The following is a 57,671-nucleotide window of genomic DNA, read 5'->3' as shown; positions in this document are numbered from 1 at the left end:
CACCAGAGAGGTCAATACAATCATAAAGGTAAGAGTAAACAGATACATAGAGCCAACCATGCCGAACATGATGCCAAAAGGCTCATAAGAAAAAAATGCCGGATTACGGAAATATACGCCAAAACACAGGGTAGACAATAAGATGGCTCTTGGGAACCAGATGAAAAAACGATGCTTGAGGTTAACCGCTTTGGCATTGGTGATTTTCCCCAGGCACTGCTGGCTGGCACCAAACGGACAAATACTTTGGCAATAGATGTTTTTATTAAAAGCCAGAATGTAACCCACGGTCAGCAACAGCAAAATCAGCGCGGTATAGTTACCCAAACCGGATAACCAGCTACCGGAAACCATGATCCCCATGGTCGAAGAAGAAAATAATGATGCAGAATAAAAGCCAAACAAGATCATGGACGTCACTAATACCGTCCAGTTAAGCGCATTCTTACGCGGATGACGGCTTTTGCTTACCCATACCGCGGCTGCGAAGATCAGCACCGCCGCAATATCCAGCCAACTTAAATGATCAAGGGCGCTATCTGGTTCAGACAGAGTGTAACCGAACAGCTCTTTGCGGATCGGATCGGCAGCATTGTCGACAGCCTGGATCAGTCCGTTAGAAGACAACGTTGCCCCGCTGATCCCATCAACGACCAGACTCGTTTTAATGTTCTTACCCAGCATGGCGTCGAACAGTTTGCCATCGACCACCTTGTCCAAATAAGAAGAGGTATCCTTGGCTGACAATATGGCAACGCGTTGAATATCACCGTTAGGCTCTACCGTCACGGTCAACTTCATTTCACCGCCGTAACCGATCCCGGTACCTACATTGACCCACTGATATGATTCCGGATCCAGCTTAGAATAAACCTGATATAAACCGGAATCTGTGGTGTGTAAAACGCTGCCTTTATCCAGCATCTGGTTAAGCATGATGGATTGGTTATCGGCAATACGCAGCCCGCCCAAATACCAAGCGCTAATAAGGAGCAGTATTGATGCCACGCTGGCAATTTTTTCGATAAACGGTTTCGACTGTTTTCTAGATTTCTTTCTCATAACTCTCCCAAAGGCACCGCATGGTTAATCGGCGTCTTCCTCTTTTAATCGACTTTATTTCTGGCCTACCCCGATTCACGTCGATCCGGACAAGTCATGCGCTGGTGCGATCATGAGTTTTCAGTTATCCACACAGTGGAATTAGTTATCGAAGATAAACACTGAATCAGCTAGTGCCTGCTCAGGAGTTCGTGTTACCTGATAATCAGGATACAGAGCGGTTGTACATAGTGTCTCGTCGGTGAAAGAAGCTAGTTTACCAATGACATAGATAACGTAATTGATCCCCCAGCGCTCGCGATCTGTCTCTGCACCTTTCTTCGCCGTCACATCATCGCCAGCAGTGTTTCGGGAATCAGTGATAAATTCTGAAGAAAAATGTTCATATTCAAATGGATGATCCGGGAAGTTCTTTTTAAGCTCCGCCAGCATTTCTGTTTGAGTAAGCACGTTGTAATCCATCTGAACACATTTGTTAAGAGTGCGATCGTCAGTCAGCGCCAGAGCTGCAAYGTAGCCAATATCTTCAATCTCATGCGTATAAATCGGCATTTCCATMTCGCCGAACGTGGTAATTTTTCTGAAAAAACGCAGGTTAGGTAGGAAGTAGTCAAAGATCCCGCCATTATAGAAAAATGTCCAGCCAATTCCGGATTCAATGATTTTATTGTGCARTCTTTTTTTATAATCAAAAATCACRCCATCGCCATAATCAAGATTACGCGTGTGGCAGCCAAACTCAGTTGGTACAAAGCGCTTTACACCAGCTTTAACCGCGGCTTCTAACCATACTGGTTCTGCGTCGGTAATAATTTTTTTAGAGCCAGGAACCGCGCAGATCAGTGTATCTACGCCTTCAAGTGCTTTAGCCATATCGTCGACATTAAGCATATCCCGCACTTCAACTAACTGCGCGCCTTCCGCTTTATACGAGTTGAGTTTTTCGGCACTTTCGCCAGCCAAGTTACGAGTAAGCACAACAACATCATGCCCCAGCGATAATAGGCCTTTTGTTAATGGTGTACCGACTTGACCTGTTGCGCCAATAACGGCGACTGACTGTTTTCTGAAGGTGTACATTGCTTCTCCTGCTGATTTCTTGATAACGCAATAAGTGTAATCAAACCAGGAGAATGCAGCACGGTACAGGTAGGCAGAAAAATGGTAAATATCGAACCCGATCTTCGAGAGAGTACCAATGCGAAAAAGCCCCAGCATTTCTGCTAGGGCTTTAGAATTTGGTGGAGCGCTTTGGGTATGGTGGATTTGAGATGCCAATGCGAAAAAGCCCCAGCATTTCTGCTGAGGCTTTAGAATGTGCCGGAGTGCTTTGGGTATTAGAGGATTTGAACCCTTGGTTCTCCCAAGCATCAGGCATAAAAAAACCGCTGATAAGTCAGCGGTTTTTTTAAATTTGGCGGAGAGATAGGGATTTGAACCCTAGATACGCTATAAACGTATGCCGGTTTTCAAGACCGGTGCTTTCAACCACTCAGCCATCTCTCCAGTGCGGCGAATAATACGCTGCTGAATAAAAGCTGTAAAGACCTGACAAGCTCAAGTGCTCAACAGATAATCAATATTTGTCACTTTTTCATAAATTGCTTAATTTTCAAGCTAAATTCATCAGTTGTTTGTATCCGTGAATCAACAACTCCCTTTGCAGAAACGTCATATCCCCGCTCAGATACATGGTCAATCTAAACAAAAGCGATTAACTAGACTTTAAACCTATGTACTAAGTCATTTTGTTGACTGGCACGAGTCCCCTCTGTAGCCGCATTCAAAGCTAACAGTTACAGAATTTTCCGTTATTCTACAATACAGTGCAATCAAGTCGGTCATTTAATATTAAACGCGTCTTTTTCACATACAGGCTTTGAAAAGAAATAACCTTGTAATAAATCCACTCCCATGTTTTTTATTTCTTTTGCCATCTCTTTGGTTTCAATACCTTCACCTACAACTTCGATATTTTTTTCATAACATAAACTTGTCAAAAAGCTCACATAGGCTGAGGCTTCCCTACTGCTCATCGCTTTTAAGGTAACTTCTTTATCGATTTTCAACTGAGTAAAGGGGATTGAAAAAAAGCTATTCAATGAAGAATATCCTGTCCCAAAGTCATCTAAAGAGACTAAAAAACCTTTATCTTTCAACTGACCGATTTGTTCTCTGGCAAAGTCATTAGAATCTAACAATAATGACTCAGTAACTTCAATGACAATATGTTGAGGTTTAAGATCAAAAAGGCTAATAATTTTGGTTACCCGTTTAATGAAATCATCTTGTAATAGTTGTAAAACAGACACATTGACAGATATTTTCAAGTTTTTATTATTCTTTGAGTTATACCTGCTTATAAATGAACACGCATCCAATAGTACATAATAGCCGAGTTCAATAATATCTCGGTTTCTCTCAGCAACAGGAATAAAATCATCAGGCATGATCTCGCCATACTTTTTACTATTCCAACGGAGTAAAGCTTCAAAACTTTCCACCGCCTTCGTCTCCGAAGATATAATGGGTTGATATTTTAGGAAAAACTCTCTGTTCCTTATCGCAGACTTTATACCTGTTTCGATATAAAGCTTTTTTTCAACATTACTTTGGATTTTTTTATCAAAAAATGCATATTCCTTGCTGATATGATCCTTTGCATAGAGCGTTGTCAATTTCGCTTGATATATGAGCGCCTCTTCGCATTTTTCCTCTGAGGGTAACATGTTCACACCTATGCTCATGGTGTGAGTATAGGTCTCATTCAATGATTTAATTGACCGCTTAAACTTCCTTAATAATGAATCGATATAACTGACAAGGATCGTTTCAGTGGTTTTGGTACTAATCAATACAACAAATTCATACGTATTGATCCTGAAAAGTTCACAATCATTACGGAATATTGATTTCAAGTTATCAGAAACAGTAATAATTACATCATTACCAGCTTTATAACCAAATGTATCGAGATAAAGTCTGAAATTATTTAAATTAACATAAATCAATGCGCCATCAGTTTGAGATTCGATTTTCCCCTTTAATTGTTCAACAAGTTTACTTCTATTCAATAATCCGGTAAGTTGATCAATATAGGCAATGTTATAAATGTATCTCTCCGACATTTTCTCTTTGGTAATATCTTTATGAGAGCCTATCATATATAGATATCGACCATTCTTATCGAATCTTGTAACGCCTGTCGCCTCGATCCATATATATTGTCCAGATTTGTTTTTAACCCTATACTGACTTTTAACTCTTTTTAAACCATCGGATACTTGCTGATTAACGTTATTCGAAAAATATTCGATATCTTCAGGGTGGATAAGCGCAATCCATTCCTCTAAATTAGAACCTTTTAAAGATACATCAAGGTTTTCATAGAAGTTGTTGTTATAGAAGTTGACTTTATTATCAAATGTCATCTCCCACAACCCTTCATTTGAAGCATCAAATATATCCATAAACCGATTGATAATGTTTTTTTCATCTAAAACATTATCAATTGTCATTTCAAATTCCATTTTCAGAAAACCTTGGTCAATAATACAATCAGGTACATTAATGTTCTAATCATTGAAAACTTTGTAAATCCCTCCGAATTGTAAACCTTTTCTAATAAAAATGTCATTAAAACCGCCTGAACTGTGCAACTAATCGAGTTATGTCGTGGCCGATTAAAACAGTATCGTCAGCGTACTTAACCAAGTTACCGTGAATTTCTACGAATCAAGCAACCGGCCAATCGTTTCCTCAAACCACTCATATCGAGCAGGAAGTTGACGGTAACGTTTTTTTGTTAAGTAGAGTTTTTCTGTCACATTGTGAGTAAGAGGTGCAACATACAGTGATTGCTGTGACTCAAATTGAGCAATGGCTCTAGCTGGTAAGACAGTAAAGCCTAACCCTTGCGATACGGGTAGCAGTATTTGGCTTAACTGGTTGATATAACTTTTAATATTGAGGCTGTCACTACCTCTGTATGAATTAAAATCATTGGCTTTTAATACTTTATCTACGTAATGAAAACCGTCAGGGTGATTAATAAAACCGAGTGTATTAAGGAAGCTAAAGTCTATTTCTTCATTTTTGTATTGGATGGGAAGCACTAATTGCAACGTTTCATGGCCAACCTGATACTGAACTAATTCATCAGAATACTCTTGTTGTGTCACGATGCCGATATCTACCTTGTTGTGTAATAAATCGTCAATTACATTCTGGTTTGGAGCTGCCTCTACGGATACATTTAACCCACGATGTTTGCATTGATAAGCAAGAAAATGGGGATAGAGATGCATAGCTAAAGCACCTGAGCATGAAAAACGACATTCACCTTGCAGGGGATCATCTTGTTCAATCGCTTGGTGTAATTGCTCTTCTAATGCCAGCATTTGTTGGCCGTATTGATATAATTTCTCACCCGCTAAATTCAATTCAAATTGTTTACCGTAGCGATTGATTAACGTTGTTTTTAGCTGCTCTTCCAACTTTTTAATATGCTGGCTTACCCCGGGTTGGGTCATGTGCATCTTTTCTGCCGCATGAGTGAAGTGTCCTGTCTTCACCAGCATCATGAATGTTGTCAGCCATTTTTGATTGATCATAAATCACCACATAACAAAAAATTATCAAAATAAGAATAAACGATAATTTAATGTTTTGACATTTGAAATATACACTAGCTCTACTTTCATTGAAGCAGGACATTAATGATGACAACACCTTATCCAAGAACATTTTCTCATATTGGTATTTCTGTACCAGATCTTGAAGCGGCCGTTAAGTTTTACACTGAAGTCTTGGGTTGGTACTTAATTATGCAGCCCACTGAAATTGTAGAAGATGATAGCGCTGTTGGAGAGATGTGTACCGATGTATTTGGTGCTGGTTGGGAGCGCTTTCGTATTGCTCACCTGTCTACCGGTGACCGTATTGGCGTAGAGCTGTTTGAGTTTAAAAATCAAGAGAATCCAGAAGACAACTTTGAATACTGGAAGACGGGAATTTTCCACTTCTGTGTTCAGGATCCGAATGTAGAAGAGCTAGCCGAGAAAATTGAAGCGGCGGGCGGTAAGCGCAGAATGAAAGCACCTCGTTATTACTACCCTGGCGAGAAGCCTTACCGCATGATTTATATGGAAGACCCGTTTGGTAACATTTTAGAGATCTATAGCCATAGCTATGAAATGCACTATGCAAGTGGCGCTTACCAGTAACACCAAAGCCTTGTAACCGACCGTTGCAGGGCCTTTTTTGTAGAATCGAAAGACAGCCATATACGGCTTACTCGTGCAGACAAACAGTTCCGGTGGCTTCACAAACTTCAATCACCGATGAGATGAGGGGGTCGTTGTACCTGCTCGCTTTAAATGCCAGCCCGATACGCTGACTCAGGTCGAGAGTATCAACCTGTCGTAGCACGATACCATCGGCATCACGGATCTCGCGCCAGTCAGGTAACAATGCCGCCCCTACCCCGGCATCGACCAGCGGCCAGGCGTATTCGATCGTTCGAATATTCGCCCTCGACTGAAACTGTACGCCAGATGCGACCATCGCCTGCTTTAACCTATCCAGAACAGCACAAGGGCTACGGTTGATAAAGGGCAGCCCGTCCAAATCTTCAATACTGATAGAAGACTTCGCCGTTAATGGCCAGCCCTTCGGAATGGCAAGTTGATAGTTGTCCTGCCAGATCGGCACAAATTCTTCATTTTTTGTCGTTGATTGCGACAAGATGATCCTGGCATCACAGGGTTCATCCGGATCCACCAGCGTTAATTCCAGGTTATCAATCCGCTCTGTCAGCTCGGTCAGCAAATAGCTCATCCGTTGTGCGCCAAGCGATCGCATCAGCCCCAGTCGAAGTGGTACAGGTGTGGGGCCTTCACTGAACAGATGCAAAATAGACTTTTCATTAGCGCTCATTTCCCTCGCGAGCGGATAGAGCTTGTCGGCTGCAGCCGTGGGCAACACACCACGTGCATGACGCACAAACAGGCGGGTATCGAGAGTGTGTTCCAACTGCTTAATCGCAGCGGTAATTGATGGCTGTGAAACAAAGCACTGACGCGCAGCCCCACTAACACTACCCTGTTCATACACCGCCTGAAAATACTTTAGAGAACGCAATTCCATCGCCATTTCCCTTATTAAGTTAGATACGATAACCGGACGTTAATAGTTAGAACCACCGCCAAGACAGTGTCTAAGTATGACCCTGACAACAAGCCTACGTGGCTTTGGTTATACGCACAACATGCAAAACACCTCTCAGATATAGCTTTTCCCTATAGCTCATATAAAAAGATCATATTTCTAATAATCCCCCACACCCCGTAAGGTGATAACAATAAATCAACATGTAGGGTGAATGTATGATCAAGCTAAATTCGGCTGAACAGATTGCAGTGAGCACGCCACCAGCATCCGAGACAATGGAACACCTTGTCGTTACCCCCGCCAATGTCTTCAAAGCGATGGAACGTTATGGCTATGACGAACCAACAACTGCCATCATTCAACGAGAGAATCTGCTGCCCGCTGGGCTGCTCAGCAGGCTGCATGCATCATACCCCCAACATTCCGGCTTCCTTGAAACACGTCCTATGCTTTTTGTCGATAAGCAGCACTATACCGGGCTATCCGGCTTCCGCGAGGTCATCAGTATCCTTCACCAAAACAGTATTGATATTGGTGATATTGAGGAAAGAGAACTCTTTGTTGAGGTTTACCGCTTCCTTGCTACCCGCCATACCCTTAACAGTATCAATTGGGACAACTACGCCACCGATTCAGTTTTTCAGCTGGTTTTCCCGCAGCCCGGCATGATCGATAAGCAAACAACCCAGACTTACCTGCAAGCCGAAAGCAGAGAGAAACGCACTCAGGTTGCGCTGGACTATATGGAAAAAACCAATCCCCACGATGGTAATCAGCAGCTCAACAAGCCCTGGTTTGAAAACGATCAGGGAGAAGTGGAATTCCTTGATGGCAGCCAGCATAAATACCCGCAATGCCAGCTGATCTTTGATAAAACCACCCAGAACTGTTTCTCGTTTTGTACCTATTGTTTCCGTCACGCGCAGGTACGTGGCGATGAAGATATGTTTATCCAAAAAGATATCCACCAAATACATCAGTACCTGAAACTCCACACAGAAGTCACCGATCTGTTGATCACCGGTGGTGACGGCGGTTATATGCCCGTAAATCGACTCAAACAGTATGTCATGCCGCTCATCGAAGATCCGTCGTTACTGCATGTGAAAAATGTTCGGCTTGCTACCCGCTCTCTCACCTTCCATCCGGAGATGATCCTGAGCCATAAATACGACGCGATGTTAGAGCTGTTTGACACGCTTCGTGACAACGGTATTCAACTGGCCTGGATGGCACATTTTTCCACCCCGCGGGAGCTGCTAAACCCAACGACCATTGCGGCCATTCGTCGCTTGCAGAACCATGGGGTAAATATTCGTAGCCAGAGCCCGATGATGAATCATATTAGTCTGTTTGCCGATGAAAACGGTGAGATTGATATTGATCGTTCGGCGCAAAACTGGATCGATCTCGCCAATATCCTTGGCATGATGTCTGTTGGTTTCCACTCGATGTATTGTGCCCGCCCGACGGGTGAACACCATTACTACACCGCGCCTCTGGCAAAAATTGAAAAAATCTTTAACCGTATCTACCGCTCGCTGTCATCAATCAACCGCCCTTCCCGCCATATTTCAATGACCATCTCGGCAGGCAAACTGGCGATTCTTGGTACCTCGATCATTCATGGCGAGAAGTGCTTTGCCCTGAAGTTTACCGAAGCCCGCAACATGGAATGGATGGACCGCGTATTTCACGCCAAGTACGACGAGCAGGAAAACAAAGTCGATTTCCTGACCCCGTTCGATACCGACAAGTTCTTTTTTGAAGAAGAACTACAGGCTATCGAAACCGAACTGACTGATGCACTGCGCCAGCGTCTTGGGTAGTGACGTCAAGGTAGCCAGTTTCTAGTACTTCATCAATGAAGTTTTGACAAGTTCAGTCACCGAACTTCGTCATTCCGTAAAGTGAGGAACGAACTTATGCGGAATCTAAGGAGCACGCGGATAGAACTGGATCCCGGATATTTCGTTCCTCAATTCCGGGATGACGAGTGTAGGTACTTCAGCTATTCATATTTTATTTGAAAGAGTGCTAGATAGCCCGTTTCTAGGTAGCTGTTTTTCAAGGAAAGCAATGTTCAATGACTACCATTGATAGCTAACAACTAATGATCACAACAAGGCGTTGTTAACATGATAGATAAACATATCGCTTCTCCCGCCCAGGCCGTTGCTGACATTTTCGATGGCGCGACCGTGATGATCGGCGGATTCGGCGAGGCAGGCAGCCCGATAGAGCTGATCCATGCGCTGATTGATCACGGGGCCCGCGATCTCACAGTCATCAACAACAACACCGGCAGCGGGCATGTCGGTCTGGCGGCATTAATCGAAAGCGGTCAGGTCGGCAAAATGATCTGCTCCTTTCCCCGTACTGCCAATTCCACCGTATTCCCTGATCTCTACCGGGCAGGAAAAATCGAACTGGAGCTGGTGCCCCAAGGTACTCTGGCTGAACGGATCAGGGCCGGTGGCGCAGGGATCCCCGCATTTTATACCGCGACATCGGTTGGCACACCACTAGCCGAAGGCAAAGAACACCGGGAATTCGACAACCGGGAATATGTACTGGAAAAAGGCTTAACCGCTGATTTCGCGCTGATCAAATGTCGCCAGGCCGACCGATATGGCAACCTGGTGTATAACAAAACTGCCCGTAATTTTGCGCCGATCATGGCGATGGCAGCTAAGACAACCATTGTTCAGACTGGCTCGCAGGTCGAGGCCGGAGCCATCGATCCTGAAACGATCGTCACCCCGGGGATTTTTGTAAACCGTATTGTGACGGTTTCAGATCCCGCCCAGGAATCCAGACTTGTTGCCGACGGGAGATGCTACCCATGACTACAACACCACAGACTTTAGGCTGGAGCCGCGACCAGATGGCACAACGGGCAGCGCTTGATATCCCCGATGGCACCTACGTCAACCTGGGCATTGGTATCCCCGAGAAAGTAGCCCGTTACGTTCCCGAGGGACGGGAAGTGATCTACCACACTGAAAACGGCTTACTGGGTATGGGCGTCGCGCCCGAACAAGGCGATGAAGATACAGAGCTGATCAACGCGGGGAAAAAACCGGTCACCGCCATCCCCGGAGCGGCCTATTTTCATCATGCCGACAGCTTTGCCATGATCCGTGGCCATCACATTGATATCTGCGTACTGGGTGCGATGCAAGTCTCCCGGCAGGGTGATTTGGCAAACTGGTCTACCGGTGCGGCAGATGCGATCCCGGCCGTCGGCGGGGCAATGGATCTGGTAGCAGGGGTCAAGACCATCTTTGTCATCACCCAGCACACCACCAAGAACGGCGAGCCGAAATTGGTGGATCATTGTAGCTACCCGCTGACCGGTCGTCATGTCGTCGACCGGATCTATACCGATCTTGCCGTCATTGCAGTGACGCCGCAGGGCTTGGAGGTACTGGAGCTGGCTCCCGGCATCGATTTTGACTACGTGCAACAGCGCACCGGTTGTGAGCTGTTACTTAACCCCGCAGAATGCGCCTTAAACTGTGCCGGAGTTGAATAATGGAGCATCAAAACAAAATACCATCGGCAGAGCGCAGCGCAGAGCTTTACCGCCGGGCGCTCAAATTAATGCCCGGCGGTTGCAGCCGCAATACCGTTTTACGTCAGCCCCACCCACTCTATGCAGATCACGGTAAGGGCTGCTTTGTCACCGACATTGAAGGGGTTAAGCGGATCGACTTTGCCAACAATATGGCCGCCTTGATCCACGGTCATGCTCACCCGCAAATAGTGGCAGCTGTGACCGATCAGCTACAAAAAGGCACTGCGTTTACCCTAGCCACCGAAGCCGAAGTCGACTATGCCGAACACCTTTGCAGCCGCAACACCGGCTTCGAGATGATCCGCTTCGTTAACTCGGGTACGGAAGCGGTGATGAGCTGCCTCAAGGCGGCAAGAGCCTTCACCGGACGCCCCAAAATCGCCAAGGTCGAAGGGGCCTATCACGGCCTTTACGATTACGCAGAAGTCAGCCAGACTGCCAACCCGAGCAACTGGGGAGAACAAGATAACCCGGCCAGTGTCCCTGTTGCCCACGGTACGCCACATTCAGCATTGAACGATGTGGTGGTGATCCCTTTCAATGATCCGGAAAAAGCCATCGCCATTTTGGATCAACATGCCGACCAGCTGGCTTGCGTACTGGTTGATCTGCTGCCTCACCGCGTGGGTCTGATCCCGGCATCAGATGCCTTTATCACGGCATTGAAAAAATGGACTCACAACAACGGTGCATTACTGGTGTTTGATGAAGTGATCACCTTTCGTGGCAACTATGGCGGTACCCAGGACAACTACACCATTCAACCGGATTTAACCGCTATGGGCAAGATGATCGGCGGCGGATTTCCAGTCGGTGCACTGGCCGGACGTAAGGAGGTCATGGAAGTGATGAACCCTCTGGCAGATGAGCTGCTTTTTCCTCATTCGGGTACTTTTTCGGCCAATCCGATCACTATGGTTGCCGGTCTGACTGCCATGCAGCTGTTTGATCTAGATGCTGTAAAGCGGTTGAACAGGCTCAATGAACAACTGCGTCAACAAATCACAGAAGCAATCAGCATTGCCGATATACCCGCCTGCGTAACGGGCGGCGGCTCGATGTTCCGCATTCATATGAAGCCACAGCCCCCCACCAATTACCGTTCAGCTTACGCCGGAAAAAATGAAATCCGAATAAAAACCGCCTTGCTGGATCACCTGTTTAACAATGGATTCATGATGATCAACACCTGCTCGGGCACGTTGTCCACCGCGATGACCGACAAAGAGATCAGCATGTTTACCGAAGTGCTACTGGACGGTTTTCGCAAAATAAAACCGCTGTTTACTGCCGATGATTATTAAGGGAATGTGATTATGAAGGAAGTTTATATTTGTGACGCTGTACGTACACCTATCGGCCGATACGGCGGCGCACTCTCTTCGGTCAGAGCCGATGATCTGGCAGCTTTGCCAATCAAAGCATTAATGGCACGAAATGCTAATGTTGATTGGCAATTAACTGACGACTTATTACTGGGCTGTGCCAATCAATCGGGTGAAGATAACCGCAACGTTGCCAGAATGGCGGGGTTGCTGGCAGGATTACCACACCAAGTGCCGGGCTGTACCGTTAATCGGTTATGTGGTTCAGGCCTCAATGCCATCGGGGATGCGGCCCGGTCAATCCGTGCTGGCGAGGCTGATTTAGTCATCGCCGGCGGGGTTGAAAGCATGTCTCGTGCACCGTTTGTCATGGCCAAGGCCACCAATGCCTTTTCCCGAACGGCTGAACTGTACGATACCACCATGGGCTGGCGTTTCATCAATCCTGAACTGGATAAACGGTATGGTACAGACGCGATGCCGCAAACGGCTGAAAACCTGGCATCACAATATGGGATCAGCCGTGAAGATCAAGACCGGTTTGCTTTTTGGAGTCAGCAAAAGGCAGCGGCTGCGCAAGAAGATGGACGCCTTGGTGAAGAAATCATCCCCGTCACTATCCCGAGCCGAAAAGGCCCGCCAATTATCGTCGATCAGGATGAGCACCTGCGTGCCACCAGCCTCGAGAAACTGACAACACTGAATCCTCTATTTCGTGAAGGTACGGTCACAGCCGGTAATGCTTCGGGGATCAATGATGGAGCGGCAGCTCTGTTACTGGCTTCTGAAACCGGTTTAAAAACCCATAACCTGACGCCAAAAGCACGGGTACTGGGTATGGCTGTTGCCGGCGTCCCTCCCCGGATCATGGGATTAGGTCCGGTGCCTGCGACAACTAAGTTGTTAAACCGGCTCGGTATGACATTAAATGATTTCGATCTGTTGGAATTTAATGAAGCTTTTGCCGCTCAGGCACTCACTTGTACCAGAGAGCTGGGACTGGCTGACGATGATCCGAGAATCAACCCTCAAGGCGGAGCCATCGCATTAGGCCACCCGCTTGGTATGAGCGGTGCCCGGCTAGCAATAACAGCGGTACACCAGCTACAACGCACAAATGGCAAGCTGGCATTATGCACCATGTGCGTCGGTGTCGGTCAGGGCATTGCCATGGTGATTGAACGCATTTAGATTAATAAATAGATAAACAAGGGGGGGCTTCCCCCTTTTTCAGTACGTAAACAGCCTTATAAACTAAAAACCTATCTCATTCTCACTATTCTGCCAATCTGCAATTGCACCATCAATAGAGCTGCCATAATTGGTAAAGACCAAAAACCTCTCCTCTCTCTGCGGCAAGCCAAGGAGTTCTCTTGATTAAGTTCTTACTCAACCAGGAAGTTCGAGAAGAAGCTCTGCTCTCACCGAACATGACGGTACTCAATTACCTGCGGACCAAAGTAAATAAAACAGGAACCAAAGAAGGTTGTGGTTCAGGTAATTGCGGTGCATGTACTGTGGTACTTGGTGAATTGATCAACGGACAGCTACAGTATCGTTCTGTTAATGCCTGTCTTACTTTTATATCAGCCCTTCACGGCAAGCAACTCATCACTGTTGAAGATCTGCAAAGCAAAGACCGCTCTCTCCACCCGGTTCAGCAGGCGCTGGTTGACTTTCATGGTTCGCAATGCGGCTATTGTACCCCCGGAATTATTATGTCGATGTTTGCGCTTAGCAAAAACCATCCTCAGGCCGATAAGCAGGATGTTCTCGAATTCCTGTCCGGTAACTTGTGCCGATGTACTGGCTACCGCCCGATCATTGACGCGGCATTGTCGCTAAGCGCAAAAGTGCCTTATCAGGATCAGTTTGCCGAACAGATGCAATCCACCATCGATAAACTCAACAGTATCAGCAACGAACCGGCAACACTGCAGTTTGACAATCTTTCCAGCTTTTCACCCTCGACAACAAATGAACTGGCGGAATTACTGCTGGCTTATCCGCATGCACGCATCGTCGCCGGCGGCACCGATCTGGCCCTTGACGTCACCCAGCTCCACCGTGAGATCGAGACGCTGATCGATGTCAGTCGGGTGATGGATATGAAGGTAGTGAATGAGACCAATCATCAAATTATCATCGGTGCGAACGTGCCGCTCAGCGATTGCTACGGCGCACTCAACAAACACTACTCGGACTTCGGTGAGATCCTCCGTCGCTTTGGATCAATGCAGATCCGCAATCAAGGGACGCTGGGGGGTAACATCGGCAATGCCTCTCCCATCGGGGACACCCTGCCGCTGCTGATCGCACTGGATGCCGGCATGACCCTAAGCCGAAGTGGTGAGTCTCGCACCATTCCTGTCGAAGATTATTTTATCGGCTATAAGGAAACCGCCCTGCGGCCATCCGAATTTATCAAAAAAATTATCATTCCCAAACCGGAGGCCAACAAAACGTTCCGTGCCTATAAGGTGTCGAAACGGATCGGGGATGACATTGCTGCAATCTGTGGCGGATTCAATATCGAACTCGAAGACGATACCGTCACGTTTGCCCGTATCGCCTTTGGCGGCATGGCGGAAATACCCAAACGGGCAGTGCATTGTGAACAGACATTGATTGGAAAAAAATGGAACATTGCCACGTTAAACACGGCGATGGCAGCACTGGCGTCTGATTTTGAACCCCTGTCAGATTTCCGCGCCAGCAAAGCGTATCGCAGCCAAACGGCTGCCAACATGCTCTACCGCTTTTTTATCGAGCAGCAAAACAGCCAAATCGAAACCAGGGTGACCTCTTATGTCTAAACCCAAAAAAACTGCGATAGATCACGATGACAGCATCGCGAATGTTAACCAAGACTTAAGAACAGGCGTTGGTCACAGCGTACAGCACGACAGTGCTGGCAAACATGCCACGAGCGAAGCCGTTTATATCGATGATCGGCTGGAATTTCCGAATCAGCTCCACCTGTACGCCCGGTTAAGCCCCCAGGCACATGCCAACATTATCAAGTTAGATATCAACCCATGTTATGACTTTGACGGGGTGGCGCTTGTTATCACCAGTAAGGACATTCCCGGCGAGATCGATATCGGGACGATTTTCCCCGGCGATCCTCTGCTGGCAGATGGCAAGGTGGAATACGTCGGCCAACCAATGCTTGTCGTTGCCGCCAACGAACCCGAGATCGCCTATCGGGCGGCACAGGCGGCAATTATCGAGTACGAGCCGCTGCCTGCCATTCTCGATATCAAAGAAGCATTAACGAAAAAGCATTTTGTAAATGATAGCCACTGGCAAAAACGGGGTGATCCACAAACCGCGCTCAACAATGCCGCCCATGTCTTGAGCGGTGAGATCCATATCGGCGGGCAGGAACACTTCTATCTGGAAACACAGGCCAGTAGCGCCATGCCGACCGAAGACGGCGGGATGATTGTGTACGCCTCGACGCAGAACCCCACCGATGTACAAAGGCTGGTCGCCAAGGTACTGGGAACACCAATCCGCAATGTGACTATCGATACCCGCAGGATCGGCGGTGGCTTCGGCGGAAAAGAAACACAAGCGACCGGCCCAGCATGCATGGCGGCGGTGGTCGCCCACCTTACGGGACGTCCGGCTAAGATCCGCCTGTACCGGAACGAAGATATGTCGATGACAGGCAAGCGGCATCCGTTCTATAACCGCTACAGCGTCGGTTTTGATGACAACGGCACCATTCAGGGCATTGAAATCACGCTGGCCAGTAACTGCGGCTACTCGCCGGATCTGTCTGCCGCCATCATCGATCGCGCCATGTTTCACTGCGACAATGCGTATTACCTGAGTAATGTCAGCATTACCGCATATTGCTGCAAAACCAATATCGCCTCCAACACCGCCTGCCGCGGCTTTGGCGGGCCGCAAGCCATGGTGACCATTGAGCACATCATGGATGAGATAGCCTGCTATCTTAAAAAAGATCCGCTGGAGGTACGTAAGACCAATTACTATGGCGGCGAAGGGCGCAATATCACCCACTACTACCAGACGGTAGAGCATAACCTGCTGCATAAAATTACCGAGCAGCTTGAAACCAGCAGTGACTACCATGCCCGCCGTCTGGCAATCAATGCATTTAATAAAAACAGCCCGATCCTCAAAAAAGGTCTGGCGCTCACCCCGGTGAAGTTCGGTATTTCATTTACCGCGTCGTTTCTTAACCAGGCGGGAGCCCTCATCCATATCTACACCGATGGCAGTATCCACCTCAATCACGGCGGTACAGAAATGGGGCAAGGCCTGAACACCAAAATAGCCCAGATTGTGGCAGAGGAATTTCAGGTCGATATCAAGCAAATTCAAATCACCGCCACTACCACCGATAAAGTACCGAACACATCGGCCACCGCCGCCTCATCCGGAGCCGATCTAAATGGAAAAGCGGCACAAAATGCCGCTAACACCATCAAACAGCGGCTGATCACGTTTGCCAGCTCACATTTTAAGATCAGCGAAGATCAGGTGATTTTCAGCCATGGTTCCGTACATATCGGCGACCGTCAGCTGCCGTTTGCAGAGCTGATCCAGCTGGCTTACTTTAATCAGATCTCCCTCTCAAGCACTGGTTTCTACCGCACGCCGAAAGTTCACTATGACGAAAAGAAAGCACGTGGCCGCCCCTTCTATTATTACGTCTACGGCGCTTCATGCTCTGAGGTCATCATCGATTCCCTGACTGGTGAATATAAAATTCTCCGCACCGATATTTGTCATGATGTGGGATCGTCATTGAACCCGGCGATAGACAAAGGTCAGGTCGAAGGAGGCTTTATCCAGGGGGTGGGATGGCTGACCACAGAAGAACTGATCTGGGACGAGGGTGGCCGATTAATCACCAACAGTCCGGCCAACTATAAAATCCCGACCATTGCTGATATCCCGATTGATTTCCGTACCCAGCTGCTTGAGCACAACACCAACCCAGAACAGACCATTTTTCACTCGAAAGCCGTTGGCGAGCCTCCGTTCATGTTGGCAATCTCGGTACTGAGCGCGCTGAAAAATGCCATTACCTATACTTCGGAGAGTCGTGCGATGCCAACACTCGATACCCCAGCCACCCCGGAGCGGGTACTGTGGGCAATTAAAAGCGTACAGCAACCGGATGATTCAACTGCTGAAGCAAAGTGCCAGAATCAAAACGAAAATTAAGCGCACACCAAACTGACCCGAAAGGATCTTCGTATGTTCGGCGATAACTGGATCCACGAGCTTGCCCGCCTGGAAGAGCAAGGCGAAGCCTGCGTGCTGGTCACCGTCTTGGAAGACAAGGGATCGGTGCCTCGCGGCGCCGGTACCAAAATGGTGGTGACCCATGACTCCGTGATCGCCACTATCGGTGGTGGCCACCTCGAATATCAGGCCACACAAATCGCGCGGGAGATGCTGCTGGCAGGAGAACACCAGTTGAAAATAGAACGCTTCAACCTGAGCGCCCGACTTGGCCAATGCTGCGGCGGTGTTGCCACTCTCAGCTTCGAACCACTCTGCCGACAGGCAAACCACCTCGCGCTATTCGGTGCCGGACATGTTGCCAAAGCTCTGATCCATATCGTCTCAACCCTCCCGTTCAAGGTGACGTGGATTGATGAGCGCGACAAGGCCTTTCCTGAACCGCTTCCGGCAGGCACAACAAAAATCGTCAATGATGATCCGGTTGCTGAGGTTAATCAGATACCAGCCCGCAGTTATTATCTGGTGATGACACACAGCCACCAGCTTGATTTCGAGCTTGCCCGCGCTATCCTAAAACGCGATGATGTCACCTATTTCGGCCTGATCGGTTCAACAACCAAACGCAAGCAGTTTGATCATCGACTACTCCAACGCGGTTACAGCCAGACGGACATCGAACGAATGACCTGCCCCATCGGCATCCGCGCGGTGAAAGGAAAACATCCGGCTGAAATCGCCGTCTCTGTCGCAGCGCAGTTGATTGTTCATTATCAGGCGCGGCAACAAGCCAACAATCCCCCACAGTCAGTATGAAGCTGCTCTATCCCATCAATACCCGTCCGCCACTTGGCTTAACCCTGTTGTTAGCCCTCCAGCACATGCTGGCTTCTATTGGGGGTATCGTTGCCATGCCGCTGATTGTCGGCACATCCATCGGCCTGCCAACCAGTGACGTTGTCACTCTGATCAATGCCTCTCTGTTGGCCTCCGGTATCGCGACAATCATCCAGTGCCTTGGTCTCGGACCGGTCGGGATCCGCTTACCTGTGGTGATGGGTTCCAGTTTCGCATTTTTGGGCATCGCGATTGTTATCGGTAAAGAAGGGGGAGCCAGCAGCATCATGGGCGCGGCTTTAGTCGGCTCGCTGGTTGTTATTGCGGCCAGCTTTTATATGCATAAGGTGCGCACACTATTCCCACCCGTTGTCAGCGGTGTGGTTGTCACTCTGATCGGCTTGACCATTTTACCGATTGCCATTAACTGGATCGGCGATGCTCCCGCAACCAGCCCAGAATTTGCCTCCTTGCCAAAACTGTTTCTGGCTCTGATTTCGCTTATGATCGTCATTGCAGTTTCCGCTTATTGCCGCAACACGCTGGCCGCAGCGGCGATTGTCATCGGCCTTGCCGGCGGCTATCTCGTAGCGCTGACTTTGGGGCTGGTCGATTGGCAGCAAATCTCTGAAGCCAATTGGTTTGCTCGCCCTGAACCATTCAAATATGGTTTTAGCTTCTCCTTGGGAGCCATCGTCAGTATGAGTCTGGTGTATTTGGTGGTGATCGCCGAGGCCGCAGGGGATTTCATCGCCCTGGGTAATAATTGCCATGTCAACGTCACCGGTCATGATTTAAAGCGGGGGCTATTAGCGGATGGGCTGGGGAGCACGCTAGCCGCCATTCTGACAGCGATGCCTCTGGCCTCTTTCAGCCAGAATGTCGGGATTGTCGGCCTAACGGGAGTCGCCAGCCGTTATGTTGTTGCTACCACCGGAGGCCTGCTGATCATGGGGAGTCTGCTGCCCAAATTTGCCGCCCTTGCCGTCACGATCCCCAAACCTGTGATTGGCGGGGTAGGTCTTGTGATGTTCGGGATGATTGCCTATACCGGGATCCGGATGCTGGTTAAATCCAGTGACACCAAACGCAACGCGTTAGTGGTTTGTGTGGGGCTGGCAGCCGGTTTGGCCGTCACATTCGAGCCACGTTTGGTCCAGCACCTGCCGGATGAAATGGCGACCTTCTTTCATTCAGGTATTACAACAGGCACAATCACCACGGTACTCCTTAACCTGGTCTTACCAAAATCGCCTTCAGGTGAAGATACAAAGTTAAGAGGTAATCAAAATGATTAATCGACCAAGCGTTTACCCGCATAGAGAAAGTCCTGTCTGACACTACCTATTTAGGCAGACTAAGTCGTGGCGAAGCAGGGCATTGCCATGGTGATTGAGTGCATTTAGAGGCTTCTGACAACGTTCGGGAATATGTCTTCAATTTCCTGAAAGAGCTTTTCTGGATCATTCTCATAACGGCGTGAAAAGTGGAAAGGGATTAACTGCTTAACGCCTGCGGCCGCGGCAATTTCACCGCAAGCAGTGGTCGTCAGGTGACCGTTATTTACGCCCCGCTGCTGGTCGTCCCGGGTAAAGGCTGCTTCGCAAATTAATGTGTCAGCGTGGCGTGCCAGGGTGATCAGCTTTTCCCTGTTCTCAGCGGTATCAGCCAAGTCGGTGGCATATACCAATTTATTCCCCGCCTGTTTGCGCAGCAGGAGTCTAGCCAGCACGCCCACAGGCTGAGACTCACCGTTTGGTAATTCAATCAGGCGGGATTGCTCGCCTGCCATGTAGGTGTATTTCAGTTTTCCCAACCAGGGGCCAGGGGTTAACTGGTGTTCTTTGAGAGCCAGCTCAGAAACAACGACTGCCGCCACAGGTTCATAGGCATAAGCTAGTACAGGCGTACCGTGGTCCAGTTCGACGGCCCGTACCAAAAAGCGTTCCTCCTGATAAATGATGCCATCCTCGACACTCCTTTCCGGTAAGACGATCATTTTGTCGTGGCCTGCCTGCAGACGAAAGCACCGTAGTTGTTCTCCGTGAAGTTCAGCAATATCAAATGCAGGGCCATTTTCCCCTATCCGGTCCCATAAAATACCACTGAGCATACCTGCGATATGCCGGGCCAGCCCTGGTGGACCATACAAGGTACAGGGCGCACACGTCCCCAAACGTACCCTGAGCAAGCCCATAAACCCACCAATATGGTCGAAATGCGCATGACTGATAAAAATATGGCTGACATTATGGGCGTGGCGCAGTGGCAACCTGGAAGTGTTCCCAAGATCGAAAAGGAGGCAACGCCGACTCCAGTTGGTCTTTATCAATAGCAGGGGATCCTCAAAGAGACCGTTAACCAGCTCTGCTGTTATATCTCTCCTGCGGATCTGAGGACCGTGGTTAATGTTCTTGTGATCAGACGGATAAACCAAAGAGGGGCCAGAAAGCAGGCTAGTATCAGTTTTCGGTGTTTGCCGGTGACTCGCGGTTTTTAATTTATGGCCAGGCAAGTGCCTGGCATCACGTACCAGCAGTTGACGTGGAGGGCGCCTTAGTGAGTGACATCGTATCTTTAATTGTTGCTCCTGTAACTCGAGCACTTCTCCCATCGCAATCAGCCCATCGGCATCACCAAGGCTTATCAGCAGACCACACCATTTTTCCGGACAATTAACAGGTGGTGGCGTGCCAAGCAATGCTTTTCCATCGAGTGTCAAAACGGTTTCTCCGGCGCTCCCCATATACTGTTTCCAGAGTCGAGTGCGCCGATCAACACGCTCATGCCGGCTGGGAAGCTGTGCCTCATCCGAGGTTGCAAGCCGTACAACTGGCATGGGAAGACTGGCGATCTCCTGCTCAAGCTCGATTGAACCGTCCTGGCGATCCAGCACCACAATCAAGGTGGCCGCGGTCACGTTGACCAGGGTTAAAAGCATTTCCGCGGCGGCGACTCCCTTCGCCATGCCGGGTGCATCGATGATCAAAGGAAGCTGGACTGGCACCTTCAACATCAGGCGACTGACAGCCTCAGCTAGCGGTAAGCGAAAGCGCGCAGCATCAAGACTGCACAACGCTTCGAAAGCTTCTAGTTGCCAGCTATCCTGGTTCCAGACTCCCAGGTTGATGGCGGCAGGAATACCGAATCCCGGAGAACCAGGATCGGCGCTCAGGCAAGCGCACGATCTTTCTTCTGCTTGAAGGCGCCTGGCCAGTTCAGCAGCCAGATAACTTTTCCCTGCCCCCGGCGGGCCGAACAGCAGCACCCGCTCACTCTTTTGCAAAAGCGTTCGGCTCAGCTCTTCCACCCCTTCTGGATAGGGTATATGTACTGTCGGAGATACCATAGTCAGATCTACTATACATTTGCAGGATGATTAATTAATCAGCCTATCTGCTTTAAGTATATTCAACCCTTGGTTACAATGGGTAATAGCTTAGATTAAAATTCTGACTGAGTGACTTGAAAACCTAGACTACACCTTGGGTTACGTCACTGATCATGACTTGTTGAGCACCCTCAAGTTACTCAGTCTAAAAAATTAGGCGTACCCCTCTAATTTAGACCAAAACCCTAGCTTATTTGAGTCTAAAAAAATAGGGGAACCTGCCAAGAAAAGATTCAAGAAGCTGATCAAGTTGTTGCTATCGACGCACTAGGCGAATATGAGTCTAATGAAGCAATAAAAAAGGCGCTTTTTAGCGCCTTTTTTATTGCAAGCTAGAACTCAAACAGAATCCAGCTTTCTAGGTTTAAAATCAACAATGTTCTTGTAGTCACCTTTGTGCAGTTGTGACTCATACTTCTCAATTAGCGCCTTCTTAACGTCCATCGGTAGCTTATCCATTAGAGCTGCAACCCAAGGTTCGTGCAATGCCAACTGTTTCTCCATCGCCGTAGTGAGCTTTTCATTCTGCTCACGGTACTGAGAGGCTATAGTCTTCTGCTTCTCCAGCTTTTCAGAAGTGTCACCAGATTTGCTTGTGCTGTTTCCTTTTACAGCTAAGAATTCCTCAATTTGTATAGTTGAGGTTTCTTCTGTGTCACCTGAAGATGGCTTTTCGAATTCACCTTCCTCCGTCCAGATAGCGTCAGGGAACTTTTGCTTAACCTTGATGAACGCCTCAACTCTTGGGTAGTGCTTGGTTGCACCATTGGACAACCCTGCTTCTATACAGACATTAGAGTTATTTACCTTTAGGGTGCGTAGCTTCTTTCTTTGCTTTGGCGTACCAGCAGATAAGCGATCAATTGCTGCCACAAGTTTCTTTTGAGTCTGTATTTTTTCATACTCACGACTACCTTTAGCTGCCATTATGCTGCCTCCCAGTGAATAACCATGTCTTCCCACTCTTTGGGGATTTCTACAGGCTCAAAAGGAACCCCCATATCAGCCATTAGCTTTTCTGCCGACTTAATTTGAACTACCTGTCTTGCTACGTTTGGCGGGTTTATCTCATCCATCTCTTCTGCAAGGTAAAGAGCCACCTCTGCTTCTTTCCTAACATGCTCGGCATACGTAGCAAACTCAAAGAGGTCGAATCCACAATCCACACAATCTGACAAGTCGATAGTTATGCGCATTGAGCATGATGCGCTTGTACAATACATATTGGGAGCAATGGCATGTATGTGTTGAACTCCTGACTTAATGGTTCGCTTCCAATATTCAACAGACATAACTCTGCCACCATCACCTTCTGCGTAGTAACTCTTCCCATTCTTCGCCATGTTCTTGTGTATCTCAGAGGCTTTACCTCCACCGATTCGCTCACCATTAGCAATCTTCTTGTGGATACGTGCCATTATCTGTGCTTTTTGGTCTAATCGTTCAGCCTCTAGCTGCCTGTGCATCCTCGCAAAGGAATCAGCATAACGCGCATACCAACGGGTCATTGCGACACTAAAGTGTGAAAACTGTTGCTTCAACTGTGGGTAAGCTAGCAGTTCAAAGCCAATTAAATAATAAGCCAATGAGCGACGTAACTGGTGTGGGTTAAATTTAAAAGCTTCACCCGCAACAAGGTTGGTTGTTCGGTCTGGGTTCGACATGTTTAGCTGATCGATGTCATCATCGCTCAGCTTGTAGTCTGCAAGCCATCGCTTAACATACTTGTTGATGTTTTTAGTGTCTTTTCCCTGAGGTTTTCTTTTCAGAAAGCCCTTAAATCCACCAAAGAATCGATTCTTGTTAATGGTGAAGTTTTCACGTAGTGGCTTGTGTATGGCATTCAGCAGTTGATACGCTTTTGCTCCCATCTCCGTTGTTACATACACATCATTTACAGTACCTGAGCCTTTGGTAATCTTGCTCTGCCTCGTTGTTAGGAGGTATATCTTTTGACCTTTAATGTGAGCATATTGCAGCGCAAAGTCAGGATGTATGCGCCATAGCTCATCGGTACGCATACCGCTTAGAGCTTGTGTTAGGAAGCGACAGGCGGCATCAATTTCGCTTAGGGTATCTTTGAATTCGGCAAGCCCTTCCCATCGATGACCAGTAATTTCTAGGTCATAGCCTTTGGTTTTCATCTTTCTCATTCTAGGGGTAGTATGCGGCTTGATATTGACCCCCCTAAAAATGGGTTCTATCTCATCAAATAACTCTCGCCATCGTTCACCTTCTGAAAAGTTATCTACGAGCACAACACCTTCAGATTTAAAACGCTCAATAATCTTATCGGCCTCTCTTTGTTTTAAATAACCGCCAAAGCCAGAGCCTGTTCGAATTGCCTTTACAATAACGTGTTCAATATATTCTCGCTGCCTGTTTTGAACGTCCCTCAACTTATCTGCCAAGTCATTCCTAATGGAGTAAAACTCATTAACAACTGCCTCTGTTTGTTCAAAAAGAGTTTTATAAACGGCAAGAGGAATCACTTGGTTTTGTTCACCATCTCTATCGAGAAGAGATGGAAATTCCTTGCTTGTGAATTTGCCCCTAGTATCAAAATTTAGTGGCAACTCAACAGCTTTTGTCAGTAGGTTTAGTGAGGGAATAGTCTTTTGTTGTATTTCAACATAGCCAAGCTCAATCATTTCCCGCAACTTAGGGACGGTAAGCTCCTCGAACGAAGATAGACCGTATTCAGATGACTCCATTGCTAGAGTTTTTAGTGGGCCGACAGTCTGGTACACCGTCGTCAAAGTTGCAGGAAGTTTTGGAGCCAGAAATAAGCAATAATAAGCGAACAGCTTAAGCTCCAACTTAAATCTTTTAGGTAGCGAAGCACCAATTTCAACTTGAGTTCCTGCGTAGTCGTATGCAAAAAAATGAAGGTTAGCAAGTTTTGTATGGTCGTAGCCAGTGTCCCCCAAGTGTTTCCTGATAGGCCAGATGTCATCTTTGAATGAGATTAGCACATCGCCATTGTCACCAATTAATACAGGGAGTTTGTTAATGGAATCCCAGTCCTGAGCCAAGAAGAGTGGCTTTACAACGTTGGTCATATAGTCTTGCTGTTTTCGGGCGTACTTACTCCAGCTTGTGAAGCTGAAAGCTGAACCCATATTTCTAGCTAAATTATCCATCAATCAACTCCTTATTACGTAATAATCTGGGCAGCTTGCATCTTTTCAACAAGCGGATGTAATCCATCGAAATACAGTTTCTGGTGAGCCTCATTCAGCACATCGTCGGAGATATTTTCATCGACCAATAACCTGAAATAAGCCGCCGTCTCAAGTAGGCTTTCATCATCTGGTCGCAAGTTAACGCGCTCTTCAAGAATGGTGATAAATGAGAGCAGTTTGTATACCTGATTAACGTCATCCACCATTTTGGCAGACTTGCAGCGGGCGCATTGGTCTAGCTGGTAGCAAGGTACTTTACCAGCATTACTCAACCCAAGTTTCTCAGCGGCCTTAGCGGCACTGCGATGGTGATCTCCGCCCATTTCACGGTCTATGTCTGGAATGCCTCGGCAGGCTATACCGTTCTGATTGATGTGAAGTTTTGTTTTTTTCACCTCATCAAACGTCAACGTTTCTCTACCAAGGCTGGCAAGTACAGCGGCAATCGCTTCCTCTTTGGTCGCTCCTTTGAAAATTCGACTTACCACCTCAAGAGCCTCATACATAATCAATTGATTCTCTTCAGGATCGCCATCTGAATAAGCCGTCTGGAACGTGTCTAAGTCGTTATCGAGAAGCAAAGAGCCTTCAGTGCCAAGGTCTTCATCGGAGTAAGAGTCCTTAGCCATTAGCGCTCGGAACCTACGAGTGGTCAAATTGAGGTAATACTGACCATGAGGGATGGCTAAGTCAGCAATGATTTTATGCATGGACGGCAGGCGCTGGGGTGTTCGCCACTCAAAACGCCTGTCTCCTACTGACTTAGGAAAAGGCAATAAAAACACCTCTTCATTGAAGTCTTGTTTTCTTGCCCATGCTTCAAGCTCCGCGATGACAGGTTGGTACTCTTTAGGCACAGAGAAGGAGCCTTTACTACCGTCCATTCTGGTGAAGTGATATGTGACTTCATCTTCAGTTTCAGTGGCAAGCAGCGGGATTTTTGCCCCATAAAACGATGCTGGAGAATTGTAATTAGCTAGGAGCATAGCCGCGCAAGAGACAACGTTTCTTCGAGTTTTATAGCTCCGAGTAGACACTATTTTTTTACTCACAAAGCGAGTAGTGTCATCAGCAGTCACTGATTTAATCTTGTAAAACTTTGACTCTAAAGCGAGCAGTAGTGCATCAGAGATAATGACCGATAGATTACTGGTGTCCAGTTTTCTTAGGTCGATTGAACTTGAGAGTATTCTTACAGAGTCGGTGTTGAACTTAATGACATTATCATTGGCATCTAGGTGGAAAAATAATGACGCCCCCTTGTCCGTGCTGCCGAACATTTCAGCCAACTTGACCAATTTCTCTACCAGTGTAACGCCTGTTTTCTTCTCAATTTCAACGTCGAACTCGTTGTCATTTATATCGTGTACAGGAACGTCATCAGTCAGCTCTGCCGAAACGAACTTACCCGCCCTAGCTTTCCAAAGACTCAGAGATATACGCTTGACGGTTTTTTCCTTGAGCCTTCTTTTTTCAAACTCGATGGGGTGAGCAGCATTTAGCGCTACATCTCGGTTGAGGCCAGTGTAATACGCAAACAAAGCGTATCCTGCCGCCATACATAAGTTGAACGGAGTTGTTCTGTTTCCCGTTTCAGGGATATAAAGCTCTCCCAAACCAGAGCCTAATTTTATCGTAAGCTCTTTTGGTAATGGGGCTTGTGAGTCTTTTTGGTAATGTTGAAGGAGCGCATTGTAAAGCCCATCAAAAACATGCAATAACAGCTTAACCGACACATCCGTTTCATCCGAATTATAAGCAATTGTAAGCTCACGCTCATTGTCTGTGAAAGAATCAAACAGCCTCTCCCACGTTTCACAATGAACGCCAGCGAGCTTCAGGATTGTCCTTATGTGGAGGGCTTGGTTCTTGGCGGTACTTTCCGAGAATCCTAATGGGTCTCCATCATCAGCTTGGTATATTAGCTGGCTCTTTGACTCGAATATCGTTATTCGCCTACGCAGCTCTCCTCTGTCACCTACATACTCCAAATAACCTTCTTTTGAAAACGGCTCGAAGCCTGAGTTATCGCAAAACTTTATGTAGCGCCTAAAATTGATTGCCGCCCCAGCATAGGTAATCTCAGAGCGTGAGTCTTTAATCTTGTTCTGGATGCCTTTGGCAATCTTGTTAACAAACTCGGCACGCCCTTCAACCCTTGGTTCTGTTGCATCTGCCTTGTGATGATACCACTGTGAAATATCAACGGTTGAGCGTTGAAAAGTTAACTTGAGCCAACTCAAATCAAACGCCTCTCTCGCTCGCTCAGTCCTTGTGGTTATTGGCTTCGCGCCAGATTTCTTCAGCCCTTTAAGTATACTTTTTCTCGCCATTGTTTGAGCCTTAATACAGCATTGAAGCATGCATGTTTCTGCTGCTCGCCAATTTAAATTTAATTAGTTTTTGGTCAAGGAATTTGATGTACTTTCTGGTTTGTTCAACATTCTTATGCCCCATCAATTGGCGCAAGTCATCCAGCAACATCTCTAGCGGCTGCTGTCGCTTTATGTGTTCCCTGATTAGCCACCTTGTGGCAAATGTAGAGCGTGCATCATGAGGTCTGTAGTACCACGATGGCACTAACTCATGGCGACAGGACTCTTCCTTATCATGAAAATTGGCAACATCATCAGCTAGGTCACAATCCCGTTTTTCAGCAATGGCGCAGCACTTATCGTAATTCTCGTTTATGTACTGGCGAATCTTGGAGACGTAGTGCTGTAGAGTATTCGTAGTGATAGGGTCAGAGCTGCGCTCTGAAATAAACAAACGACCATGTGATTCCTCACCTAGCTGATTGAAGGTCTCTTTGCCTGTGGCTGGCTTATTGTCTTCGGGGATATCTAGCTCATAGTCTGCGCTCAGTGCGTTGAGTCGTTTGGCACTAATTTTGTACTCCCACAGTTTTTCCATCATCTCACGAGAGATTTCAATGGTTCGCGGTTTATCAAACTTGGTCTCACAGCCATTACGGGCTTCAGAAATCGTCACCTTGATAACATCTTCGTGCGGCCTTGGCGGCCTTACCTCTGACTCAGGGAATGTGACAAGCTCACGAACACGAAGCCCTGCATCCAGGCCGAGTTCATACATCAATGATTTTGCAGAGCCTTCTTTTTTAGCGAGTTCATTTTCAAAAATCACTCGATGCAGCGGGGTCATTGGCTTCAACTTCTGCCAGGCAGGTACATCACGAAGCTCACTTGCGTTGTTAAATCGCTGGACTAGGTCTGATGTTTCGATTGTGCATTTCATGCCATTGCCTGTGTGACTTAGCATGTCAGTCGATTTGTTTGAGAATGTAAACTCAATATCTTTCTTGTTATATGGCAGGTAGTCACTAGAGATTCTGATGTACTCGGATTCGATCAGCCACTTATAAAACGATGCCGTTGTTCGGATGTTTAGTTTCGAAGTTGATGGGGCATAGCCATCCTCAATCACAATCCCTGTTGATGGGTCGAGTTTACGCAGGTGGTCAAACATGAAGTCACCAAACAACCACGGCGCACCAAGCTCTGGGTTACTAGTTAGACTACGGAATGTCATTTGCTCCTCTTGGTCTAAATCGTTAAACCAAGTGCTAGCCGCAGTGAATCTGCAAAATCCAAGCAACGCATTAGCAGTACGTCGAAGAGAGTCCTCTTTAACTCGCGTCATTTTGTAGCGCAGAAACAGGTTTTCAAGAAGTAAAGGGACGCCATCGCCGTTAACAATCATCGGCAACATAGAGTAAACATCTTCACCTTTCTTGCCCTTCTTAGCGGCAACCGTAAAGACGACTTCGCCTGTTTCCTTGCATACCTCAGGCTTCAGGACTGGGTAGCGAGGAACCATGACCTCAACAATGATTAGGTCACTACCAAGCTCTTGGTATTTTATGAAATTCGCAGACTCTTCTCTTTCGCTCAAAACTCACCCAATTCAATTACATGGCTAGCACAATCCCAACACTGTTCATATTTTAGTCAAAAATCCAGTCTAAAAACTAAATACTGGACAAATCCTCAGCCAACCGTTCAAAATATGAGCCAAATCACTTATTTGTGAAATCACACTTTACGTCTTACATTTCTCATAACTGTAAAGTGTAAAGCTGGTATCAGAAGGTAAATAATGAAAAAGAATCAAAACGGAAATGATATTCAGGCGGTTGTATTTGCAGCATGTGACGAGATGTTGCGCGAGGGTAATCCTGTTAATCGCATCACAGGGCGTAAAGTCGCATCACGAGATGAAGTTACTTGGTCTCACACAACGGTTACACCCCATGTGAACCGCTGGCACGAACAAAGAACTGAGAAAGAACGTGAAGCGATCAAGCAGACTCAAATGTCGCCAAACTTCGTGAAGGCGCTCCACAAAGAAGTTGAAGAGAGAGTCGTTGCCCTTCGTGAAGTCGATGCTGAACAGATGCAGATGCTTCAGACCGAACTTCAAGACATGATTGATGCGAATGGAAAACTGGAGTCAGAACTAAAAGAGATCAAACAAAAGCTGGAAGATAAAACTGAAGAAGCATCACAAGCAACAGCGCTTGCCAAACAGAGCAAGGAAGACAAGGCCAATGCAGAAAAGGAGCACAAAGAGGCGTTGGAGCAGCTTCAGAAGCGTTACGATAACGACACGAAAGAACTAAAGCAGACCATCGAAGATAATCGGTCTGAATATACAAAAGAGCGCTCAGAGCTAAAACAAGAACATAAAGAAGCCATCGAAAAACTTACAGAGAAAAAGGATGAGCTGCATTCCGACCTGAAAGATAAGACAGCCGAATGTGCTGAGGCCAATGTCAAAGCTGCTAACTTTGAAAAGGTGGCTGATGAACTAGAAACTGAAAAAGACAAAACTGCCAAACTGACGGAACAAACTGTAAGACTGAAAGCTAATCTTGAGACTAAACAACAGGCGCTGAATTCCGCAGAACAAACAGCCACAGACTGTAAAGCCCAGCGAGACAAGGCACAGTCTGCAAGGGAAGCAGTAGAGATTGAACTGAAAGAGCTACAGCAATCCCATCAAGCCATTTTGATTAAAGCCGCCACGGCTGGCTTAACGCTAGAGAGTGAAGCAACGTCAGAGGGCTAAATTGCAACAGGTGTCCATGCGTGGACACCTGTGGACACCACGTTTATTTTCGCAAGGCGGAGGGCGTTTATGACTATTGTGACTGTTAAGGAAACCGAAGATGGCGAGTTGTACTTTGAGATCCCAGAGGAGTTTATTGAACAACTGGGGTGGTCTGAAGGGATGACCATCGAGTGGATTGACAACGAGGACGGAACTTGGACATTGCAAAAGAAGTGATAAATAAATTGTAGTAGCTCATACTCGACCTTACACATCCGCTGGTAAGTCACGACTAAATCGTACAGTCGGCCTGCTGATATCGTAACTCACAACTGGACATTTTCGAGTTAGCAACTTTGCTAAATTAGTGAATACTGAATAACTTAAGGTATGGCAAAATTACTTATCTGCGCATTATTGAGTGTTCGAGTTAAATCTGATCACATACTTATTGTTCGATTTGTGGTATTGAGTGTAATAGCAAATGTTTAAGCACAGAGGCGTTGAGAATCCAGTTTTGATGCCTAATCTATGAGTTTACCGTAATGGGCATAATGAGCACTTCAAATCTCCCTAATGTTTTGAAAAGATTCCATATATCAAGGTGAAATCTATGGGTACGATATTAGGATTCATTATTTTAGCTATCATCGCTTATTTTATAAAAAAGCGCTATGGCTTAACTATGACTAAATTCTTCGAGAAAAAAATAGCTGAGCATTACCAAAAGAAAAAAAAGAAAGAAGAAAAGAAAAATCGCTATTAAACAATATTCCCATACAATGCTCCATGAATGAAAGCCTGTCACTAACGACCTTAGTGTTGTGTTCTAAACCGACAAGCACGATTAGAAAGTGTATCGTAAAATCACATGAACAGCATGTGAGTGAGCTTTGGCTCTAAATGGTTTTGGGGCAGCAACTTGTCAGAATGAACACTTGGTGGCCAAAGGAAACCCTAAGCTCTAGGGTTCCTTGAGGCTAGCAATCAGTTCCCTCTGAAAGTAAGAGTGCATCTTCCAGCTCAACACCAAGATAGCGGATCGTGTTGTCTACTTTTGTATGCCCCAGTAAAAGCTGCACCGCTCGAATATTCTTCGTTTTTGCATAGACTAGTGTTGCTTTGGTTCGCCTCATCGAATGAGTTCCATACAGGTTAGGATCTAGTCCAAGGTTTGATGCCCACTTTCTGACGAGATATCTATAGTACGAGTAGCTAATCGGTTGTTGCTTTCGTCTTTGGCTTGGAAAAAGAAAATCGCTTGCGTTTAACGATGCAATCAAAATCCATTTAATCAGACTTTGTTGAGTTCTTGTCGTTATTTCAAATTGAACTTCAATGTCTGTTTTCCGCTGAATATGCTTAACTCGATTAAATATCCTATCTTGTGAGGAAACATCGCAAACTCTGAGAGGAAGTAAGTCACTCGCTCTAAGTTTGCTATCAATAGCCAAATTGAGTAACGCTAGTTGCATCAAACTATTCTCAATCTCGAGTCTGGTTCTAATACGCCAAATTTCTTCAAGCCGAAAAGGCTTTTTGACGCCACTTCGCTGCGTTTTGTTTAACACTACCATGATGACCTCCTTCTTTGGTTGCTTGGTCATCACGATTGTAGTTAGTAAGATATGGACAAAACCCACTTAGAGTATTCACTCAGGCTTAGTGGTATCGGATTAAGAATTGTAGGTCAAAATCAAAACCTAGTTTGCACTATCGGGACTGAGCAAAGTGTAGACTCGGAACTATAGCCAAGCTAATTGGTTCGGTTTCGGGAATGATGTATGGGGATTTATGTGGGTGATCAAACTGCTCTCGGAGATCATACACGCTTTCTAGACGCTGATTTATCCCCTACGCTTTCTGTTTCTGAGCCACTGGCGCTGATCGAGCAGAAGCTTTTACTTTCTTACCTTATCAATAAAAATACTTTCCCCCTTATCGACGCCCGCTCTGAAAAGGAGTTTAAGCAAGCCCATATTGATAGTGTAATCAATATTCCCCTTACTGACGTCAACATAGACAAACCTTTATTTCCAGACAAGCTTAATAAACCAATCCTTGATTATTGCAAGAGCGGCAAACGACATCACCCCTTACTACTTACACCTAGTCCGGAGGTTGCAAATGAGAGTGTCGAGTGCTGATCTACCCGACCAATTACCGTGTCGACTTAAGTAATATCAAATAAGGCCTCACTAATTAACTTCGATTACTTAATGATGCCCTATAATATTGATATATTGGATTTCAATTAATAATTGGTAGATAGGAAGATAACCATGCGAATTATTATTCTGATTGTTGGATTAGTCACCACATTAATACTCGCTGGTTGCGTTGGCATAATGAGAAAGGAAGCCGTCCCGGAACATTTGACAATGCAGGCTGTGGTGCCGGGTATGGAAAACGTGCGGTATCGCTTGGGTATCGACACCGAGGCACTTCAAAATGATGCTATCGAATCATTTTGGCGGGAAATGAACCATCTCAAGGCGAGTGGCCACACGGGGCCATTACCGCCAGTACACTTTCTGGTCATATCCGGTGGTGGTGATCACGGTGCCTTTGGTGCCGGACTGCTGAACGGGTGGACAGCCACGGGAAACAGACCGAACTTTAAACTGGTGACCGGTGTCAGCACCGGTGCACTGATTGCTCCATTTGCATTCCTCGGGCCTGCATACGATCATCGACTCAAAAAGATGTACACAAGCCTATCTCCTGAGGACATTATCAAGGAACGCTGGTTTCTCGCCGCACTTACCTCTGATGCGATGGCCGACACCTCTCCTCTGTGGCAACTTCTAGAAAAAGAGATCGACGAATCCTTGCTTAAAGCTGTGGCAGCCGAACATGAGAAAGGCAGGATTCTCCTTGTCGCCACTGTGGATCTGGACGCCCGTCATTCCGTTATATGGAACCTGACAAAGATTGCCGCCAGCGGTGATCCTAAGGCGCTACATCTATTTCGTTCTATTTTGATCGCCTCAGCGTCGATCCCAGGAGCCTTTCCACCAGTCATGATCGATGTCGAAGCCGGGGGCCGCTCGTACCAGGAAATGCATGTGGATGGCGGTACAATGTCACAACTATTCATCTATCCGCCCGAGTTGCATGCAAAGGAGGTATCAGAGAAAAGGCATGTGAAGAGGGATCGATACGCTTACATCATCCGCAATGCCAAACTGGATCCCAAATGGGCTTCAGTCGAGCGTCAGACGATGAGTATAGCGGAGCGTGCCATATCCTCGCTCATACAGACTCAAGGAGTCGGCGACCTGTACAGGGTCTATCTGATCACGCAACGCGACGGTGTGGATTACAACTTGGCTTATGTACCTGAGAGTTTCAATGCCCCTCACCGTGAGGAGTTTGATACAGAATACATGCGAGCGCTGTTTCAGACCGGCTTCGATATGGCTGTGAAAGGTTACCCATGGAACAAGACACCGCCGGGTTTCTGATGTCACTGTACTGGATTGGTCAAACCTTATTTCACACAATATTGTTGAAATCGCAGTCTCGAATTGAGGTGGGACGCTTGTTGCTGGTGAGCCTGCGTTGTCCAAGCCAGGACAGTACGCCCTCTTCATGAGCCCCCTTTGTTCCTCTGTTTAGTGCAGCGTTGGTTTTGGCGCTTTATTGTGTAGACTGTATTGCTCTTTAATATCTCGCCAAGGACAACCCGTTCTCATGCAAAAGAGAATACCGCCACAAGTTATCCGATGTTCAGGTTTATTATAAATACGATCATTTTGTTGCATCACTGATGATAGTTTTTTCCACTGGTTGTGTCTGTTAGCATTGTTCTTGGCAGGGTAATTTCATGTGTTTATTTTTAGCGAAGCAAATTATAACGATTCACTATGCTATTCAAAAAAATCTCGAAATATAAACACGCCCTAGTTAACTGCGCGCCTACCAATAAATCAAAAGTTTCTTATTTGTAAATATAAACCCACCAACTATATTTAGATAAATAACAACCAACTAAAGGAGATTAGTGTTGGTTAATTTCGACGATATTTATAACGCGCTATATCAAAAAATGAAATTTTTATCCGTCATGTTTTTTTGCGTAATGGTGGCAGCTTGCACCTCTAAGACAGTCGAGAAAGAAAAGTATTCAGGTTTTCTCAGTGACTATTCACAACTGGAAAAAGTTACCGTGTCTTCTGGTGAGGCATCCATACCCGTGCTTGGATGGAAAAGTCCAACATTAACAGAACATAACTATTCTAAGATCATGATAGATCCAATTGTTTTATATCCAGCCCCGCAACCGGGAGAACAAATTAGTTCGGAGGTGCTTACAAGTATAAATGCCTATTTAAATAACGCGGTCAGAGAAGAAGTTGGTAAAAAATATGAGATCGTAGACAAACCGGGAAAAGATGTAATTCATCTCCGCGCAGCAATAACTGGGGTAACAGCCACCCCGGAAGATTTAGCCGCTTATGAATATATTCCCGTCACATTTGTTTTAGCAGAAGCTTCCACTGCCGCTGGAAAGAGAGATGAAATGGTCCAACTTTTTTCAGAAGCAGAATTTTCCGACAGCTTATCCGGTGAAAGGCTGGCTGCCGGGGTAAGGAAAGGCTTTGGAAAACCACTAGAAAGCCAAAAAGATCAAGTAGAGTTGGAACATGTTCGTCCTCTGTTAGATGATTTGGCTCAAACTGTGGTGCACTTTCTTGATGCAACACTTAAGTAATACCAAATCCTCATAAGCGTATTCCTTTTAGCCGAGTGATATTGATACTCGGCTTTTGGGCTGGAACGTATATACCAATTCCATTAATTATCTAACCATTCAGAACACCACTGGGAGTCTAGTACCGTTTCAAGCTACCTTGAAGTTAGAGGCAGAAAAGCTGATAAGTCGAGTCGCAAGGAAAAGCCGATCATTGAAGGTGTTGATAGAAGCAAGAGAACTACCATTAGAATGGTAGCTTAATCGTTCAAAACAAAGTTGAAACGGTACTAGTTCAAAGATAGCGATTGTAGAAGAGTGGTTCTCTTTTGAAATCGCTAGACACCGAAATGGGCTTCCCTAAACAAATCATTTGTCAGCATCGGTATGTTGCTGAGGTTCGTTCCCAGGCCTTCTTATCACCAGCGGTCCTTTTACCGCCTCCATCACGTAGGATACAGGTAACTCGTTTCCCAGCAGCGTGGCCATGGCACGCAGATATTTACGGATGTGTCGGAAGAACTTCTGGTAGCCCACGCAAAGGTAATGCAGCCCCGGCTCTCCGTGGGGTGAAGTCGCGAAGCGATGCTTCGGGCAACCTCCCCAGCAGGCGTTCAGCACGTCGCACTCGCGGCACCAGCGCGGCAGAGTCCGTTCCTTGTGCGGCCCGAACCCCTTTGCTACCGACTGCTCGACCATTTGTCCCAGATCACCGCTGAGCACATTGCCCAGTCGGTGATCTGGATAGACATAATGGTCACAGGCAAAGACGCTGCCGTCATGTTCCATTGCAACGGCGCGGCCACACCGTTGCGCGAAAATGCACACCGGCGATGGCTCGCCCACCCAAGCTGTGAGGGCCCATTCGAAATTCATGACGAAAATCTCTCCCACATCCTTGCGCACCCACTCCTCATAGATAGCGATCAGGAAATCGCCGTACTGCTCGGGCTCCACTGTCCAGGGCGTAACCTCCGTATTCGGCTCCTGCCGCTCAAGCGTTGCCGGCGAAGCCAGCCATAGCCCGAGGGAGGCCGTCTCTTGAGCGGGCATGCGCTCGACGATGGGAGCAAACTGGATGTACTTGATGCCCGCTTCCTTAAAAAAGCGATAGACGTCAAGGGGGCGATAGGCCGTCTCGCGACCGACGCAGGCAAGCACATTAAATTCTACCTGGTGCTTTTGCAGCAGCCAAATCCCCCGCATGACACGCTCGAAGGTCCCTTCGCCGCGCCGATCCTTACGGTACCGGTCGTGGATCTCCTTGGGTCCGTCCAGGCTGATGCCGATGAAAAAGTCGTTGGCCTTGAAGAACTCGCACCAGGCATCATCCAGGCGCACGCCGTTGGTCTGCAGGCTGTTCCTGATTTCCTTATTCTGCCGGTAGGGTGCCTGCAACTCAATCACCTTGCGGAAGAAGTCGATACCCAGAAGAGTCGGCTCACCGCCTTGCCAGAGGAACTCGACCACAGGTGTCGGCTGCGACTCGACATACTGTTGAATATATGCTGCCAACACCTCATCCGACATACGGTAGTGTTCAGTAGGGGGGAACAGCGCACGCTTCTCGAGATAGAAGCAATACTCGCACTGGATGTTACAAACCGGGCCGACGGGCTTGGCAACAACATGAATGCCTTGCGCCATGTCACTCACCGATATCGCTTCGCTCGACTGCGTTTTGCTCATGATACTTACTCCTAACAACAAAACGAGGCCAGAAAAGAAGGCACAACGCCATCCGCTCTGGCCGCGGGTTCATCCTATTCTGCTTCTTGACCTACTTCATCGGCGCCACTTCGACAGTCACTTTGTTGATCTTGCCGGTGAAACGCGATTTGGCTTCCGAGCCAATTGCTTCCACGACTGGCGTCGCAAGGTCAATACCCACGTCTGCGGTCTCGTCGGCGGAGAAGACCATCGGTTGGGTGTGCGGGATCCGCCCTTCGGCAACCTTCTGATCATTCACGAACAACGTCCCTAAGCCCCCCTTGGCCAATCCGCCACCATCATAATCGAACTCGAAACGAATGATGGACTTGCCGGGTTTGAGCTTATCCTTACCTGCAACAGTAAAGCGCTCCAAACCGAGGAAATTGTAATCGTAGGCTGGCACGCCTTCTTTCACATACAACGCCCACCCACCGAAACGGCCGCCCTGGACGATGATAGCACCGTTGCCTCCATCCTCAGGAACCTCCACCACTGCAGTAATGGTCTTGGACCGGTTCTTGATGTTCAGGAACACATTTTCGGTCATGCCGGTCATTCCTTCGGCCAACGTCAGCGAGGTGCGCCCCTTCATGAGGTCTGGACGGCCTGCTATGGCGGGGTTAATCCGCTCTATGGTGCGATCGTCGATAGGCAGTACCTTGTTCTTTTCTGCCTCTTGCATAAACAAGGTCTCCATCTCAGCAAGCTTCTCCGGATTCTTTTGCGACAAATCGTTCACCAGACTGAAATCGGTACGCGTGTCATAGAGTTCCCAGATATCCTCGGTAAGCCCACGGCGAGGATGAACTTCCCACGGCGCCTTGTGGATAGTCCGTGCGAACCAGCCATCGTGATAGATGCCGCGGTTGCCGAACATTTCGAAGTACTGGGTGACATGTCTCTCTTTCGCTTCGGCATCGTCGAAGCTGTAGACCATGCTCACACCGTCCATCGGGCGCTGCGGAACGCCGTTAACTTCTTTGGGCTCAGGCAATCCAGCGGCCTCGAGAATAGTCGGCGCCACGTCGATGACGTGATGAAACTGGTCGCGTTGCCCGCCCTTGGACTTGATGCCTTTAGGCCAATGGATGGCCATGCCGACCTTGGTTCCACCATGGTCTGACGCCATCTGCTTGGTCCACTTATACGGGGTGTCGAATGCCACCGCCCAGCCTGCGGCCATGTGTGGGTAGGTTTCGGGGCCGCCCCACTTGTCCATGACCTTGAGCATATCCGGAACCTTCTCGTGCACGCCGTTGAAGTAAGTCATCTCGCTGAACATGCCGTTGCGACCGCCCTCGGCGCTGGTGCCGTTGTCTCCGTAAACAAAGAAGATCAGCGTGTTGTCAAACTGTCCTGTTTCCTCAATGGCCTCAACTACCCGGCCGATCTCATGGTCGGTCATCTCGATATAGGCAGCAAACACCTCAGCCTGATGGGTAAACAGTTTCTTCTCATCCGCGCTCAGCATATCCCAATCCGGGATCGCCTTGGGCTTGGGGGCGAGTTGGGTACCTTTTGGTACAATACCCTTTTCGATCTGACGTGCCAGGATCTGCTCTCGCAATTTATCCCAGCCCTGGTCGAACTTCCCCTTCCAGCGGGCAATCCAGTCCTTGGGCACATGGTGCGGCGCGTGGGTTGCACCCGGCGCGTAATAAATGAAGAATGGCTTATCCGGCGTCAGCGCCTTTTGGTATTTAAGCCAGGCAACCGTTTGATCGGTCATATCGGTCAGGAAATGATAGTTTGGATCATCCGGCAGCTCCACCGGATGAGTTCCGTCATAGATATACGGTGCCCACTGATTAGTCTCTCCGCCAAGAAAGCCGTAGAACTTGTCAAAGCCCTGCTGCGTAGGCCAGCGGTCGAAAGGACCAGAAATACTTGCTTCCCAGGCCGCAGTCTCATGCCACTTGCCGAAAGCAGCCGTACTATAGCCGTTGTGGCGGAGCATCTCGGCAATAGGAGCCACGTCTTGAGGGATCTGGCCGGTATTGCCGGGGAACGCCGTGCCGGTCTCAATGATACCGCCCATGTTGTTGTCATGGTGATTTCGCCCACTCTTGATCGCCGCGCGTGTCGGCGAGGAGACGGCGGTGGTATGGAAATTGTTGTAGCGCACCCCTTCCGCGGCCGCACGGTCAAAAGTCGGGGTCTGGACCGGTCCGCCGAATGTGCTGGTGCCTGCAAAGCCGAGGTCGTCGACCAACACGACCACCACATTGGGTGCATCTTCGGGCGCCTTCACCTCGAAGCGCGGCGGCGGCGTCGCATTGCGCACGTCAAGTTCGGTATAAACAGGCGGCGTAGGTGCAATGATAGGCAGTACCGTGCGATCAAATGATTGTGCAGCCCCTGCTATCGGCGTATACCCCAGAGTAACCGCGGTGGTAACCAGAAACGTGCTAATAACGGCAGCCCCATTTCCTGACCAGTCTGTATCAGGTACATACACCCGCCTGATCGACTCACTTAGTGTTTTTAACCTAGCGTGTTTCATTATCACTCCTTAGAGCTATCATGTAACAACAGTTCAAGCGAAATTAGTCTATAAACGCGTTCCAACAACACCAGGGCCTGCGGCTGTACAAATCTAGAAGCGAATCCCCAAACCAAGATAGGGTCCCTTCGCAGCCATATCCCATACAAAACCGTCATCTTCATAGTCCCAATACAGATAACGGTAACCCAGCTTGGCCGTATATCCTTTGTGAAACTCCCAGTTAACTCCGGCCATCACCTGATAGGTCAAGTCCGATCCTCCCCCGCCTATATCCACGTAACCTGTCAGTGTCACCATATCCGACACCGGGTGCATTACGTGCAAGCCGACCACCGCATCAACCCAGTTTTCAGAGCCTTCTTCGCTGGCAGCACCTCCGAATGGCTGAGGCTCATCAAACTGGATTACAATGTCCATATCAACTTCCAGTTTTGTGTAGCGGAGCCCACCGTGTCCATTTAACTTGGTCTTACCGTCAACCAACCGATATCCAACCGTACCTTGGGCAATATACATAGAGTTTGTAACATCCAGCTCGCCCTTCCTTGATACGAATCCGCCGGGACCAGTGACGGAAGACGCACCACTGTCATCCAGTTTCATATACACACCCTCCAGGGCAAAGGTCCAAGGCCCCTTTTTCGCCGTGAAGATTCCCATGAATCCCATATTGAGGTTGTCTACAATGTCGCTGAAGGAGGCGTCGACATCGGCGGTGTGATCTTTCACGCCAACCGTTCCTTCCATTCCCGCAGCAAGCAGATAAGGTGTTACCTCATAATGCCATTGGTCGGTATCGTTCGCGACAGAGGCCTGACTGAAGCCCCCCCCCACCAAAAGGGTGGTGGTGATAATGGCCATACCGTATGTTTTCATAAAGTTATTCCTATGACTTTACTCATTTGACCGACAGTGTTGCTATCGAGATGCGAAATCCCCATACCTACCTCTGGTGTACTCGTCGCACAGTCGCAATGGAAACGGCATCTTTTAACGCACCCCCACTCGGTTCACGCAGAAAAAAATCAACCTGTTGTGCATTAGTCGGTGACTTGGATACAAATGCATCACCACCGAACTCGGGCTTCAGATTTCACTTGGTCATCAGCACTGCAAACTGTGGCGCGTTCACAACATCCCTCGACGTAATTACCAGCTTACGTGGTAACGGCTCACTGCCTTCCTGTACCCAAAGTTGCCAATCAACGTATGGGCTGCGGAATGCAAGATGGTCACAACGCACACCCTCGATCACACTCTTGCCAACAACATATCCAACCGTCACACCCTACATTAGGATCTCGAATGCTTCCGTATAAAGAAAATCTCCCGCAGGGGCGACGATATCCAGAGACTCCCGTGCGAAATCAAGCATGGCCTCCAGATTATTGGGGCAGAGACCGTCGCATAGTATTTGTCCTGCGGGTTATAAAGAGTGAGTGACTGCCCGTCGTAGTAAAATATTTGATCGACCAAATCACCATGGCATTCGGCGCGCAGTTTGTCCGGACGCTGCACTGACAAACTGGCGGCTTGATCAAACTGGATTTTCTGCCCAGAATATAGTACTACTTCGATGGTACTTCGCGTATCCACACTGAACCGCTTCTGACGGGCAAAATAAGTAGTCGATTTCTTTAGGAGACTCTTGGCCTGCTGATAAGTATCTGCATTCGCCGTTGCGCAAAATCCCCAACGGGGAACCAATAGAGCCAAAAACAACGAAATCAAACCCACTAACCGAAACAGCAACTGATGCTGTTTATCGATAAGCATAAAGCCTCCAAATGCAATATATGCAAAATCCTTCCCTGTCCTTTTCGCCAGCATTTCCCTTCTAAATATAGATGCTTATGCAAGCCATACTATCTAGAATATTGTTTCTTTTTTGATACACCCCGTATAAATAGCTCATCCTAATCAGGGTGAGAACGAGATTATTTTTGACCAGCTTTTGCGAATTGGATCCGCAGATAAAATTGTGATCTTATACTCCCTTTTTCGGGAGTTCCGAAATAAGCATTGAGGCTTTTTCTCAGTGTATTGGTGATCTACAAGACCCACGACAATCAGCGAAAATCAGTTATCCCCTGTTCGATGTTTTTTTGACCGTCGGTGCAACGATCTCTGGAACTGAATGCTGGGAAGACATCGAAGTCCCTTGGTTATTTAATGTTATTGGCCTTGGTAAGTGTAAGTTTATGTGTTGGATTGGATGGGGGCTCGGGTACTAGAAAAATTTTGGCAAATTGGTATTAATGGAATGTGTATGAGCTTTAGCTCTAACGCGTTTTGGGGCAGAACCGATTTAGGGCAACCTGTCAGATCTAGTCACATCGAGGAAACGAAACTGACAGAATGCATTCAGACTAATCCAAATAATTCATATGTCCAGGTTGACCCCGCTGTTCATCAGCACCAAAGCCAGTCCGTCATGGGCTGGCTTTTTCATTTGGTTCCTCGTCGAAATATTGTTGTTTGTTTATCCTGTTTTAAAGTGTCCTGTTTGTTTGGGCGCATTACAGGCTATATGTTAAATACCCACTTTTGCTATTCGTTTTGCGCTTCAGCACCTCGCCAATTATCGAAGTCGATATAGTCCAACGATTTCATCGTTGAAATGTACCAAATTGGTATAGGTCTTCTTTCCACTGAAAATGAGTGTTCGAAAGTGGATAAGCCTGTATCAGCTCGCGTTCTGGTTTCGCACAGAAATCCATGCCTAAGGGCTAAAAAAGCACGTATGCTTACCTGAGTATGCCCATTAGGTGGAGGAGCAAGCATGAACACACGACAAATCCCACAAGACCTGTTTGATATGGCGTACACCTACTTCGAGGATGAGAATGCAACAGAGCAATGGTTTTACACAGAGAACATTGCCCTTGGATTAGTAACGCCGATTTCCATCTGCAACACCAAAGAAGGGGGTGAGCGCATTAAGCAGGTAATCAACAAGCTTAAGTTTGGTATGACCGCCTAGCCAAAAAGCTGTTCAAACTGGAAAGTGGGAATTTTTGATTGTGGTACGAACTTTACGGGGTTCGCTTTATGTAAAGAGGTGTAAACCGTAAAGCGTTCAGAGCGGCGGGGGGATCTTTGCCAAGTGAGTTTCAGGGTTCCCTTTAGATCGAGTACACAACTGACGCGCTTCGCTTGTCCGATTCGTTCCGTGCCGAACAGACTCGCTGCGCTCCCTAGTCCGTCAGCTCCACTGCCATCTTGATCTATGTTTTTTATTTTTGATTTATATTATTAGAAGCAAGTGCCAGTTCCACTCTCTTAAATGGATAGGTTTTAAGTTACTTAGTCAGGATTTTTATATGAGTTATTACCCGTCAAATCTCAGTCTAAACTTTTACACGGGTGTACCAGTCTAAAAAAGTTCCCAACCGTACTTGATGTTTACGATTTGCCGCAAGGTATGAACCACCTCAACCAGATCACTCTGGTTTCTCATCACTGTATCGATGTCCTTGTATGCGGCTGGGATCTCATCGATCACACCACTATCCTTGCGACATTCAACGCCGGTGGTCTGCTTAATCAGATCGTTGACCGTATATTGCTTCTTGGCCTGGGTACGAGAAAGTCTTCGGCCTGCCCCATGGCTGCAGCTGAAAAATGACTCCGGGTTTCCCAAGCCCCGAACCACATAAGAGCTTGCCCCCATGCTTCCCGGGATCACACCTAAATCCCCTTTCCTAGCCCGAATAGCGCCCTTGCGGGTCACCCAGACCTCATGACCGAAATGCACTTCGCGTTCGATGTAGTTATGGTGACAGTTGATCGCTTCATGGGTCACCGTAAAAGGAGGCAAGTAGCAGGCCAACACCCTCAGTGCCGCCTTCATCATCAGCTCACGGTTGATGCGAGCATAGTCCTGTGCCCAACTTACGCCTTCAATGTACTTATCATAATTTTGGGTTCCCTTCTTGAAGTAGGCCAAGTTGGCATCCGGTAAATGAATATTCGCGCGTTCCATTTCCTGTTTTGCCTGCGCGATAAAATAGCGACCAATGGTGTTTCCTATTCCACGGCTGCCTGAGTGGAGCATCACCCAGAGGTTGTCTGCTTCATCGAGGCACAATTCAAAGAAGTGGTTTCCGCCACCCAGCGTTCCTGCTTGACGTGCCCAACGGCCGGGCTTAAGCATTTTCCTAAGCTCTGGGTTTTCACGGAGAATATGTTCTAGCCTCATCGCCAAGGTTGAATTCCCCTTGATCTTGGCCACTCGATGTTCCTGACCGGGCCCCAACGGAATGACCTGCTCAATGGCACTGCGGATCTTCTTTAGGTTCTCCGGTAGATCGGAGCCAGTCAGGGATAAGCGAACTGAATTGACGCCACAGCCAATATCGACACCTGTGGCTGCGGGTACGATCGCATCAGTTGTCGCAATAACACTGCCAATCGTTGCCCCTTTTCCAAGATGGACATCTGGCATTCCAGCCACATGATGATAAATAAAGGGTAAAGAAGCGGTACGCCTGAGCTGCTCCGCTGTTTCTGGATCAATGTCGTCAGTCCAGACTTTCACTGGGTGCGGTTGATTCTTGGTCGGTGGGTAGACAGTGATAATTGGCATTATGTGAGGGCCTGTTTATCTTTCAACATTACAGCTGTAAAGACTAAAAAAGTCTTCAGGCAAGGCACGAAGAGAGAAGTTTAGTTATTCTAAATGAGCTCTGAGTAACGCAGTATGAAGCTTTTTTAGCCTTTACCCGAAGGGCTGGGGCTATTTTTCCATCTAACTGTGTTGTCAGATATTTAAGTAGGACAACTACATGGCATATCTTTCGCCTTGTTAGCTGAAAAAATAGCCTCCAGCAGCAATTATGTCGAAAGATAAACAGGCCCTAGCCTCCGTTGCGTTTTTGCTCCGGACAACTATTTATTATAGACCTTACTGACTTAGGCATTTGCGTTATGCAATTGACTCTAGTGAAAATCACATATCAAGCCAATATAAGCTCGCTCATTTTGGGATATAACCTTTATAGACCTTTTACTCTATCAGTCAGGTTTTCAAATAAAGTTGGGGGTTGCAAATGCCACAAACTCCCTATAAATGGCCAAACACGAGGATAGAAATTGTTGGCCAACTAGAAGTTGGCAGCAAAAACATCAACAACTTCAATCCATTTTACTCAGCCATTTGGGCGATTGATGTCTTTACTTCCTTAACTATGGATGCTGTCGATGCATCAAATTCAGCTAACCACATGAAATTAAAACTCAATTTAACTGAGCATCCTCTTGATTCTTCCTCCAACACAATTACCTTCTGTGACTTACGTCTCACATCTGTTATTTGTTCAATAAGTCTGTATAATTCGCCGCCTATTAATTCGTACTTTAACTTCAGTTTATTTGGCATCTCTGACTAAGCGATTAGCCAATCTTAATACCTAGGAATATTTCTTTGATCTCAACCGCTAACATCACCATGCAATTTGGCGCCGAGCCTTTATTTGAAAACATTTCCGCTAAGTTCGGTAACGGTAACCGTTACGGCCTAATCGGAGCCAATGGATGCGGTAAATCAACGTTCATGAAGATTCTTAGTGGCACATTGACTCCAAGCTCTGGCAACGTGTCTATCACTCCTGGGTTGAAACTTGGCGTATTGAGCCAGGACCAATTCGCCTTTGAACAACACAACGTTATCGATGTGGTGATCATGGGTGACCGTAAACTTTGGGAAATCAAAAAAGAACGTGACCGTATTTACTCACTACCAGAAATGAGTGAAGAAGACGGCATGAAAGTCGCTGAACTTGAAAGTGAATTCGCAGAAATGGACGGCTACACAGCAGAAAGCCGTGCTGGCGATATTTTGCTACAAGCAGGTATTGAAGAAGAATTCCATTTTGGCCTAATGCAGCACGTTGCTCCAGGTTGGAAACTACGTGTGTTACTTGCACAAGCACTTTTCGCCAACCCTGACATCTTGTTGTTAGATGAACCAACCAACAACCTGGATATTCATACTATTAACTGGCTAGCAGAAGAGCTAAATCAACGTAAGTGTACAATGATCATCATTTCGCATGACCGTCACTTCTTGAACTCAGTATGTACCCACATGGCAGATATCGATTACGGTGAGCTCCGTATCTACCCTGGTAACTACGAGTACTTCCTTGAGGCATCAGGTCTCATCCGTGAGCAGTTGCTGGCAGGCAATGCAAAAAAAGCGGCTGAGATTAGCGAATTGCAAGATTTCGTTAATCGATTTGGTGCAAACGCTTCTAAAGCTAAACAAGCAAGTTCTCGTGCGAAGAAGATGGATAAAATTAAGCTAGACGATGTTAAATCGACTAGCCGTATTAGCCCATCGATTGATTTTGGTGAAGGCAAGAAGCTGCATCGCCAAGCACTTGAGCTACAAGATTTAGGGCATGCATTTGAAGATGAACTACTGTTCGAGAAAGGTAACTTACTTCTGGAAGCCGGTACTCGTTTAGCGGTGATTGGCGAAAACGGTGTCGGTAAAACGACATTACTACGCTGCCTAGTAAACGAATTAGAGCAAAATCACGGTGTTGTAAAGTGGTCTGAAAATGCTTCTATTGGTTACTGCCCACAAGACAGTACGGCTGATTTCGACAACGATTTAAGTATCTTCGATTGGATCTCACAGTGGCGCACAACGAAGCATGATGATTTGATGGTTCGTGGTATTTTAGGCCGTTTACTGTTCACCGCGGATGATGCAAATAAGAAAGCAAAGAACTGCTCTGGTGGTGAAAAGAACCGCTTATTGTTTGGTAAGTTAATGATGCAAGACATCAATGTGCTAGTGATGGACGAACCAACTAACCACATGGACATGGAAGCGATAGAAGCGCTAAACAACGCACTTAAAGATTATCAAGGCACACTTATCTTTGTAAGCCATGACCGTGAGTTTGTATCCTCTCTTGCCACTTCTATTATTGATGTGAAAAACAAGAAGCTCGTTAACTTCCAAGGCACTTATGATGAGTACCTTTCACATCAACAGAAAATATTAAACGTCGCATAAGCATTACGGCCTAGAAATAAACTGCCGAGGATTTCTTATTGCTCGGCAGTTAACGAACCAATAAGAAATCCTTAGTAGTTCGAGTAACGAAGAAATCAAACTGATCCCCTCACCCCATTAACCATCAGATTCGTTATGCAAAGGTATACGGGGATTGAATGACATTACGGCAGGGTTTGATCGATTTTACTAACTTAACGGGGTATAAATACGCTAAAATAGTGGGCTATTATCTTAGCTTTGAGCCCTTTATATTAATGACCACTGTCACAACGCCAGCCAACTTTACAGAACTTGGCCTTATTCCACCCTTGTTAGCTCGATTAACAGAGCTGGAATATCAGCAGCCAACGCCCATTCAAGCGCAAGCCATCCCAAGTGTATTAGCAGGACGTGACTTAATTGCAGGGGCAAATACCGGTTCGGGTAAAACGGCCACCTTTGCACTGCCTATATTGCAGCACCTTTTTCTGCAACAGCATGCTGAAAAACCATTGAGTAGCAAAAGCAGTGAAGGTAACTATGTTTCTGGACTGATTTTGGTGCCTACCCGTGAACTAGCCAAGCAAGTTGCTGACAGCATTAAATCTTATGCGGTGCATTTTAACGGCGTGATTAAAACGGTTGCTGTTTTTGGTGGTGTATCAGCGAATACTCAAATGCTCGCATTACGCGGTGGCACTGATATTTTGGTTGCAACGCCTGGCCGATTACTCGATTTGATTTCAAGTAATGCCATTAAGCTCGATAGGGTTAAAACCTTAGTGCTTGATGAAGCCGATCGGATGTTAAGTTTAGGCTTTACTGACGAGCTATCTGCGCTGTTGGCATTATTGCCAAAGAAAAAGCAAACTTTATTATTTTCAGCGACCTTTCCTGAAAAAGTACAGGCTTTAACCCAAGAATTGCTCAACGACCCTGTTGAAATACAATTGCAAAGTGCTGATGCCAGTACCTTAGTACAGCGCGTTTTTACCGTTAACAAAGGGGAAAAAACAGCCTTATTAGCGCATTTGATCAAACAACATCAATGGCGACAAGCGCTTATTTTCGTTAATGCCAAAAACAGCTGTGAGCACTTAGCTGACAAACTCTCTAAACGTGGTATTACCGCAGAAGTGTTTCATGGCGATAAAGGCCAGGGCGCTCGTACTCGCGTGCTTGAAGCGTTTAAATCAGGCGAGATTGAAGTGTTAATTGCTACTGATATTGCTGCCCGTGGTCTAGACATCGAAAAACTGCCGGTGGTGATCAATTTTGACTTACCAAGAAGTCCATCAGACTACATGCACCGTATTGGTCGAAGTGGCCGTGCTGGTGAAGTGGGCTTAGCGTTATCGCTTATCGATCATGAAGATTATCATCATTTCAAAATCATCGAAAAGAAGAACAAGATCCGACTTGAACGTGAGCAAGTAGAGGGTTTTGAAGTCGATGAAGCTGTCAGTGATGCACTTTTAGCCGTAGATAAACCAATGGCAAAACCTGAAGGCAGCGGTAAGAAAAAACGCAAAAATAAAGCATCTGTGAATGAAGATGTCTGGTTGAGAAATTTTTAACCTGATTAAAAGGCAAACCTAAAAAGAATCAAAATTTAGTGTTATTGAGTACACTATATTGCAATCGCTCAAACCATTTTTCGTCAATTAGGGAGGTTAGGCTTAATTGAACGCGACAACAGCAAAGCTCAATACCAAAGCCGCGACAATTGTGATTATGGCGATGAAGGTTGCTCCCCAATATGCACATTTTTGATATTGATTTGTAACATAAACACCTCTTTGTAGGGCTAATCGATTTAATAGTGATTAGCTTAAAGGGGTGTGGCATTGCTGTAATGTGCAGATAAAAAAATGTTATCTGCCTAGTTTTTCTGGTTGGATTGATGCCAATATCTTTTGCAAATGTTCCCAAATCTCTTTTAAACGTAGAGATATCTTTGCCGAACAGCGTTGCCGATAGATTGTCTGTCGTCAACCATGCAAAAATGGCAGCGTAATTTTCTGTTAGACTAGTAGCTGAATTTTCTATTAATTTTGTGCGTAGCTCTCAACTGTCACGATAACCATAACTGCCATCTACTCGCCTCTGTGCCCATGCTTTGCACTTCAATTTTCTGTGAGTGCGCAATAATTTATTTTTTTCCATTGCTAATCCCTTATGAAGGGATGTCAAATGTGGCATAAATAGCAACCATCATTGTCCATTTTGAGTCATGTTAGGGCAAGAGCCCCATACCACCTGTTTTTTTGACACAGTGTTAATTTAGATATTACGAAAATTTGGTCAATTAAGTATCTCGAGAAATGTTACGAGCAACAGCTCTAACTCACTATCCGACAAAGATGAGTCAGCCATGATCCCGCAGACTCGATGCTGGAAATAAACTAGTTAGAGTACTATCTCTAATGTGGCCCTTTAAGGTTAAAAAAAAATATGCTGGGTTGATTACATAACAGGAGATCACACTATGGCCAATGCATTACCTCACATTAACGCTAAAGTTGATGCCGAAACATGAGCTAAAGCGTAAACTTGAGCCAGTGAAAGAGGTTGAGGAGTGGAAGCAGAAGGCGATTGGTCTAAAGTTGTCAGGAATGAACCATACCCAAATTGCTAAGGCTGTAGGTAAATCCCGCCAATCAGTATCGGCATTATTCAATGTCCCAGTGATTAAATCCCAGCTAGAACAGGAGAATTAGTAATGACTCATGAAACTAAAACAATGGAAGTGCCTATAGCTATCGCCGACAGAGTGCAGGCTTTGATTGATGCCTATGAAGCCAAAGAGAAGTTCAAGGCTGAGCGTAAGGTGGTAGTGAACAACTTACTTTCCATGGATAGCCTTGGTTGTGAGATGGCTGTTTATAGTTTGCCTCAGGGTGAGTTGCTAGACACTCTCAGGTTTGTGTATGAACTATCTGGTACTAACAGCAAGTTCGTCAAAAACATACTTACACAATCCAGAGAGAACCCAAAGAAGGTCTTATCCGATTCCCAGAGAACATCAGCAAAGAGCCTGTTATTTAATCTGATCAATGATCCTTCGGTCATTTCAGCCATGAAGGAGAGTTAGTAATGCCAAGGCAGAGATTTTATCTAAGTCGAAGTCAGACAGATAGGTTACTACAAGCAGCCTATGGTGAACTCCTATCTCATTACCCTTGAGTGTTAACTATGAGGAACTTTAGAACTTGCGGGGTAGTACTAATGACTGAATGACGAAAAAGTCAATCGTGTACTGTTTTATCGGGCGAGCCGTCATTTTTCGCTCGAACAAGCGCAGGTTGAGACTCTCCTCCAGACGGCGGATCCGGCGGCTTGCGGTGCGGCACTGAAGCTACCCAGTTTAGCCACCAGGTTGAACAGCTTTAATTCATCGAGCCTCAACTGAGCAACCAGCTCTTCCGGTGCGCTCTGATTTTGCGGGGGACGTCTTCGTTGCATGTGAGTGTGGTCTCTCCATATCGATAAGTGCTTTGACTTACCATTTCATTCAGGCTTTTTATTAGCCTAACAGTTGTTTCTTCAGCATAACTTTGCGACAAATCCTCTTTTCGTGACTTTGATGTTGACCTTAGTCAGAGAGAAAGCCCTTATCGAGCTTTCTTCTGTAAGGGATATTGATACTTATTCCAATAATTAACGAGCCATTCAGATAATTTATGGATTTGGTATAAAGCTAATTCAATGTGGTTTGCTCCAGGTACAGCATCGCTTCAAGTACGCTGCCGCCAATGGCACGAGCTTTATCCGAAACGGTTGTAAAGTCGGCCTCAATGCCGCGGGGATCAATGTCGCCGATTTTAAACCCTTCAGTAACAGTTAATCCTTCATTGAGCAGGCCGCGTACCATGCCGTTCAATGGTGCAACAACCTGACTGTCGCCAACGTGGGCGATAACATCACCTTCTTCGACAATATCGCCGAGTTTGACGTGATTATGCATAATTCCCTGGCAAGGGGCGCGCAGAACTCGCTGGTGGGTGTATCCGGCGATATTGCCGGGGATCCCCGTATTTGGCTGGGTTTCCCCTTGATAGATGATCCGGCCTAAATGATGGCCGCGATTGGTTTCAATGACCGCATCACAATCGACGCCAGCATTAAAGCCCGGGCCTAAAGCTATGGTGACCGGAGCCATATCTTGGGTCGTGCCCAGGTTGCGTTTGGCAAGAATGGCATCGACAAGGAAGGTCGGTGCTAAGTTGCCAAGCGAGCAGCACTCCTCATCAACCATGACCGGGATCAGACCCTGTTCAATCGCATTGAAAACATCTTCACTGCTATGGGCTTTTCTGGCTGTCACGCCTTCGACTTCAATGGGATCACCGTATAAACACTGGGCAAAGGCAACGCTGCAGCGAATCACTGTGGGTTGGGCGATATCGGTCATCACGACTTTAAAGCCGGCATTATGAAGTCGAATAGCCACCCCTGTCGCGATATCGCCGGCGCCACGTACCAGCACCAGTTTGTTGCGGTTCAGGCGGGTATCATCTTTCATTAACCCACCAGAAGACTGATGTTTCACTTTGAGGACTTCAGCCATAATGCTGATGGCGATTTCTTCCGGCGTCTCTGCGCCAATATTGAAACCAATCGGCGAGTGAATGGCCTGAATATGGGCTTCGCTGACGTTACTTTTTCGCAAGTGATTGAATAAGGTTTGTACTTTGCGGCGACTTGCCATCAGACCGATATATTGGGTATCACAACCGACGACTTTGGTAATCGCATCTTGATCCTGATGGTTAGTCGCAATAACCACAAAGCTCTCTTTGTTAATATCTAGCTGGTCGATGGCATCATCCATCGTTTTACCTAAAATGCGTTTGGTTCCTGAGGGAAAATGCGCTTCGGCCAGGCTATCTTCGTAAGCATCGGCGACGCTGATATCGAAACCTAAAACGTGAGCCGCATGGGCAACGGCGCGGTTTACGTGGCCGCCACCAATTAGTAATAAAGCTGGGCGCAGGCCGTAAACATCGATTGAAACAGTCATTGCGCCGCCGCAGTCCATGCCCATCGCTTCTGGGCCGGATCGTGTCATACGGCCTTTTACTACCCGGGATTTCCTTTCTTGCAGAGCTTCAATGGACTGTTCGATGACGTAGCGTTCGATCATGCCGCCACCGACGGTGCCGATGATGGTACCGTCTGCTTTGATAAGCATTTGTCCTGAATGACGAGGTGCAGAACCTCGCGTTTCGATAATGTTAGCAAACGCAAAAGGCGTGTTTTGTTGTTCTAGTAGAGCTGCCTGAGCAAAAATACTCATTAATCTTGACCTCTATATCGCGTAAGTGCACAGATCTTACTGATTTCAGATGAATCATCACTGAACCTCAATGACTCAGACTCTCTGACTGCTAAAAAATGTAATCTGTTTCTTTGGTGAACTTATGTTGTGGGGAATGCTTTTATTGAGATGCGCTTTTTAAAACTTCTTGCGCCCGGGCGGCTTTTACTATGGCAATCCATTTAGGCTGATTAATGAACTTGGCAATGAGCACTGCCGGGATCAGGCAAGAGAGCATAGGGAGGGATTCATATAGGTACGTGCTTGCAAAAGCCTCTTCATGGAATATGTAGTTAAACAATGCGACGACATCGAGGTGAATACCAAACAAAACAACAGCAGAGGAAGTGATCAATAACAGTCCAAGTGCATCGCGAATGAATATGGTATATGCCTTCATTTTATTACCTCTTATTCTAAAGACTACTTATTAATTTATGGGTTCACTTAACCTTTTTAACGAATGTCATACCATTGCGACATTTATTAGGTGAACCGGAAAATCGTCTTTTTATTTATATTTGATTACCATCGAACCTCAGCAAGATAATCCGACATAAAACTCACTCCACTCATGAATTTTCCTATTATGGAGAAAGTGGCCGAAGCCACCTCCCCATCAGTCGGTCTTAGTCGAACGTGAGGCCGCTTTGCTGGATGGCCTTCAACACCTTCTCCGGCGTCAGCGGCGCCTCGGTGATCTGGATACCCAGGGCATGAAATACCGCATTGGCCGTTGCTCCAACAGGGCTAACCACTGAGGATTCGCCAACGCCTTTGGCACCGAAGGGACCATAAGCATCCGGCTCCTCAACGAAGATCACCCGAGTATTGGGCATGTCTGAGGAGCCGAGCAGTTTATAATCGGTGAAACCATTATTAATACACAGACCGTTGGCGTCATAGTAGGTCTCCTCGGTCAACACCATCCCCAGGCCTTGTTGGGCGCCACCATGCATCTGGCCTTCACACATCGCCGGATGCAACACCCTGCCAATATCATGGGTCAGTACCATGTCGTGCAGGGTGATTTCCCCTGTTTCGATATCCACTTCCAGATCGATGAAGGTGGCACTGAACGGCGGTGAGCTTTTCGTTTCATGGTGGCTCGACATGCCGATGATCTGTCCCGGGATCCCCTCGGGCTTACCGGTGGCCGGATCGATCGGCTGATATATGCCTTGATACGCGATGGTTGCCACGTCGATGGTACGCTCAGGGGCATATTTAACGAAGATCTGCTTGTTGACCATCTCGAGTTCATCGACATCGGCATCGAGGGCATGGCTGGCCCGCTCCAGCAGCTGGCGTTTGACATCTTCACAGGCGCTGAGCAGTGCACGGCCGCCGACGAAGGTGGTGCGGCTGGCGTGAGCGCCGATATCAAAACCGTTGCTATCGGTGTCACCGGTCTTTACGTAGACGTCTTCCATCGGCAAACCGAGTGATTCGGCGGCCATTTGATGCAGTACCGTATTCGCCCCCTGGCCGAGATCAGAACAGGCGGTACTGACGATGACACTGGCATCTTCGTTAAGCATTACAGTGCAAACAGTGTGCTCCAGAATCATTCCCGCGGCGCCACTGGTATGGTTAACGACCGCCACGCCGACACCGCGACGCTTGGTGCCGGTTTGGTTGGCATATTTTTCACGCTTTTCGGCCCAGCCTATCGCCTCGGCACCTTGCTTAATACACTCGGGCAGCTGGCAGGACTCATAAGGAACCCCAAGGATCCAGCTGTCGTCACCGACGCCCTTGCCCCACTTCAGACGCCAATCGACCGGATCTATGTTCAACTGAGCGCAGGCCCGGTCGACCATCTGCTCCAGGACGAAGTTCGTCTGCGGATTGCCAAAGCCTCGGAAGGCACCGGCCGGCGCCTGATTGGTGAAATACGCTTCCGACTGATACTTGAGGGCACCAAAATTGTACATCCCGGCCAGCCAGGCTCCCGTGGTGAATCCCACGCCTGAGGCATGGGTGAAGTAAGCGCCGGTATTGCTTTTGAACTTCGCCTCACAGGCCACAGGTGTGCCGTCTTTCTTGAACCCCAGCTTCATCCAGTAGTCGCCGGCATGGCGGCTCTCGGAGGCGACCCAATCTTCTTCGCGCAAGGATTGCACCTTGACCGGTCGACCTGGCACCGCCAATGCCATGGCGCAGGTTTCCGGCTCGAACACCAGCCCCAGACGGCCACCGAAGCCACCACCGACCATGGTCTGGTGGATCTTGACCCGCGACATCGGTAGTTCGAACAGTTCCGACAACATGACCTGCGACAGCTTGGGCATCTGCCCGGAAGACCAGCAGTTCAGGCGGCCACGCATATCGTAGTGGGCCACATAGGAATGGGGCTCCATCTGGCACTGCTTCTGCTTGTTAACATAGAAGGTGTCTTCGATGATAACATCGGCCTCTTTCATCAAAGACGCTGTATCGCCCCAGCCGTAACTGTTGTCCGGGAACAGGCTTTCCGGCAGTTGAAAAGCCATGTTGCCGGGCTTGTGCGGACTCAATTGCGGGGCGCCTTCCTTACTGGCATCCGCAGGTGTCATGATCACAGGTAACGGCTCGTATTCCACCTTGATCTTAGCGGCGGCGCGTTCTGCGATAGCTTCACTCTTGGCTATCACCCCACAGATGGCATCCCCCTGGTGGCGTACATAGTGAGTAAAAATATGCTGGTCTTCCAAATCCCCCATGACCTCAGCCATCTTTTCCGACTGGGTGATGTCAATGGCACTGGTGTTGTAGGTTTTCGCCGTCACATCCTCAGGCCGGAGGATCTTGACCACACCCGGTACTTGCAACGCCTCGCTAATATCCAATCTGGTTACTCTGGCATGGGCGTATTGCATGCAGCGCACAATTTTGCCGTACAACATGCCCGGCATCTTAATATCTGCGGCGTAAATGGCTTGGCCGGTGACCTTTTCAACGGCATCGTCCTTGGGAACATTTTTCCCGATAACTGAAAACTCACTCATGGTTTTGCTCCTGTCACTCGGCGGCGTTTATAACCGGGAAATCTTCGGCGGCTTTTTGCACTGCCTTGACGATGGCATCGTAACCTGTGCAGCGACAGATGTTGCCTTCCAGCTCCTTACGGATTTCCTCTTCGGTTGGATTGGGGTTGTTGAGCAGCAGGCTCGTGCTCTTCAACACCATACCTGGTGTGCAGTAACCGCACTGTACGGCGGACTCTGAAACGAAAGCTTTCTGCACCGGGTTAAGCTGGCCGTCTTTCACCAGGCCGATGGCGGTGGTGATCGAGCGGCCCTCCATCATGGCCGTCAGCGTCAGGCAGGAGTTGATACTCTTATCACCGTCGACGATGACGGTACAAGCACCGCATTCGCCGGTGCCACAGCCATATTTGGTGTCAGTCAGATTAAGCTGCTCGCGCAGGGTTTCTAGCAGGGTTTGGTTCGCTGGAATGCTGAGCGTCAAGGCTTCGCCATTGACAGTCAGGTTAACGGTGTGTTTATTCATTTATTACTCCGGGTACTGGTGTAAAAGGAATGCAGTCGACGGTTCAGGCGGTTAAGCCCGCAGCTTGGATTACCAGGCGCTTTACCAGCACTCCGGACATATGCATGCGGTAGTCCCTAGTGGAACGTTTGTCGTCAATGGGTGAGATCTCGGTGGCCACGGTATCGGCAATTGCAGCTAAGGTCGTGGCGTTGATTTCACTGCCTGCCAACAATGCCTCCGTCTTGGGCAGACGCATGGTGGTGGGCCCAACACAGCCTATGGCTAACCGGGCGCTGTGACACACCTTGCCATTCATCTCCAGTCGCACGGCCGCATTAAGCTTGGCTAAATCTTCGTTGACTCGGGTCATGCGCTTAAACACTGAGCGGGTACAGGCACCGGGGGCTGGCAGCTTAATTTCCATCGCCAGTTCGTCACGCTTGAGGGCGGTCTGGTTGTAGCCTGTCCAGAAGTCGTCGATGGGCACTTCACGGCTACTTTTATTGTTTTTCAGCACCAGTTGCCCTCCTAGTGCCAAGATGGCGCAGGAGCAGTCACCGGCGGGTGAACCTCGCAGCACATTGCCGATCACGGTGGCACTGTTACGGATCTGCGGGGTGGCAAAGGTCTCTGCCGCCTGCCACAAAGGGGGATAATGTTCCTTAATTACCTCGCTTCGCAACACTTGAGCGAGGGTGACCCGGGCACCTATATGCAGGCCCAGTTCTGGATCAAACTTGATATAATCCAGATCTGGCAACTCGGCAATGCTTATAACGGTGGCCGGGGATCGGCTGAATTTCATGGCCACCAGCAGATCGGAACCACCCGAAATGATAACGGCGCTCTCCCCATTGGTTGCCAACAATTCGAGGGTCTCATCGACGCTCTGTGGCGTTTTTAGCTCAAATTCCGGTAATAAACGACTACTCATAGATTTACCTTCTTTTTATTTTTATTAACGACACTCACCCTCAGCTCCAATTGGATCAAAGACAGAGGTATCTCTGTACTAAATGCACCGGTTGCTACTGCGCTTAGCTTAAACATCCAGCGACGGGAGAGGGATCTGCCAGCACGTTAGTTGAATTGTTATTTTTGTTGGTTTTGTAGCCACTTTCGATTGCAAGCAGTTACTTGCTTTTAACAGTAAATTTACATTGCCGGAGTATATCCTCGATAAATGAATGGTTTTAGTGACAGTAAGGGAATTCGTTTATACGCTTGCTGCATTACCGTTCCCGTAAGAAACGTGTTAGCGCTTTGCTAAGCGCAATCAGGATGAGGGGCTTGTTAGGGAGAGGAGGTTAAATGAAGCTAGGGTAAGTAGTTGTTAATAAAGTCACTTTTGGCTATTTTGTCATTGTGATTTACCATAACAACCGTTCTGCGCTCAATGGCAGGACACTTTAAAAATGGATAAACAATGGATGTAACGAAGTTGTTACGAAGTGCTTGGTCTTGGAAATAAGTGCCTTAATAGAATCCTCGTCCAGATGGTCAGGATGATTATGAGTAATTAATACCACGTCGACCACGGGTAGCTTGTCCGTTGAAGGAACGTTTTAGAGTATCGCTTAGGACTCAACCATCCAAAGGATCCTGCCCGTTGAGAGAACATGGGATCTGTCAGGATCACTTTGTTATCCATCTTGATAAGGAAAGTTGTGTGCCCTAGCCAGGCGAATTGGAGATCTCGTTGCCCATTCCACTGGGTAATATCAAATGGCTCCGCAGGCAGTAAGTTAGCAGGTATAGCCCCTTCTGGTTTATTAAAAAAATAGTCCCAGAATGTCTTTAAACTTGCGCCCACTTCAATGTCTGGCACCTGTTCCGGATTCTGGAATGTTTCCCCGTTCCATTGCGGGCTTTCTACAATACGTTGTTGTCGAATCAAATCAGATGCATTTGTAGCGGCAGAGCACCCAATCAAGGAGATCTGCATAAGGAGAAAAACAATAAGGAAGATGTTATTCATTACGAGCCACTTTCTTGATTGCATTTTTTATCTCGGTTACAGAGCTAACGTCGGCAATAACCGGCAAGCCGTAGTGGCGCTTGAATTGTGCAAGTTGATTGCCCTTGTTAGGGCCGAATTATTCGCTGCCACATACTTCATAACACTGCCAGCGGTTAATTTAAATGTTGGCGATATATCCATTCCGGTACTTTTAAGCCCTTTGGCAGTCCATTGATTACACGTATTCATTAAATGGTAATCACCAACCCCTTTATAAAATTGACTGTCTCCATATATCCCACTTTTTAACGCCAATACATTTCCAATGGTATTTTTGTAAAAGCTATTAGAAATGAAGCCAATCAATGACGAAAGCTCACCGTTAGTCAGGCAAATCTTTTCTATCTCACTACCCGAAAAATACGATTCAAYATTCTYCGGCACTGCRACTGAGTGTACAACTGACTCCGTTGACCAGAAGATGGCCCGTAGTGTCAATCCAGATGTRATTTCTTTTGCTTGATAAAACCCTTTATCTCCCCACCCAAACTCAATATATGGGGTATCTCCAAAGCGTCGTTTTAGTTCAGGGACAACTTCTTGAATTGCAGGYGCGGGAATAACAAAACCAGTATGCMACCCATGACTTACGACATAAACTTCATTTCCACCCAAACCAGTAAACTCTTCTGGATTATTAACTATCAGAGGTTTCGACGAACACCCCGATAGAATCATTAACAAAATCAAGATAACTAGATTATTCATACTATGACTTTAAAGAGCCCTAACGCTGTTGTTCACCGGCAGCAATGGAGCACAGCGGAATTGCCGACCGATCGGGGGACATGGTCCGCCATACGCAGCCTTTTCCCAGTCATTTAAACCTTGTTCCGTCCCGGGAGGAAGATCGTTTGAAGTCGCGCCTTCAGTTAGACCTGCTGCTTCCGGCGATATGTTATAGAGAACCTAATGAACCCACATCATCCTGGGCGCGTTCGGATCCGGCGCGTCGGGATCATCAACAATCAAAACAAGACTGCGCGTATGCTTCGGGACTCCATCCCATTCTAATGGTGGCGCGATATCTTCCGCCTCACAGGTGTATTTTGTTGGGATTTCTCCGCCGTCGGGGAA

The 57,671-nt window shown here is 47.3% G+C and carries 47 protein-coding genes, 1 tRNA gene and 3 pseudogenes (1 of these 51 running past the window's edge); 23 read left to right on the top strand and 28 right to left on the bottom strand.

Going from position 1 to position 57,671, the window contains the following annotated elements; translation table 11 throughout:
* From L4D76_RS18655 to L4D76_RS18635, 5 genes are all read right to left on the bottom strand, one after another.
* Positions 1 to 1,062 carry the 5' portion of an FMN-binding protein gene (locus L4D76_RS18655; protein WP_428442394.1) on the bottom strand. Its footprint begins 204 nt before the window's first position, so the window shows 1,062 of its 1,266 coding nt (coding positions 1-1,062); its start codon is at positions 1,060 to 1,062; its stop codon lies beyond the left edge, outside the window.
* A 141-nt stretch (positions 1,063 to 1,203) separates the two neighbouring features.
* Entirely contained in the window at positions 1,204 to 2,340 is a 1,137-nt protein-coding gene (locus tag L4D76_RS18650) for an aromatic alcohol reductase (RefSeq protein WP_428442393.1), read from the bottom strand.
* A 137-nt stretch (positions 2,341 to 2,477) separates the two neighbouring features.
* Positions 2,478 to 2,568 (bottom strand) — tRNA-Ser (locus L4D76_RS18645).
* Between the two features lie 335 nt (positions 2,569 to 2,903).
* Entirely contained in the window at positions 2,904 to 4,592 is a 1,689-nt protein-coding gene (locus L4D76_RS18640) for a bifunctional diguanylate cyclase/phosphodiesterase (RefSeq protein WP_428442392.1), read from the bottom strand.
* Between the two features lie 198 nt (positions 4,593 to 4,790).
* Positions 4,791 to 5,675, bottom strand: coding sequence for a LysR family transcriptional regulator (locus L4D76_RS18635; protein ID WP_428442391.1), 885 nt, complete (start codon positions 5,673 to 5,675; stop codon positions 4,791 to 4,793).
* A 108-nt stretch (positions 5,676 to 5,783) separates the two neighbouring features.
* Here L4D76_RS18635 and L4D76_RS18630 point away from each other — a divergent pair, with 108 nt between their 5' ends.
* Positions 5,784 to 6,287: a lactoylglutathione lyase family protein gene (locus L4D76_RS18630; protein ID WP_428442407.1), complete on the top strand. Its 504-nt coding sequence runs from the start codon at positions 5,784 to 5,786 to the stop codon at positions 6,285 to 6,287.
* A gap of 67 nt (positions 6,288 to 6,354) precedes the next feature.
* Here L4D76_RS18630 and L4D76_RS18625 read toward each other — a convergent pair whose 3' ends face one another.
* Entirely contained in the window at positions 6,355 to 7,209 is an 855-nt protein-coding gene (locus L4D76_RS18625; protein ID WP_428442390.1) for a LysR family transcriptional regulator, read from the bottom strand.
* A gap of 239 nt (positions 7,210 to 7,448) precedes the next feature.
* Between L4D76_RS18625 and L4D76_RS18620 the strand changes: the two genes are divergently transcribed.
* From L4D76_RS18620 to L4D76_RS18580, 9 genes are all read left to right on the top strand, one after another.
* Complete coding sequence (locus tag L4D76_RS18620; protein ID WP_428442389.1) at positions 7,449 to 9,062, top strand: hypothetical protein; 1,614 nt, start codon at positions 7,449 to 7,451, stop codon at positions 9,060 to 9,062.
* Between the two features lie 309 nt (positions 9,063 to 9,371).
* A complete protein-coding gene (locus L4D76_RS18615) occupies positions 9,372 to 10,082 on the top strand; it encodes a 3-oxoacid CoA-transferase subunit A (RefSeq protein ID WP_428442388.1) in 711 nt (236 codons plus the stop codon).
* A complete protein-coding gene (locus L4D76_RS18610; RefSeq protein WP_428442387.1) occupies positions 10,079 to 10,771 on the top strand; it encodes a 3-oxoacid CoA-transferase subunit B in 693 nt (230 codons plus the stop codon). The genes L4D76_RS18615 and L4D76_RS18610 overlap by 4 nt, the downstream gene beginning before the upstream one ends.
* Entirely contained in the window at positions 10,771 to 12,117 is a 1,347-nt protein-coding gene (locus L4D76_RS18605; RefSeq protein ID WP_428442386.1) for an aspartate aminotransferase family protein, read from the top strand. The genes L4D76_RS18610 and L4D76_RS18605 overlap by 1 nt, the downstream gene beginning before the upstream one ends.
* 12 nt (positions 12,118 to 12,129) lie before the next feature.
* Positions 12,130 to 13,329: a 3-oxoadipyl-CoA thiolase gene (gene pcaF, locus L4D76_RS18600; protein WP_428442385.1), complete on the top strand. Its 1,200-nt coding sequence runs from the start codon at positions 12,130 to 12,132 to the stop codon at positions 13,327 to 13,329.
* A gap of 182 nt (positions 13,330 to 13,511) precedes the next feature.
* Positions 13,512 to 14,954: a xanthine dehydrogenase small subunit gene (gene xdhA, locus L4D76_RS18595; protein ID WP_428442384.1), complete on the top strand. Its 1,443-nt coding sequence runs from the start codon at positions 13,512 to 13,514 to the stop codon at positions 14,952 to 14,954.
* The gene (xdhB, locus tag L4D76_RS18590) at positions 14,947 to 17,346 is read left to right on the top strand and encodes a xanthine dehydrogenase molybdopterin binding subunit (protein WP_428442383.1); all 2,400 of its coding nucleotides are present in this window, start codon (positions 14,947 to 14,949) and stop codon (positions 17,344 to 17,346) included. Before xdhA ends, xdhB begins: the two co-directional genes overlap by 8 nt.
* A gap of 33 nt (positions 17,347 to 17,379) precedes the next feature.
* Positions 17,380 to 18,183: a xanthine dehydrogenase accessory protein XdhC gene (gene xdhC / locus L4D76_RS18585; protein ID WP_428442382.1), complete on the top strand. Its 804-nt coding sequence runs from the start codon at positions 17,380 to 17,382 to the stop codon at positions 18,181 to 18,183.
* Complete coding sequence (locus tag L4D76_RS18580) at positions 18,180 to 19,502, top strand: nucleobase:cation symporter-2 family protein (protein ID WP_428442381.1); 1,323 nt, start codon at positions 18,180 to 18,182, stop codon at positions 19,500 to 19,502. The genes xdhC and L4D76_RS18580 overlap by 4 nt, the downstream gene beginning before the upstream one ends.
* A gap of 104 nt (positions 19,503 to 19,606) precedes the next feature.
* Here the strand turns inward: L4D76_RS18580 and L4D76_RS18575 are convergent, their stop codons facing one another.
* From L4D76_RS18575 to L4D76_RS18555, 5 genes are all read right to left on the bottom strand, one after another.
* Positions 19,607 to 21,553 carry an MBL fold metallo-hydrolase gene (locus L4D76_RS18575; protein WP_428442380.1) on the bottom strand — a complete coding sequence of 649 codons (1,947 nt, stop codon included), beginning with the start codon at positions 21,551 to 21,553 and terminating at the stop codon, positions 19,607 to 19,609.
* Between the two features lie 381 nt (positions 21,554 to 21,934).
* Positions 21,935 to 22,522: a hypothetical protein gene (locus L4D76_RS18570; protein WP_428442379.1), complete on the bottom strand. Its 588-nt coding sequence runs from the start codon at positions 22,520 to 22,522 to the stop codon at positions 21,935 to 21,937.
* Positions 22,522 to 24,738, bottom strand: coding sequence for a site-specific integrase (locus L4D76_RS18565; RefSeq protein ID WP_428442378.1), 2,217 nt, complete (start codon positions 24,736 to 24,738; stop codon positions 22,522 to 22,524). The genes L4D76_RS18570 and L4D76_RS18565 overlap by 1 nt, the downstream gene beginning before the upstream one ends.
* A 14-nt stretch (positions 24,739 to 24,752) precedes the next feature.
* Positions 24,753 to 27,113: a hypothetical protein gene (locus tag L4D76_RS18560; RefSeq protein WP_428442377.1), complete on the bottom strand. Its 2,361-nt coding sequence runs from the start codon at positions 27,111 to 27,113 to the stop codon at positions 24,753 to 24,755.
* 10 nt (positions 27,114 to 27,123) lie between these two features.
* The gene (locus L4D76_RS18555; protein WP_428442376.1) at positions 27,124 to 28,692 is read right to left on the bottom strand and encodes a hypothetical protein; all 1,569 of its coding nucleotides are present in this window, start codon (positions 28,690 to 28,692) and stop codon (positions 27,124 to 27,126) included.
* A gap of 204 nt (positions 28,693 to 28,896) precedes the next feature.
* On the opposite strand from L4D76_RS18555, the gene L4D76_RS18550 reads away from it, so the two are divergent.
* From L4D76_RS18550 to L4D76_RS18540, 3 genes are all read left to right on the top strand, one after another.
* Entirely contained in the window at positions 28,897 to 29,868 is a 972-nt protein-coding gene (locus tag L4D76_RS18550; RefSeq protein ID WP_428442375.1) for a DNA-binding protein, read from the top strand.
* Positions 29,869 to 29,937: 69 nt separating this feature from the next.
* Entirely contained in the window at positions 29,938 to 30,087 is a 150-nt protein-coding gene (locus L4D76_RS18545; protein ID WP_428442374.1) for an AbrB/MazE/SpoVT family DNA-binding domain-containing protein, read from the top strand.
* Positions 30,088 to 30,463: 376 nt separating this feature from the next.
* Positions 30,464 to 30,616 (top strand): hypothetical protein, encoded by a 153-nt coding sequence (locus tag L4D76_RS18540; protein WP_428442373.1) that lies wholly within the window; start codon positions 30,464 to 30,466, stop codon positions 30,614 to 30,616.
* 214 nt (positions 30,617 to 30,830) lie between these two features.
* Here L4D76_RS18540 and L4D76_RS18535 read toward each other — a convergent pair whose 3' ends face one another.
* Positions 30,831 to 31,427, bottom strand: a complete 597-nt coding sequence (locus L4D76_RS18535; protein WP_428442372.1) for a tyrosine-type recombinase/integrase — start codon at positions 31,425 to 31,427, stop codon at positions 30,831 to 30,833.
* A gap of 207 nt (positions 31,428 to 31,634) precedes the next feature.
* Here L4D76_RS18535 and L4D76_RS18530 point away from each other — a divergent pair, with 207 nt between their 5' ends.
* On the top strand, positions 31,635 to 31,997 hold the full coding sequence (locus L4D76_RS18530) for a rhodanese-like domain-containing protein (protein ID WP_428442371.1): 363 nt from the start codon (positions 31,635 to 31,637) through the stop codon (positions 31,995 to 31,997).
* Between the two features lie 135 nt (positions 31,998 to 32,132).
* The gene (locus tag L4D76_RS18525) at positions 32,133 to 33,317 is read left to right on the top strand and encodes a patatin-like phospholipase family protein (protein WP_428442370.1); all 1,185 of its coding nucleotides are present in this window, start codon (positions 32,133 to 32,135) and stop codon (positions 33,315 to 33,317) included.
* 150 nt (positions 33,318 to 33,467) lie between these two features.
* Here L4D76_RS18525 and L4D76_RS18520 read toward each other — a convergent pair.
* Positions 33,468 to 33,632: pseudogene (locus L4D76_RS18520) on the bottom strand (hypothetical protein); the annotation flags it as partial.
* Between the two features lie 224 nt (positions 33,633 to 33,856).
* On the opposite strand from L4D76_RS18520, the gene L4D76_RS18515 reads away from it, so the two are divergent.
* On the top strand, positions 33,857 to 34,567 hold the full coding sequence (locus L4D76_RS18515) for a DUF3313 domain-containing protein (RefSeq protein ID WP_428442369.1): 711 nt from the start codon (positions 33,857 to 33,859) through the stop codon (positions 34,565 to 34,567).
* A gap of 348 nt (positions 34,568 to 34,915) precedes the next feature.
* Here L4D76_RS18515 and L4D76_RS18510 read toward each other — a convergent pair whose 3' ends face one another.
* The 5 genes from L4D76_RS18510 to L4D76_RS18490 form a co-directional block, all read right to left on the bottom strand.
* Positions 34,916 to 36,235 carry an anaerobic sulfatase maturase gene (locus L4D76_RS18510; RefSeq protein WP_428442368.1) on the bottom strand — a complete coding sequence of 440 codons (1,320 nt, stop codon included), beginning with the start codon at positions 36,233 to 36,235 and terminating at the stop codon, positions 34,916 to 34,918.
* Between the two features lie 91 nt (positions 36,236 to 36,326).
* Positions 36,327 to 38,762 (bottom strand): arylsulfatase, encoded by a 2,436-nt coding sequence (locus L4D76_RS18505; RefSeq protein WP_428442367.1) that lies wholly within the window; start codon positions 38,760 to 38,762, stop codon positions 36,327 to 36,329.
* 93 nt (positions 38,763 to 38,855) lie between these two features.
* Complete coding sequence (locus tag L4D76_RS18500) at positions 38,856 to 39,641, bottom strand: porin family protein (protein WP_428442366.1); 786 nt, start codon at positions 39,639 to 39,641, stop codon at positions 38,856 to 38,858.
* Between the two features lie 217 nt (positions 39,642 to 39,858).
* On the bottom strand, positions 39,859 to 40,050 hold the full coding sequence (locus L4D76_RS18495) for a DUF2092 domain-containing protein (RefSeq protein ID WP_428442365.1): 192 nt from the start codon (positions 40,048 to 40,050) through the stop codon (positions 39,859 to 39,861).
* 8 nt (positions 40,051 to 40,058) lie between these two features.
* The gene (locus L4D76_RS18490) at positions 40,059 to 40,541 is read right to left on the bottom strand and encodes a DUF2092 domain-containing protein (protein ID WP_428442364.1); all 483 of its coding nucleotides are present in this window, start codon (positions 40,539 to 40,541) and stop codon (positions 40,059 to 40,061) included.
* A gap of 239 nt (positions 40,542 to 40,780) precedes the next feature.
* On the opposite strand from L4D76_RS18490, the pseudogene L4D76_RS18485 reads away from it, so the two are divergent.
* Both L4D76_RS18485 and L4D76_RS18480 read left to right on the top strand, forming a co-directional pair.
* Positions 40,781 to 40,921, top strand: a pseudogene (locus L4D76_RS18485) (transposase family protein); the annotation flags it as partial.
* A 626-nt stretch (positions 40,922 to 41,547) separates the two neighbouring features.
* Complete coding sequence (locus tag L4D76_RS18480; RefSeq protein ID WP_428442363.1) at positions 41,548 to 41,748, top strand: antitoxin Xre/MbcA/ParS toxin-binding domain-containing protein; 201 nt, start codon at positions 41,548 to 41,550, stop codon at positions 41,746 to 41,748.
* A gap of 393 nt (positions 41,749 to 42,141) precedes the next feature.
* Here the strand turns inward: L4D76_RS18480 and L4D76_RS18475 are convergent, their stop codons facing one another.
* Complete coding sequence (locus L4D76_RS18475) at positions 42,142 to 43,353, bottom strand: RtcB family protein (protein ID WP_428442362.1); 1,212 nt, start codon at positions 43,351 to 43,353, stop codon at positions 42,142 to 42,144.
* Positions 43,354 to 43,816: 463 nt separating this feature from the next.
* On the opposite strand from L4D76_RS18475, the gene L4D76_RS18470 reads away from it, so the two are divergent.
* The 5 genes from L4D76_RS18470 to L4D76_RS18450 all read left to right on the top strand — a co-directional run bounded on the left by L4D76_RS18470 (position 43,817) and on the right by L4D76_RS18450 (position 48,871).
* Positions 43,817 to 44,155 carry a hypothetical protein gene (locus L4D76_RS18470; RefSeq protein ID WP_428442361.1) on the top strand — a complete coding sequence of 113 codons (339 nt, stop codon included), beginning with the start codon at positions 43,817 to 43,819 and terminating at the stop codon, positions 44,153 to 44,155.
* A 35-nt stretch (positions 44,156 to 44,190) separates the two neighbouring features.
* Positions 44,191 to 45,795, top strand: coding sequence for an ABC-F family ATPase (locus L4D76_RS18465; RefSeq protein WP_428442360.1), 1,605 nt, complete (start codon positions 44,191 to 44,193; stop codon positions 45,793 to 45,795).
* A 257-nt stretch (positions 45,796 to 46,052) separates the two neighbouring features.
* A complete protein-coding gene (locus tag L4D76_RS18460) occupies positions 46,053 to 47,354 on the top strand; it encodes a DEAD/DEAH box helicase (protein ID WP_428442406.1) in 1,302 nt (433 codons plus the stop codon).
* A 948-nt stretch (positions 47,355 to 48,302) separates the two neighbouring features.
* Positions 48,303 to 48,497, top strand: a complete 195-nt coding sequence (locus tag L4D76_RS18455; protein ID WP_428442359.1) for a helix-turn-helix domain-containing protein — start codon at positions 48,303 to 48,305, stop codon at positions 48,495 to 48,497.
* Between the two features lie 2 nt (positions 48,498 to 48,499).
* The gene (locus L4D76_RS18450; protein WP_428442358.1) at positions 48,500 to 48,871 is read left to right on the top strand and encodes a hypothetical protein; all 372 of its coding nucleotides are present in this window, start codon (positions 48,500 to 48,502) and stop codon (positions 48,869 to 48,871) included.
* 185 nt (positions 48,872 to 49,056) lie between these two features.
* Here L4D76_RS18450 and L4D76_RS18445 read toward each other — a convergent pair whose 3' ends face one another.
* The 9 genes and pseudogenes from L4D76_RS18445 to L4D76_RS18405 all read right to left on the bottom strand — a co-directional run.
* A complete protein-coding gene (locus L4D76_RS18445; protein WP_428442357.1) occupies positions 49,057 to 49,242 on the bottom strand; it encodes a helix-turn-helix domain-containing protein in 186 nt (61 codons plus the stop codon).
* Positions 49,243 to 49,477: 235 nt separating this feature from the next.
* A complete protein-coding gene (gene yqeB / locus L4D76_RS18440) occupies positions 49,478 to 51,076 on the bottom strand; it encodes a selenium-dependent molybdenum cofactor biosynthesis protein YqeB (RefSeq protein ID WP_428442356.1) in 1,599 nt (532 codons plus the stop codon).
* Positions 51,077 to 51,218: 142 nt separating this feature from the next.
* Positions 51,219 to 51,497 (bottom strand): D-fructose-6-phosphate amidotransferase, encoded by a 279-nt coding sequence (locus L4D76_RS18435; RefSeq protein ID WP_428442355.1) that lies wholly within the window; start codon positions 51,495 to 51,497, stop codon positions 51,219 to 51,221.
* Between the two features lie 229 nt (positions 51,498 to 51,726).
* On the bottom strand, positions 51,727 to 54,087 hold the full coding sequence (locus tag L4D76_RS18430) for a xanthine dehydrogenase family protein molybdopterin-binding subunit (protein ID WP_428442354.1): 2,361 nt from the start codon (positions 54,085 to 54,087) through the stop codon (positions 51,727 to 51,729).
* Positions 54,088 to 54,100: 13 nt separating this feature from the next.
* A complete protein-coding gene (locus L4D76_RS18425; RefSeq protein ID WP_428442353.1) occupies positions 54,101 to 54,592 on the bottom strand; it encodes a (2Fe-2S)-binding protein in 492 nt (163 codons plus the stop codon).
* Between the two features lie 43 nt (positions 54,593 to 54,635).
* Positions 54,636 to 55,508 carry an FAD binding domain-containing protein gene (locus L4D76_RS18420; protein WP_428442352.1) on the bottom strand — a complete coding sequence of 291 codons (873 nt, stop codon included), beginning with the start codon at positions 55,506 to 55,508 and terminating at the stop codon, positions 54,636 to 54,638.
* Between the two features lie 585 nt (positions 55,509 to 56,093).
* Entirely contained in the window at positions 56,094 to 56,576 is a 483-nt protein-coding gene (locus tag L4D76_RS18415; protein WP_428442351.1) for an MBL fold metallo-hydrolase, read from the bottom strand.
* Between the two features lie 12 nt (positions 56,577 to 56,588).
* On the bottom strand, positions 56,589 to 57,302 hold the full coding sequence (locus L4D76_RS18410) for a TIGR02117 family protein (RefSeq protein ID WP_428442350.1): 714 nt from the start codon (positions 57,300 to 57,302) through the stop codon (positions 56,589 to 56,591).
* Positions 57,303 to 57,311: 9 nt separating this feature from the next.
* A pseudogene (locus L4D76_RS18405) lies at positions 57,312 to 57,671 on the bottom strand (YbhB/YbcL family Raf kinase inhibitor-like protein); the annotation flags it as partial.

It is taken from the genome of Photobacterium sagamiensis (genome assembly GCF_050337085.1).
Lineage (GTDB): Bacteria > Pseudomonadota > Gammaproteobacteria > Enterobacterales > Vibrionaceae > Photobacterium > Photobacterium sagamiensis.
The sequence above is the reverse complement of the archived record's forward strand: the minus strand, read 5'-3'. Positions and strand labels throughout refer to the sequence as shown.

What these genes read in the sequence shown, in the direction of transcription:
- L4D76_RS18530 (WP_428442371.1), top strand. Translation starts at nt 31,635, where the DNA reads ATGGGGATTTATGTGGGTGATCAAACTGCTCTCGGAGATCATACACGC.
- pcaF (WP_428442385.1), top strand. Translation starts at nt 12,130, where the DNA reads ATGAAGGAAGTTTATATTTGTGACGCTGTACGTACACCTATCGGCCGA.
- L4D76_RS18430 (WP_428442354.1), bottom strand. Translation starts at nt 54,087, where the DNA reads ATGAGTGAGTTTTCAGTTATCGGGAAAAATGTTCCCAAGGACGATGCC.
- L4D76_RS18480 (WP_428442363.1), top strand. Translation starts at nt 41,548, where the DNA reads ATGAACACACGACAAATCCCACAAGACCTGTTTGATATGGCGTACACC.
- yqeB (WP_428442356.1), bottom strand. Translation starts at nt 51,076, where the DNA reads ATGAGTATTTTTGCTCAGGCAGCTCTACTAGAACAACAAAACACGCCT.
- L4D76_RS18620 (WP_428442389.1), top strand. Translation starts at nt 7,449, where the DNA reads ATGATCAAGCTAAATTCGGCTGAACAGATTGCAGTGAGCACGCCACCA.
- L4D76_RS18445 (WP_428442357.1), bottom strand. Translation starts at nt 49,242, where the DNA reads ATGCAACGAAGACGTCCCCCGCAAAATCAGAGCGCACCGGAAGAGCTG.
- L4D76_RS18510 (WP_428442368.1), bottom strand. Translation starts at nt 36,235, where the DNA reads ATGAGCAAAACGCAGTCGAGCGAAGCGATATCGGTGAGTGACATGGCG.
- L4D76_RS18505 (WP_428442367.1), bottom strand. Translation starts at nt 38,762, where the DNA reads ATGAAACACGCTAGGTTAAAAACACTAAGTGAGTCGATCAGGCGGGTG.
- xdhC (WP_428442382.1), top strand. Translation starts at nt 17,380, where the DNA reads ATGTTCGGCGATAACTGGATCCACGAGCTTGCCCGCCTGGAAGAGCAA.
- L4D76_RS18490 (WP_428442364.1), bottom strand. Translation starts at nt 40,541, where the DNA reads ATGCTTATCGATAAACAGCATCAGTTGCTGTTTCGGTTAGTGGGTTTG.
- L4D76_RS18640 (WP_428442392.1), bottom strand. Translation starts at nt 4,592, where the DNA reads ATGGAATTTGAAATGACAATTGATAATGTTTTAGATGAAAAAAACATT.
- L4D76_RS18460 (WP_428442406.1), top strand. Translation starts at nt 46,053, where the DNA reads ATGACCACTGTCACAACGCCAGCCAACTTTACAGAACTTGGCCTTATT.
- L4D76_RS18550 (WP_428442375.1), top strand. Translation starts at nt 28,897, where the DNA reads ATGAAAAAGAATCAAAACGGAAATGATATTCAGGCGGTTGTATTTGCA.
- L4D76_RS18475 (WP_428442362.1), bottom strand. Translation starts at nt 43,353, where the DNA reads ATGCCAATTATCACTGTCTACCCACCGACCAAGAATCAACCGCACCCA.
- L4D76_RS18470 (WP_428442361.1), top strand. Translation starts at nt 43,817, where the DNA reads ATGCCACAAACTCCCTATAAATGGCCAAACACGAGGATAGAAATTGTT.
- L4D76_RS18575 (WP_428442380.1), bottom strand. Translation starts at nt 21,553, where the DNA reads ATGGTATCTCCGACAGTACATATACCCTATCCAGAAGGGGTGGAAGAG.
- L4D76_RS18625 (WP_428442390.1), bottom strand. Translation starts at nt 7,209, where the DNA reads ATGGAATTGCGTTCTCTAAAGTATTTTCAGGCGGTGTATGAACAGGGT.
- L4D76_RS18580 (WP_428442381.1), top strand. Translation starts at nt 18,180, where the DNA reads ATGAAGCTGCTCTATCCCATCAATACCCGTCCGCCACTTGGCTTAACC.
- xdhB (WP_428442383.1), top strand. Translation starts at nt 14,947, where the DNA reads ATGTCTAAACCCAAAAAAACTGCGATAGATCACGATGACAGCATCGCG.
- L4D76_RS18535 (WP_428442372.1), bottom strand. Translation starts at nt 31,427, where the DNA reads ATGGTAGTGTTAAACAAAACGCAGCGAAGTGGCGTCAAAAAGCCTTTT.
- L4D76_RS18615 (WP_428442388.1), top strand. Translation starts at nt 9,372, where the DNA reads ATGATAGATAAACATATCGCTTCTCCCGCCCAGGCCGTTGCTGACATT.
- L4D76_RS18560 (WP_428442377.1), bottom strand. Translation starts at nt 27,113, where the DNA reads ATGGCGAGAAAAAGTATACTTAAAGGGCTGAAGAAATCTGGCGCGAAG.
- L4D76_RS18545 (WP_428442374.1), top strand. Translation starts at nt 29,938, where the DNA reads ATGACTATTGTGACTGTTAAGGAAACCGAAGATGGCGAGTTGTACTTT.
- L4D76_RS18605 (WP_428442386.1), top strand. Translation starts at nt 10,771, where the DNA reads ATGGAGCATCAAAACAAAATACCATCGGCAGAGCGCAGCGCAGAGCTT.
- L4D76_RS18435 (WP_428442355.1), bottom strand. Translation starts at nt 51,497, where the DNA reads ATGAAGGCATATACCATATTCATTCGCGATGCACTTGGACTGTTATTG.
- L4D76_RS18415 (WP_428442351.1), bottom strand. Translation starts at nt 56,576, where the DNA reads ATGCAATCAAGAAAGTGGCTCGTAATGAATAACATCTTCCTTATTGTT.
- L4D76_RS18420 (WP_428442352.1), bottom strand. Translation starts at nt 55,508, where the DNA reads ATGAGTAGTCGTTTATTACCGGAATTTGAGCTAAAAACGCCACAGAGC.
- L4D76_RS18630 (WP_428442407.1), top strand. Translation starts at nt 5,784, where the DNA reads ATGACAACACCTTATCCAAGAACATTTTCTCATATTGGTATTTCTGTA.
- L4D76_RS18500 (WP_428442366.1), bottom strand. Translation starts at nt 39,641, where the DNA reads ATGAAAACATACGGTATGGCCATTATCACCACCACCCTTTTGGTGGGG.
- L4D76_RS18525 (WP_428442370.1), top strand. Translation starts at nt 32,133, where the DNA reads ATGCGAATTATTATTCTGATTGTTGGATTAGTCACCACATTAATACTC.
- L4D76_RS18425 (WP_428442353.1), bottom strand. Translation starts at nt 54,592, where the DNA reads ATGAATAAACACACCGTTAACCTGACTGTCAATGGCGAAGCCTTGACG.
- L4D76_RS18540 (WP_428442373.1), top strand. Translation starts at nt 30,464, where the DNA reads ATGGGTACGATATTAGGATTCATTATTTTAGCTATCATCGCTTATTTT.
- L4D76_RS18570 (WP_428442379.1), bottom strand. Translation starts at nt 22,522, where the DNA reads ATGGCAGCTAAAGGTAGTCGTGAGTATGAAAAAATACAGACTCAAAAG.
- L4D76_RS18635 (WP_428442391.1), bottom strand. Translation starts at nt 5,675, where the DNA reads ATGATCAATCAAAAATGGCTGACAACATTCATGATGCTGGTGAAGACA.
- L4D76_RS18455 (WP_428442359.1), top strand. Translation starts at nt 48,303, where the DNA reads ATGCCGAAACATGAGCTAAAGCGTAAACTTGAGCCAGTGAAAGAGGTT.
- L4D76_RS18565 (WP_428442378.1), bottom strand. Translation starts at nt 24,738, where the DNA reads ATGGATAATTTAGCTAGAAATATGGGTTCAGCTTTCAGCTTCACAAGC.
- L4D76_RS18450 (WP_428442358.1), top strand. Translation starts at nt 48,500, where the DNA reads ATGACTCATGAAACTAAAACAATGGAAGTGCCTATAGCTATCGCCGAC.
- L4D76_RS18610 (WP_428442387.1), top strand. Translation starts at nt 10,079, where the DNA reads ATGACTACAACACCACAGACTTTAGGCTGGAGCCGCGACCAGATGGCA.